55 protein-coding genes and 1 other annotated feature (1 of these 56 running past the window's edge) are annotated in these 57,671 nt (G+C 41.8%); of the genes, 8 read left to right on the top strand and 47 right to left on the bottom strand.

Annotated features, from left to right (window positions below):
- Nucleotides 1-157 precede the first annotated feature (157 nt).
- The 4 genes from CSV61_RS15020 to CSV61_RS15035 form a co-directional block, all read right to left on the bottom strand.
- On the bottom strand, nt 158-1,837 hold the full coding sequence (locus CSV61_RS15020) for a formate--tetrahydrofolate ligase (protein WP_099639882.1): 1,680 nt from the start codon (nt 1,835-1,837) through the stop codon (nt 158-160).
- 34 nt (nt 1,838-1,871) lie between these two features.
- The gene (locus CSV61_RS15025) at nt 1,872-2,855 is read right to left on the bottom strand and encodes a zinc-binding dehydrogenase (protein WP_099639883.1); all 984 of its coding nucleotides are present in this window, start codon (nt 2,853-2,855) and stop codon (nt 1,872-1,874) included.
- A gap of 268 nt (nt 2,856-3,123) precedes the next feature.
- A complete protein-coding gene (locus CSV61_RS15030) occupies nt 3,124-3,612 on the bottom strand; it encodes a helix-turn-helix domain-containing protein (RefSeq protein WP_051210452.1) in 489 nt (162 codons plus the stop codon).
- 121 nt (nt 3,613-3,733) lie between these two features.
- The gene (locus CSV61_RS15035; RefSeq protein ID WP_099639884.1) at nt 3,734-4,219 is read right to left on the bottom strand and encodes a dUTP diphosphatase; all 486 of its coding nucleotides are present in this window, start codon (nt 4,217-4,219) and stop codon (nt 3,734-3,736) included.
- Nucleotides 4,220-4,312: 93 nt separating this feature from the next.
- Here CSV61_RS15035 and CSV61_RS15040 point away from each other — a divergent pair, with 93 nt between their 5' ends.
- Nucleotides 4,313-4,693 (top strand): sigma-w pathway protein ysdB, encoded by a 381-nt coding sequence (locus CSV61_RS15040; protein ID WP_099639885.1) that lies wholly within the window; start codon nt 4,313-4,315, stop codon nt 4,691-4,693.
- Between the two features lie 41 nt (nt 4,694-4,734).
- Here the strand turns inward: CSV61_RS15040 and CSV61_RS15045 are convergent, their stop codons facing one another.
- From CSV61_RS15045 to citZ, 20 genes are all read right to left on the bottom strand, one after another.
- Nucleotides 4,735-5,025: a DUF1294 domain-containing protein gene (locus CSV61_RS15045; protein ID WP_099639886.1), complete on the bottom strand. Its 291-nt coding sequence runs from the start codon at nt 5,023-5,025 to the stop codon at nt 4,735-4,737.
- 78 nt (nt 5,026-5,103) lie between these two features.
- A complete protein-coding gene (gene rplT, locus CSV61_RS15050) occupies nt 5,104-5,463 on the bottom strand; it encodes a 50S ribosomal protein L20 (protein ID WP_083032204.1) in 360 nt (119 codons plus the stop codon).
- A 43-nt stretch (nt 5,464-5,506) separates the two neighbouring features.
- Nucleotides 5,507-5,707 (bottom strand): 50S ribosomal protein L35, encoded by a 201-nt coding sequence (gene rpmI / locus CSV61_RS15055; RefSeq protein ID WP_083032206.1) that lies wholly within the window; start codon nt 5,705-5,707, stop codon nt 5,507-5,509.
- 26 nt (nt 5,708-5,733) lie between these two features.
- Nucleotides 5,734-6,240 carry a translation initiation factor IF-3 gene (gene infC, locus CSV61_RS15060; RefSeq protein WP_143561105.1) on the bottom strand — a complete coding sequence of 169 codons (507 nt, stop codon included), beginning with the start codon at nt 6,238-6,240 and terminating at the stop codon, nt 5,734-5,736.
- A 557-nt stretch (nt 6,241-6,797) separates the two neighbouring features.
- Nucleotides 6,798-8,732 carry a threonine--tRNA ligase gene (gene thrS, locus CSV61_RS15065; protein ID WP_099639888.1) on the bottom strand — a complete coding sequence of 645 codons (1,935 nt, stop codon included), beginning with the start codon at nt 8,730-8,732 and terminating at the stop codon, nt 6,798-6,800.
- Nucleotides 8,733-8,778: 46 nt separating this feature from the next.
- Nucleotides 8,779-9,009, bottom strand: a binding site (T-box leader).
- 99 nt (nt 9,010-9,108) lie between these two features.
- Nucleotides 9,109-10,050: a primosomal protein DnaI gene (gene dnaI / locus CSV61_RS15070; protein WP_083032210.1), complete on the bottom strand. Its 942-nt coding sequence runs from the start codon at nt 10,048-10,050 to the stop codon at nt 9,109-9,111.
- 13 nt (nt 10,051-10,063) lie between these two features.
- Nucleotides 10,064-11,413, bottom strand: coding sequence for a replication initiation and membrane attachment family protein (locus tag CSV61_RS15075; protein ID WP_099639889.1), 1,350 nt, complete (start codon nt 11,411-11,413; stop codon nt 10,064-10,066).
- A 33-nt stretch (nt 11,414-11,446) separates the two neighbouring features.
- Nucleotides 11,447-11,914, bottom strand: a complete 468-nt coding sequence (gene nrdR, locus CSV61_RS15080) for a transcriptional regulator NrdR (protein WP_099639890.1) — start codon at nt 11,912-11,914, stop codon at nt 11,447-11,449.
- A gap of 117 nt (nt 11,915-12,031) precedes the next feature.
- Entirely contained in the window at nt 12,032-13,054 is a 1,023-nt protein-coding gene (locus CSV61_RS15085; RefSeq protein ID WP_099639891.1) for a glyceraldehyde-3-phosphate dehydrogenase, read from the bottom strand.
- Between the two features lie 119 nt (nt 13,055-13,173).
- Entirely contained in the window at nt 13,174-13,776 is a 603-nt protein-coding gene (coaE, locus tag CSV61_RS15090; protein ID WP_099639892.1) for a dephospho-CoA kinase, read from the bottom strand.
- A gap of 12 nt (nt 13,777-13,788) precedes the next feature.
- The gene (mutM, locus tag CSV61_RS15095) at nt 13,789-14,661 is read right to left on the bottom strand and encodes a bifunctional DNA-formamidopyrimidine glycosylase/DNA-(apurinic or apyrimidinic site) lyase (RefSeq protein WP_099639893.1); all 873 of its coding nucleotides are present in this window, start codon (nt 14,659-14,661) and stop codon (nt 13,789-13,791) included.
- A 9-nt stretch (nt 14,662-14,670) separates the two neighbouring features.
- Nucleotides 14,671-17,295, bottom strand: coding sequence for a DNA polymerase I (polA, locus tag CSV61_RS15100; RefSeq protein ID WP_099639894.1), 2,625 nt, complete (start codon nt 17,293-17,295; stop codon nt 14,671-14,673).
- Between the two features lie 97 nt (nt 17,296-17,392).
- Entirely contained in the window at nt 17,393-18,418 is a 1,026-nt protein-coding gene (gene hflC / locus CSV61_RS15105; protein ID WP_099639895.1) for a protease modulator HflC, read from the bottom strand.
- Entirely contained in the window at nt 18,415-19,392 is a 978-nt protein-coding gene (hflK, locus tag CSV61_RS15110) for an FtsH protease activity modulator HflK (protein WP_099639896.1), read from the bottom strand. Before hflK ends, hflC begins: the two co-directional genes overlap by 4 nt.
- Before the next feature lie 69 nt (nt 19,393-19,461).
- Nucleotides 19,462-20,877 (bottom strand): two-component system histidine kinase PnpS, encoded by a 1,416-nt coding sequence (gene pnpS, locus CSV61_RS15115; protein ID WP_099639897.1) that lies wholly within the window; start codon nt 20,875-20,877, stop codon nt 19,462-19,464.
- A 6-nt stretch (nt 20,878-20,883) separates the two neighbouring features.
- Nucleotides 20,884-21,579: a response regulator transcription factor gene (locus CSV61_RS15120; protein WP_099639898.1), complete on the bottom strand. Its 696-nt coding sequence runs from the start codon at nt 21,577-21,579 to the stop codon at nt 20,884-20,886.
- Nucleotides 21,569-22,054: a MaoC/PaaZ C-terminal domain-containing protein gene (locus CSV61_RS15125; protein ID WP_099639899.1), complete on the bottom strand. Its 486-nt coding sequence runs from the start codon at nt 22,052-22,054 to the stop codon at nt 21,569-21,571. The genes CSV61_RS15120 and CSV61_RS15125 overlap by 11 nt, the downstream gene beginning before the upstream one ends.
- A 149-nt stretch (nt 22,055-22,203) precedes the next feature.
- Nucleotides 22,204-23,142: a malate dehydrogenase gene (gene mdh / locus CSV61_RS15130; protein WP_099639900.1), complete on the bottom strand. Its 939-nt coding sequence runs from the start codon at nt 23,140-23,142 to the stop codon at nt 22,204-22,206.
- Nucleotides 23,143-23,211: 69 nt separating this feature from the next.
- A complete protein-coding gene (gene icd / locus CSV61_RS15135; protein WP_255408213.1) occupies nt 23,212-24,483 on the bottom strand; it encodes an NADP-dependent isocitrate dehydrogenase in 1,272 nt (423 codons plus the stop codon).
- 68 nt (nt 24,484-24,551) lie between these two features.
- A complete protein-coding gene (gene citZ / locus CSV61_RS15140; RefSeq protein ID WP_099639901.1) occupies nt 24,552-25,667 on the bottom strand; it encodes a citrate synthase in 1,116 nt (371 codons plus the stop codon).
- A gap of 45 nt (nt 25,668-25,712) precedes the next feature.
- Here citZ and CSV61_RS15145 point away from each other — a divergent pair, with 45 nt between their 5' ends.
- Nucleotides 25,713-26,816 (top strand): AI-2E family transporter, encoded by a 1,104-nt coding sequence (locus CSV61_RS15145; RefSeq protein WP_143561107.1) that lies wholly within the window; start codon nt 25,713-25,715, stop codon nt 26,814-26,816.
- Here the strand turns inward: CSV61_RS15145 and CSV61_RS15150 are convergent.
- The 8 genes from CSV61_RS15150 to CSV61_RS15185 all read right to left on the bottom strand — a co-directional run bounded on the left by CSV61_RS15150 (nt 26,809) and on the right by CSV61_RS15185 (nt 36,816).
- The gene (locus CSV61_RS15150) at nt 26,809-27,192 is read right to left on the bottom strand and encodes an FxsA family protein (RefSeq protein WP_083032256.1); all 384 of its coding nucleotides are present in this window, start codon (nt 27,190-27,192) and stop codon (nt 26,809-26,811) included. The genes CSV61_RS15145 and CSV61_RS15150 overlap by 8 nt on opposite strands.
- Nucleotides 27,193-27,247: 55 nt before the next feature.
- Complete coding sequence (gene pyk / locus CSV61_RS15155; protein WP_083032259.1) at nt 27,248-29,008, bottom strand: pyruvate kinase; 1,761 nt, start codon at nt 29,006-29,008, stop codon at nt 27,248-27,250.
- A gap of 38 nt (nt 29,009-29,046) precedes the next feature.
- Nucleotides 29,047-30,006 (bottom strand): 6-phosphofructokinase, encoded by a 960-nt coding sequence (pfkA, locus tag CSV61_RS15160; protein ID WP_099639903.1) that lies wholly within the window; start codon nt 30,004-30,006, stop codon nt 29,047-29,049.
- Nucleotides 30,007-30,069: 63 nt separating this feature from the next.
- Nucleotides 30,070-31,023 (bottom strand): acetyl-CoA carboxylase carboxyl transferase subunit alpha, encoded by a 954-nt coding sequence (gene accA / locus CSV61_RS15165; protein ID WP_083032265.1) that lies wholly within the window; start codon nt 31,021-31,023, stop codon nt 30,070-30,072.
- On the bottom strand, nt 31,020-31,892 hold the full coding sequence (gene accD, locus CSV61_RS15170) for an acetyl-CoA carboxylase, carboxyltransferase subunit beta (RefSeq protein ID WP_099639904.1): 873 nt from the start codon (nt 31,890-31,892) through the stop codon (nt 31,020-31,022). The genes accA and accD overlap by 4 nt, the downstream gene beginning before the upstream one ends.
- The gene (locus CSV61_RS15175; RefSeq protein WP_099639905.1) at nt 31,889-32,551 is read right to left on the bottom strand and encodes a FadR/GntR family transcriptional regulator; all 663 of its coding nucleotides are present in this window, start codon (nt 32,549-32,551) and stop codon (nt 31,889-31,891) included. Before CSV61_RS15175 ends, accD begins: the two co-directional genes overlap by 4 nt.
- Nucleotides 32,552-32,786: 235 nt before the next feature.
- The gene (locus CSV61_RS15180) at nt 32,787-35,855 is read right to left on the bottom strand and encodes a DNA polymerase III subunit alpha (protein WP_099639906.1); all 3,069 of its coding nucleotides are present in this window, start codon (nt 35,853-35,855) and stop codon (nt 32,787-32,789) included.
- A 19-nt stretch (nt 35,856-35,874) separates the two neighbouring features.
- A complete protein-coding gene (locus CSV61_RS15185) occupies nt 35,875-36,816 on the bottom strand; it encodes a DHH family phosphoesterase (protein ID WP_099639907.1) in 942 nt (313 codons plus the stop codon).
- Nucleotides 36,817-36,932: 116 nt separating this feature from the next.
- On the opposite strand from CSV61_RS15185, the gene CSV61_RS15190 reads away from it, so the two are divergent.
- Nucleotides 36,933-37,262: a YtpI family protein gene (locus CSV61_RS15190; RefSeq protein ID WP_099639908.1), complete on the top strand. Its 330-nt coding sequence runs from the start codon at nt 36,933-36,935 to the stop codon at nt 37,260-37,262.
- A 10-nt stretch (nt 37,263-37,272) separates the two neighbouring features.
- Here the strand turns inward: CSV61_RS15190 and CSV61_RS15195 are convergent, their stop codons facing one another.
- A complete protein-coding gene (locus CSV61_RS15195) occupies nt 37,273-38,580 on the bottom strand; it encodes a DRTGG domain-containing protein (protein WP_083035867.1) in 1,308 nt (435 codons plus the stop codon).
- Nucleotides 38,581-38,706: 126 nt separating this feature from the next.
- A complete protein-coding gene (locus CSV61_RS15200; protein ID WP_099639909.1) occupies nt 38,707-39,384 on the bottom strand; it encodes a metal-dependent hydrolase in 678 nt (225 codons plus the stop codon).
- Between the two features lie 106 nt (nt 39,385-39,490).
- Here CSV61_RS15200 and CSV61_RS15205 point away from each other — a divergent pair, with 106 nt between their 5' ends.
- The gene (locus CSV61_RS15205) at nt 39,491-40,588 is read left to right on the top strand and encodes a M24 family metallopeptidase (protein WP_099639910.1); all 1,098 of its coding nucleotides are present in this window, start codon (nt 39,491-39,493) and stop codon (nt 40,586-40,588) included.
- Nucleotides 40,589-40,680: 92 nt separating this feature from the next.
- On the opposite strand, the gene ald is transcribed toward CSV61_RS15205, so the two are convergent.
- Entirely contained in the window at nt 40,681-41,802 is a 1,122-nt protein-coding gene (gene ald, locus CSV61_RS15210) for an alanine dehydrogenase (RefSeq protein WP_099639911.1), read from the bottom strand.
- A gap of 242 nt (nt 41,803-42,044) precedes the next feature.
- Between ald and CSV61_RS15215 the strand changes: the two genes are divergently transcribed.
- Nucleotides 42,045-42,500, top strand: coding sequence for a universal stress protein (locus CSV61_RS15215; protein WP_099639912.1), 456 nt, complete (start codon nt 42,045-42,047; stop codon nt 42,498-42,500).
- A gap of 233 nt (nt 42,501-42,733) precedes the next feature.
- Here the strand turns inward: CSV61_RS15215 and CSV61_RS15220 are convergent, their stop codons facing one another.
- From CSV61_RS15220 to sppA, 5 genes are all read right to left on the bottom strand, one after another.
- The gene (locus tag CSV61_RS15220; RefSeq protein ID WP_099639913.1) at nt 42,734-43,960 is read right to left on the bottom strand and encodes an acetate kinase; all 1,227 of its coding nucleotides are present in this window, start codon (nt 43,958-43,960) and stop codon (nt 42,734-42,736) included.
- 149 nt (nt 43,961-44,109) lie between these two features.
- Entirely contained in the window at nt 44,110-45,024 is a 915-nt protein-coding gene (locus tag CSV61_RS15225) for a class I SAM-dependent methyltransferase (protein WP_099639914.1), read from the bottom strand.
- 50 nt (nt 45,025-45,074) lie between these two features.
- Complete coding sequence (tpx, locus tag CSV61_RS15230; protein WP_099639915.1) at nt 45,075-45,578, bottom strand: thiol peroxidase; 504 nt, start codon at nt 45,576-45,578, stop codon at nt 45,075-45,077.
- 28 nt (nt 45,579-45,606) lie between these two features.
- Complete coding sequence (locus tag CSV61_RS15235; protein ID WP_233193646.1) at nt 45,607-46,152, bottom strand: RDD family protein; 546 nt, start codon at nt 46,150-46,152, stop codon at nt 45,607-45,609.
- Between the two features lie 17 nt (nt 46,153-46,169).
- The gene (gene sppA / locus CSV61_RS15240; protein ID WP_099639917.1) at nt 46,170-47,174 is read right to left on the bottom strand and encodes a signal peptide peptidase SppA; all 1,005 of its coding nucleotides are present in this window, start codon (nt 47,172-47,174) and stop codon (nt 46,170-46,172) included.
- Nucleotides 47,175-47,279: 105 nt separating this feature from the next.
- Between sppA and CSV61_RS15245 the strand changes: the two genes are divergently transcribed.
- A complete protein-coding gene (locus CSV61_RS15245; RefSeq protein WP_099639918.1) occupies nt 47,280-48,080 on the top strand; it encodes an NAD kinase in 801 nt (266 codons plus the stop codon).
- Between the two features lie 75 nt (nt 48,081-48,155).
- Here CSV61_RS15245 and mbcS read toward each other — a convergent pair whose 3' ends face one another.
- The 5 genes from mbcS to ezrA form a co-directional block, all read right to left on the bottom strand.
- A complete protein-coding gene (mbcS, locus tag CSV61_RS15250; RefSeq protein WP_099639919.1) occupies nt 48,156-49,733 on the bottom strand; it encodes an acyl-CoA synthetase MbcS in 1,578 nt (525 codons plus the stop codon).
- A 350-nt stretch (nt 49,734-50,083) separates the two neighbouring features.
- Nucleotides 50,084-50,293 carry an alpha/beta-type small acid-soluble spore protein gene (locus CSV61_RS15255; RefSeq protein WP_099639920.1) on the bottom strand — a complete coding sequence of 70 codons (210 nt, stop codon included), beginning with the start codon at nt 50,291-50,293 and terminating at the stop codon, nt 50,084-50,086.
- Nucleotides 50,294-50,369: 76 nt separating this feature from the next.
- Nucleotides 50,370-51,572 carry a tRNA uracil 4-sulfurtransferase ThiI gene (gene thiI / locus CSV61_RS15260; protein WP_099639921.1) on the bottom strand — a complete coding sequence of 401 codons (1,203 nt, stop codon included), beginning with the start codon at nt 51,570-51,572 and terminating at the stop codon, nt 50,370-50,372.
- Nucleotides 51,569-52,702, bottom strand: coding sequence for a cysteine desulfurase family protein (locus CSV61_RS15265; RefSeq protein ID WP_099639922.1), 1,134 nt, complete (start codon nt 52,700-52,702; stop codon nt 51,569-51,571). The genes thiI and CSV61_RS15265 overlap by 4 nt, the downstream gene beginning before the upstream one ends.
- Nucleotides 52,703-52,776: 74 nt before the next feature.
- Complete coding sequence (gene ezrA, locus CSV61_RS15270) at nt 52,777-54,468, bottom strand: septation ring formation regulator EzrA (protein ID WP_099639923.1); 1,692 nt, start codon at nt 54,466-54,468, stop codon at nt 52,777-52,779.
- A gap of 296 nt (nt 54,469-54,764) precedes the next feature.
- Between ezrA and CSV61_RS15275 the strand changes: the two genes are divergently transcribed.
- Nucleotides 54,765-55,571, top strand: a complete 807-nt coding sequence (locus tag CSV61_RS15275) for a S1C family serine protease (protein WP_099639924.1) — start codon at nt 54,765-54,767, stop codon at nt 55,569-55,571.
- A gap of 111 nt (nt 55,572-55,682) precedes the next feature.
- Here the strand turns inward: CSV61_RS15275 and CSV61_RS15280 are convergent, their stop codons facing one another.
- Nucleotides 55,683-56,000, bottom strand: a complete 318-nt coding sequence (locus CSV61_RS15280; protein ID WP_099639925.1) for a YflT domain-containing protein — start codon at nt 55,998-56,000, stop codon at nt 55,683-55,685.
- A gap of 217 nt (nt 56,001-56,217) precedes the next feature.
- Here CSV61_RS15280 and CSV61_RS15285 point away from each other — a divergent pair, with 217 nt between their 5' ends.
- Complete coding sequence (locus tag CSV61_RS15285; RefSeq protein WP_199173652.1) at nt 56,218-56,598, top strand: carboxymuconolactone decarboxylase family protein; 381 nt, start codon at nt 56,218-56,220, stop codon at nt 56,596-56,598.
- Nucleotides 56,599-56,641: 43 nt separating this feature from the next.
- Here the strand turns inward: CSV61_RS15285 and CSV61_RS15290 are convergent, their stop codons facing one another.
- Nucleotides 56,642-57,671: the 3' portion of a baeRF3 domain-containing protein gene (locus tag CSV61_RS15290; protein ID WP_099639926.1), read on the bottom strand. Its footprint extends 119 nt past the window's final position; the window shows 1,030 of its 1,149 coding nt (coding positions 120-1,149); its start codon lies beyond the right edge, outside the window; it ends in the stop codon at nt 56,642-56,644.

Raw genomic sequence — 57,671 nt, forward strand, 5'->3', positions numbered from 1 at the left:
TTTAGAAAATATTCGTTTTGTCATTTTATTGCCCCCAGAATCCCGATATATATATATACAAAAATACCCTATAAGAGGGACTTTTTCAAAGTGTCCATCTTATAGGGTACAGTTTAAATTGGCCTTTTGCTTTTTATTTCTCTACTATTAAGAGTCATCACATTAACCCTTTAGCATTGCCAGCCGAGTCGACATCCATATGGAGCGCTGCCGGCTTTTTTGGTAAACCAGGCATAGTCATGATGTCGCCTGTTAAACAAACTAAGAAACCTGCCCCAAGCTTCGGTAAAATATTGCGAATTGTAACCGAGAAGTCTGTTGGACGCCCTAATTTGCTTGGATCATCGGAAAACGAGTACTGGGTCTTCGCCATACAGACCGGCAAGAGATCCCAGCCATTCTTTTTAATTTCAGCTAAATCTTTCGTAGCCTGATCGGTAAATAAAACGCCTGTGCCACCATATACTTTTTGAACAATCGCTGTGAGTTTTTCTTCAACTGATTGTTCTACTTCATAAATGGGAGCGAAATTATTTGGCTCTTCCATCACTTTTAAGACTTCTTTTGCCAAAGCTTCCCCGCCGGCTCCACCGTCTTGCCACACATCCGTTAACGCGACTTTTACATTATGATCCTGACACCACTTTTGAACTTTCTGCAATTCACTATCAGTGTCTCCTACGAAACGATTGAGCGCCACTACTGGTTGCACTCCGAACGATAGAATCGTCTCAATATGCTTTTCCAAGTTGACTAAACCTTTTTCTACCGCTTGACTATCCTCTGCTTTTAATTCCTGCTTTGCTACTCCACCTTGCATTTTAAGTGCACGAATGGTTGTGACTAGAACAACTGCATCCGGTTGGAATTTACCGACGCGCGCTTTAATGTTCATAAACTTTTCCGCACCTAAATCCGATCCAAACCCTGCTTCTGTCACAACATAGTCAGCCAGATTACGCGCTGTATTCGTTGCAATCAACGAGTTACAACCATGAGCAATATTCGCGAACGGACCGCCGTGAATGAAAGCTGGTGTACCTTCGATCGTTTGGACAAGGTTCGGTTTGAAAGCATCTTTAAGCAGAAGCGTCAACGCACCCTCAACGCCTAAATCTCGTACTGTTACAGCTTCCTTTTCATACGTATAGCCAATTACAATATCGGATAAGCGTTCTTTCAAGTCTGGTAAACTAGTCGCCAGACAGAATACGGCCATGATTTCGGATGCTACAGTAATATCGAAACCATCTTCGCGTGGCACGCCTTGTGATGGTCCACCCAAACCTATCGTCACATGACGAAGCGCACGGTCATTCATATCCATGACACGTTTCCATGTAATGCGGCGTGGATCGATGTTCAACACATTACCTTGATGCAAATGGTTGTCGATCATAGCGCTCAACGCATTATTAACTGTCGTAATGGCATGAAGGTCTCCAGTGAAGTGCAGATTGATGTCTTCCATAGGTAGTACTTGTGAAAATCCGCCACCCGTCGCTCCACCTTTGACGCCCATTACCGGTCCTAATGAAGGTTCACGCAATGCAATCATGGTTTTCTTACCTAAACGGGACAGTGCATCACCGAGACCAACTGTCACTGTCGATTTCCCTTCCCCTGCCGGCGTTGGACTAGTGGCAGTTACGAGTACGACTTTCGCTTGTGACGTTTGTTTTGGAATGAGGTCTACGTTGATTTTCGCTTTGTATTTTCCATATAGCTCTAACGCATCCAATGGAATTCCTGCTTTGTCTGCGATGTTTTCAATTGGTTGCATAGTTGCTGTTGAAGCGATTTCCAAATCTGTCAGTGTCTTTACTTCTTTCGTCACTACCTCCACTGCCTTTCTATACCCGTTATATAATTTACTTTGAAATGGCTAAAACGATTTTACCGAATTGTACACTGTCTTCCAGCTTAGCAAATGCCTCACTAGCTTTTTCAAGAGGAATCACCGAATCAATAACAGGATGGATTTGGTGTTCTTCAACTAATGCTAACATCTCCCGCAATTCTTCACGACTTCCCATTGTAGTGCCCAGTAACGAATACTGACCGTAAAAGAATTCGCGCAAATTCAGCTCGACAGTATCTTCGGTCGTAGCACCAAACACGACAATACGACCACCCTTTTTAAGAATGTCAAGAGAACGATTGAATGTTGCTCTTCCCACACTCTCAATCACGAGATCCACCCGTTCGTCTTGTAGTTCTGTAGGCCAATCGCTATTCGTATCAATTGCTACATCCGCACCGAGTTTCATTGCGTGCTTTCTTTTTTCTTCACTTCTCGAAGATACGATGACACGTGCTCCCAATTTCTTCGCGAATTGAATCATATAAGTCGCGACTCCACTTCCAGCTCCAGGAATAAAGACAGTTTGCCCTTCTTCTATACGGCCTCTCGTTACTAATGCCCGATAACCTGTCAGCCCGGATAGAGCGATCACTGCGGATTCATTCCACGTAAGATGTGATGGCTTTTTCTCTAGCTGTTCTGAAGAAATACAAACCTTTTCTGCAAAGGTGCCATGATCCGGCATACCGATAATATCAAATTCAGCTGGTGGTGCATCGCTTTCTTCGAACCAGCGAAGTGATGGGTTGATAATAACCTCGTCTCCAACATGCCAATCCGTCACACCTTCCCCGACTGATTCGATTATGCCAGCGCCGTCTGAACCTAATGCCAACGGTTCTAAAGCGTTTCCACGTCTTTTCGGTATAGCAGTATCACGTCGATTTAGTCCTGCTGTTTTCAATGCGACAATGACTTCACCGTTTCCAGCTGAGGGATCGGCGATATCTGTATAGTGCAACTCACCATTTTCATGAACGAATGCTTTCAATCAACTCATCCTCCTTGGGTTTATCTACGACTCTATCATAACGCATTTCATTCTGTTTTCCCACATTTCATGCTATTTGATTATTTGTTATTTTGACAACTAAGGAGTAGTTGCATAGTGCCAGGTAGGAGATTTCCGTTCAGAGCGGGCATGACTTAAAGCAAACCGATCAGAAATCCCATCGTACCTCCCACTAAATCACTCTGCTGATCCTATACTGCTAAAAAACGATGCTCCTCGAAGTATAATGACTTCAAGGAACATCGTTTTATAGTGTGCGTCTTTTATATTTAGCGAGTTCAAGTAGTTCTAGTACATCTTTTTTAGGTAGGCGGATAGCTAACTCCATCAGCTCTTTTTCAGCCGATCGACGTCCTTTTCCGCTACGGTACTTCTCTTTATTCACTGCATCGATTTCTGCATATAGCTCATCAATTTCTGTTGGCCATTTACCAGAGGATTCGACATTCATCGTTTCACGAAGACGATCATAGAGTGATTCTACTGTATTACCTGTTGCTTTGAAATACGGAGTAAATGTTACCTCTCCCATAATCAACTCATCGGTAGAAACAGAAAAACGCTCTGAAATTTTAGCGATCCAAGCAGCGGACGGTGCGTTCTTACCACGCTCCCAATCTTTAATTCGGCTGGCTGATGTACCGATTGCTGCGCCAAATGCCATCATCGATAATCCTCGACGTTCTCTCAGTGCCTTTAAACGCAATCCAAAATCATCCTTACTCCATTCGTTCAACGAAATACCCCCTGTACGACCTGTGTTGTATTAATATTATTATCAAAACAGTCTTTTTGTCAATTTATTTATTTATGAAATTTTATTATAGTTACTATTACGATGATGTCAATGATACCGCTTAGTATCCATTTCGTTGACGTGCGTAGTTCTCTTCGTTTTTATCGATATATGCTTGAATAATTTGATCTTCTGTAAATCCGAGCGTATTCGCAAGGGCACCGTAATTCTTCCAAACAATTTTATAATCTTCAAATGTTAAGGATTCCAAGAAAACATAAATGGATTGACCTGTTTGAATAAACTGTTGCGTTAGGTTTTGGTCCGTAGCCTCACTTGCCGGCCATTCTTCCAATCCATCAAAACTTTTTTCGATTCCTAACGATAATAAGAAATGTATAGAATCCACATATTCCTCTAAAATCACATCATCTGCTGAAGGACCTTTTGTGCTCCAGAATTTAAAACAACGCGTCTCATTCGCCAACTCAGAAAGTTCGACTACTAATGCCAACCCTCTTTCGGCAAAAGTCTCGTTCGTTTGATGATTTTTTTGTATATATGTATCGAGCGCTCTTTGCATTTCAAATAGTTGATGCAATTTCATTTGTATTCCCTCCACCATTTTGCTATAAAATGAAACCTTTTACCAGACTCATCCGTATAGTACAGTACTACATCGTTTGCAGGAGCTGATTTTATGGTTTTATTGATCCGCGTCTTCATTATAGCACTTGTTATCTATTTATTTTATGCGGGGATTCGCTATTTGACAGATGCTAAGCGAAAGCTAGATGAAGCGTATGAAAAGGAACAATATTATTTTTATGATGACGTTAAGAATATCCGTAAAAACTTCTTTATTACGTATAAAGGTGCGATGTTCGAAGGTGAGAAATATTTAGGCACCACGACGGATTCCTTTGATGTTGTTTCTATTTTCATTTGGGTGAAAAATGAAGCAAACTTGCAAGGTATGACGAAAGAAGATTTTCATTTCCTCGAATCCGAAGTGCGAACGAATTATCCTCATGCCGAGATCAACTGGAAGAATCCAATTGAACAATTAATGAAATCTTGAGTAGACGGAAATAGCTGAACACGGCTATTTCCGTTTTTATATTAAAATGTAACTGTAGTTGGTAATCTTACGCCATATATAGCTAGCAGCAACACGATGTCGATCATCATTAGAAGTAAAAATCCAATACGAAAATGAGTTTTTCTCGTTTTGTGGTGAAAGAATTGCATCCCCATGTATGCACCTACCCCACCACCAAGCACTGCCAATAACCATAGATTTCGTTCTGGTATACGTTGCTTTTTCTTTTTAGCTTGGCTTTTATCATATCCCATTGCCCCAAACGCCCAGAGTGACAGGATGGCCATATACATCAATAGTGTTTGTGCCATGTCAGCCATTCCCCCATACGAAAAAATCCACCTTCATTTCCATATAAGAATGAAAACGAAAGTGGATTTTGGTTCATCTTATTTTGCTACAGATTTTTTTGCTGTCTCTGCAAGTTGTGCAAATGCTGGTGCATCTGTCACTGCAAGTTCTGCAAGCATCTTACGGTTAACATCGATGCCAGCTACTTTCAAGCCGTGCATTAATGTGCTGTATGAAATACCATTCACACGAGCAGCCGCGTTGATACGTGTAATCCATAGTCTACGGAAATCACGTTTTTTGTTACGACGGTCACGGTAAGCATAGTTATAAGATTTCATTACCTGTTGGTTTGCTACCTTATAAAGTCTATGTTTTGAACCGAAATAACCTTTTGCTAATTTCAATACTCTTTTATGACGCTTGCGCGTTACTGTTCCACCTTTTACGCGTGGCATAGTGCATTACCTCCTGCTTATCCTATAAGTGTGTGTTTCGATCTTACTTCATGTTTGTTAGCATTTCGCGAATACGCTTGTAATCGCCTGAAGAAACTAGTGCAGACTTACGTAAGTGACGCTTAGCCTTCGTAGATTTGTTAGCAAATAGGTGACTTGTGTAAGCACGGCCACGTTTTAATTTACCAGTTCCAGTTCTTTTGAAACGTTTCGCGGAACCGCGGTGAGTTTTCATTTTTGGCATGTTCTGTTCCTCCTAAATTGTTCGTGTTACTTTTTCTCGGCAAGTGGGGCAAGTATTAAGAACATGCTCCGACCTTCCATTTTTGGTTTAACTTCAACAGTTGCTACATCTTTGCAAGCTTCTGCAAAGCGATCAAGTACTCGTTGGCCAATTTCTTTATGCGTAATCGCACGGCCGCGGAAACGAATTGAAGCTTTTACCTTATCCCCATTTTCAAGGAACTTGATTCCGTTACGAAGTTTCGTTTGGAAGTCATGCTCATCAATTGTAGGGCTAAGTCGAACTTCTTTAACGTTGATGACCTTTTGATTCTTACGTACTTCACGCTCTTTCTTTTGCTGTTCGAACTTGAACTTTCCATGGTCCATAACACGAGCTACTGGGGGCTTCGCTTGTGGAGCAACAAGAACTAAGTCCAGGTTTGCTTGAGCAGCAATATCTAAAGCTTCATTACGTGTTTTGATACCGAGTTGTTCGCCATTATGATCAATTAAACGCAGCTCACGTGCTCGGATACCATCATTTACGTACATGTCTTTGCTAATAGTAATCCACCTCCGAATATTGTCTCGTGAATACACATTTTGGTATATCGGAAATTCCGACTTCAAAGTCCCATAGGTCTATCCATTTTACAAAATAAAAAAAGTAGACAAATATGATTTGTCTACCCGCGTAAGTATACTATGCCAGTATGCATAGATATAAACTTATTGTGCTAACCTGGCAACAACTTCATTGCGTCGATCAGGTGAGAAGCGGGTAGCCTCTTCTTATACCACAAACTGTATTCAGTTAACCTTATTAATAATAACATCTTTACTATCAAATGTCAATAACTCCGCAGATCTCATTGTCGGATGCACAGGTTATGTTTGAATTAATTCAACTTTTCAAGTATAGCGCATTATCAATAGAATTGCAACTACTATTTTTATTAATGTAGGAAGACGGAGTGAAAGATCGTATGAAACCCACTTCGGCGCTTGCGGATGACTCTACAATGAGACATCCGCAACGGCCTTCGTGTAACCCGTGCTATACCTATCATCATATGCAGAACTAGAGAAACGGTACCTATCCTGTTGTATTAGTCCTTCTTCACGTCTTCTTTGATCAGTTCTAGGAACGCGTCGAATGACATACTTTCAGATTTTTGTTCGCCATATTTACGAACGTTGACTTCGCCAGCTTCCATTTCACGATCTCCTAGTACAAGCATATACGGAACTTTTTGTACTTGTGCTTCACGGATTTTATAACCAATCTTCTCGTCACGGCTGTCTACGTCCACACGGAACCCTGCCAATGTCAATTTTTCTTTAATGTCTTGTGCATAGTCAAGGTGAACGTCAGGTGATACCGGGATCAGTTCTACTTGGATTGGCGCCAACCATGTTGGGAAGGCTCCTTTGTATTCTTCAATTAAGAAGGCAACAAAGCGTTCCATTGTAGACACTACACCTCTGTGAATGACAACGGGACGGTGTTGCTTGCCGTCTTCGCCGATATACGTAAGGTCGAAGCGCTCAGGTAATAAGAAGTCCAATTGTGCAGTGGAAAGTGTTTCTTCCATACCAATTGCTGTTTTTACTTGTACATCCAACTTCGGACCGTAAAATGCTGCCTCGCCTTCTTCTTCTGTATACGGAAGCTCCATCTCATCCATTGCTTCTTTCAACATAGCTTGTGCACGTTCCCACATTTCATCGTCATCAAAATATTTCGTTGTATCTTCAGGATCGCGATACGATAGGCGGAACGAATAATCTTTGATATTGAAGTCTTTATATACTTCAATGATTAACATGACTACACGTTTAAACTCTTCTTTAATCTGGTCAGGACGCACGAAGATATGCGCATCGTTCAATGTCATACCCCGTACACGCTGAAGACCCGAAAGTGCTCCCGACATTTCATAACGGTGCATTGTGCCAAGTTCCGCCAAACGAAGTGGTAAATTACGATACGAATGAATACCATTTTTATAAATCATCATGTGGTGAGGACAGTTCATTGGACGTAACACGAGATCTTCGTTATCCATGCTCATTGTCGGGAACATACCATCTTGATAATGATCCCAGTGACCGGATGTTTTGTAGAGTTCTACACTTCCAAGTACTGGCGTATACACGTGCTGGTAGCCTAGTCTTTCTTCTTTATCGACAATATATCGTTCGATCACACGGCGAATGGTAGCGCCTTTTGGTAACCAGAGTGGAAGACCTTGTCCAACTTTTTGTGAATTTGTGAACAGATTCAATTCCTTACCGATTTTACGGTGGTCACGCTCTTTCGCTTCTTCCAGCATACGCAAGTGTTCTTTCAGCTCGTCCTTTTTGAAGAAAGCTGTTCCGTAAATCCGTTGAAGCATTTTGTTATCAGAGTTCCCTCTCCAATAAGCCCCTGCAATACTTAATAATTTAAATTCTTTTAGTTTACCTGTAGACGGAACATGAATGCCGCGGCATAGGTCGAAGAATTCGCCTTGTTCATAAATAGATACTTGTTGATCTTCAGGAATTGCTTCGAGAAGTTCCAATTTGTATTCATCATCAATTTCTTTGAAACGTTTTTCTGCTTCCGCACGGGATACATCGTGACGAATAATTGGTAAGTTTTCACCGATAATGCGTTTCATTTCTTTTTCTAATTCAGGCAAATCTTCAGCAGTGATCGGTGTAGGTGAATCAATATCATAATAAAAACCGTTTTCGATAGTAGGACCTATTCCTAGTTTCGCATCTGGGAATTTGCGTTTGACGGCTTGTGCCAAAAGGTGAGCCGTACTATGGCGCAGAATGTCCAACGCTTCATCTGATGTTGGCGTAATGATACTTAGATCTCCATCTGTATGGATTGGTGATTTCAAATCGATTAGTTGATCTCCAATTTTTCCTGCCAATGCGCTTTTACGCAATCCAGGACTGATAGAGCCTGCAATTTCTTCTGTTGTGACGCCGTCCTCGAATTCTTTTACTGCACCATCTGGAAATGTTAAATGAATATTTTCTGGCATGTGTATGACTCCCTTTCTTTTTTTGAACGCAAAAAAGCCCCATCCCTAAAGGGACGAGGCTTGAGCTCGTGGTTCCACCCTTCTTCCTTCCATTCGCAAATATGCGAAAAGACCGAAGCTTTCGATCGGCTAACGGGCCGCTACCGTCATCAGCTACTTACTTTCACTGATGCTGCTCGGAGGTGGTAAATTTATCTTCTGCCTACAAGGGTTTCAGCCATGCCCCTGTTCTCTGGAAAGGTGAAAAATAAAGTATTGTCCTCTTCGATGCATGTTAACAATTTATTTATGTTGAACTGTGTAATAGTATAGAAAAATCTGAGCGTAATTGCAAGTGTAATTGAATAATTCTTTCAACAAAGCACGTTCAGAACGATTAATCCCGCCAGTTCTCCCCACCAAGTTTAAATGGTTGGCTGACCATGCGGATTCTCTCCATAATTCGCGCCGCTTTAATAGGCTCTTTTTCTCCACGCTGACTCGTTGTAAGGTGATGTTCTAATTCATTATAATTAAAATTGGATGTAAAGAATACAGGTAGCTTTTCTGCCATACGGTACTGCAAAATCGTGCCGAGCACTTCATCTCGAGTCCAAGTTGACATCGTTTCTGCTCCTATATCATCTAGCATTAAGACAGGAGCCCGCTTCACAAACTCCACTTTTTCGTCCAGTGTTTGGTTTTGGATCGATTGCTTCATCTCCCGTAGAAACTCCGGCACATACACTACCACAGTTTGGATACGTCTCGTTGCCAATTCATTCGCTAACGCACCTAAAATGAATGATTTTCCAATACCAAAGTTCCCAAATAGATAAAAGCCTCTTTCTGGAACCTTACCAGTAGACTCGATTTGATTCAGGAAATCTTTAGCTGCTCGCATCACGATCACACGACTATCTTCAGACAAGAAGTTGACGTCAGATAGACGCGCTTCCATTACTTCTTTTGGCATGTACATGCTGTTGACCATTTTCGAGATGTTTCTACGTTCATCTACCAACTGCTTCGTAGGACAGACTATATAATCCACGTCAATAAGGCGCTGTGCGATGACTAATTTCGGCTCAAAGCCTTTCATGACATTAATACACCCGTCGAGATTCGGACAGCGCTCACAAGCGTGGGAAGCCGTTGTGAATTCGTATAGTTTACCTAGACTGCGGTTGATCACTTCTGTATTGACCTCATCGGAATGATCGCTAATAAATTGTTGTACAGCCGGATCTTCCATAACTTCTGTTCGAAGCTCATCGTATTTTTGGGCTAATGAAGGAGCATTCACTACCCGCTTCATCGCATCCCCTATTCGTTCCATAGTATGTCACCTCTTATTCTTGAATCCCCAATTCTTTCAATAACTTCTGGCGTTCTTCCTCGACATTGAAATCATTAGGTTTGTCGGATTTCTCATTCTTTTTATCGCGCTTGTTAAACCATTCGGGAACTTTTTCTTCCCTAGTTGTCTTTCGATTTCTAGGCGTCGTTTTCTTCCCTTCTTTAAGCCACTTCATGTATTGATCATGTTCTTCTCTCGATAACTTCAAAGCTGTTTTCGCGTCATTCACTTGTTTATTCGCCCAATGGGAAGCAATGCGTTCGACGAAACTGCTCGTGATTTTGCCATCATTACGTAACATCACATATTGAAGCAAGACATTGACGACACCTACTGGGAACTTATGCAAATTAATTAGCCGTTCAGCAAGCTGAATGTCTACAAGGAACGGTTCTTTCTTGCTCACTTTACGCAACATTTCTTTTGGCGGAGTATGTTCTAGATAAAACAATAGTTCTTCGTCACGACTCATATTTTCTTTTGGCACTTCTTCGACGACCGGTTGCGTGAACACCGACTGTAATTTAGGCGGTTGCTTGGACGTATTCATCTTATAAAACTCGGCAGCTGCCTTGCGTACTTTTTCTTCCGTCAGCTGATGATTTTCATCCATCGCAATCATCACGACTTTTTGCATATCGAGTGGACTGAGTGAATATAAGAAAGCTAGCATGGCAATCATTTCCTGAGAAATAGTGCGCAAAGAAGCTTTAGGAATCATTTGTTCTGACAGACCGTTATAGAATAAATCAAAATTGAAATTTGCTACATAAAACGGTATGCCAGGAGGTTCACTCTTTCCTTGAAAATGCATTCCTGCAGTCAATTCCATCGCTTGATCGCCTCTTGCTGGTTTATAAACATCTAAAAATGTGCGAGATATATCTTGGTACTCATCTTTCGCAATCGGCTCCTCTAGAAATCGGCCACGTAACTGACGATACGGTTGCTCTCCGATTTTACTGAACAAAAACGTGGATAGAAGCGGATCACTGAAGAATGAAGGCGCATCAAGTGGCGGTAATAATTCGTAAATAAATGATCGTTTATCTATTTCTTGCTTTTTCTTATACGTACGCAATAATCCAATAGCTTCCAATGAAATCCTCGCTTCAAAAATGGCTTGAAGTGGAAACGAAGACATATTCATTAAATAATAGTGGGTGTGCTCTTGCGGTTCTCTGCTTTCCGCATCTGTCCAAAGGGTCATAAACAAACTGACCGCTTCAGGACCGATCAGTGGCTGATAAAATAGCGTCAGCATCTGTCGGTCATACGCAGAGAACGGATGAGCTAATTTCACTTCGAAGGAATCGACAGGCTGCAACTCAGTATAAAGCATGTTAACTCTCGCCTCCCCTTCTAGATCAACATCTTACTCTTGTTCATCTTTCCTGTTTTGCAATTGTTGCAACTCATCAATAAAGACCGTGATGTCTTTGTAGTGGCGGTAAACAGACGCAAATCGTACATACGCAACCTCATCCACATCCACTAATCGTTCCATCACCATTTCGCCTACTTGTTCTGAATCTATTTCGACATTTCCTGAGCTTCTTAGTTCTTTTTCGATAGAACTGACGATTTCTTTTAATTGCTCGATCGGCACTGCACGTTTTTCACAAGCGCGAATCAATCCTCTCAGCAACTTTTCACTGCTGAACTCTTCCCGGGTCTTATCTTTCTTTACGACAACTAACGGAGAGTGCTCCACTTTTTCAAATGTCGTGAAACGATAACTACATTTTTCGCATTCACGTCTTCGTCGAATGGAACGGTTTTCTTCCGCAGGCCGTGAATCAATCACGCGTGTTCCGTTGTAGTGACAAGCTGGACATAACATAGTTCGTTCCTCCGCATATTCATTAGTACTTTTCATTATAACAGAAACTGTCCATACAACAACAAACGGACATAGAAAAGCACTTCATCCCGTGAGATGAAGTGCCGATTCATTCATTTATGAAGTGACTTTGTCAGTTAGTGCTGTAGCGACTTTTTTCGCCAATTGCACAACACGAGCTGAATAACCCCACTCATTATCATACCAAGCAAGCACTTTGATTTTACGATCGCCCATGACTATAGTAGATAGTCCGTCAAGCGTTGCGGATTCAGTAGTCGTATTGAAGTCAATTGATACAAGAGGTTCTGTAGTATAGCGAAGAATCCCTTTCATCGGGCCTTCTGCCGCTTTACGGAACGCGTTGTTCACTTCTTCAACTGTTACATCTTTTTCTACGTCCACTACCAAGTCCACAAGGGAAACATTCGGTGTTGGAATACGTAATGCCAAGCCGTGAATCTTTCCTTCAAGTTCAGGAAGTACAAGAGATAAAGCTTTTGCAGCACCTGTTGAAGTGGGGATAATGGATTCTCCGCAAGAACGTGCACGGCGTAAATCTTTATGTGGGTTGTCCAAGTTCTTCTGATCATTCGTATAGGCATGTACAGTTGTCATTAAGCCGTTTACAATACCGAATTCATCATTCAATACTTTTGCAACGGGTGCTAAACAGTTCGTTGTACAACTCGCATTCGAAATGACACTATGTTTGTTCACATCTAATTTCTCGTCATTGACTCCGATTACAACCGTTACGTCCTCATTTTTACCTGGAGCTGTTAAAATTACTTTCTTTGCTCCCGACTCCAAATGAAGTGCCGCTTTATCACGTGAGTTGAATACACCTGTTGATTCTATCACGATCTCTACGCCAAGCTCTTTCCAAGGCAATTTCGATGGGTCACGTTCTGAAATGAGTTGTACACGTTTGCCGTCTACGATGATCGCATTTTCATCTGCAACAATTTCACCATCGAACACTCCGTGTGTTGAGTCATATTTCAAGAGATGTGCAATCGTTTCAGCTGGATATGTCGCATTGACAGCAACTAGATTAACATCGTCTTCCTTGATAATCTGGCGGAATACCATCCGTCCAATACGGCCGAGTCCGTTAATTGCAATTTTTGTAGTCATTAAAGGGATCCTCCTGCATGTATGTTATACTTTATATCCTTAATCGTTCATTAGTATAACACATTTTATCATTATGCCAACACTATAACACATTAAAATTATAAATTAATTCCCCACACTCATGATCTCGGTACAGCTTGCCAGTTTTCAAGGATGGCATCTAGCTGCTTTTCTGTTTCTTCCACTGTGTCGTTATTGTGAATAACCGCGTCAGCGCCTTTTTCTTTGATGCGCATATCCAACTGGGATGTGATTCTGGCATCTGCTTCTGCTTCTGTCAATTCATTGCGAGCCATCAGTCTCTGTTTTTGAATTGGCTTTGTAACCGAAACGACTACAATCTTCTCCACATAGTTTTGAAGCTTACTTTCAAACAATAAGGGGATGTCCATAATCACAGTCTGATAGCCTTGAGTTAAATAGTCTTCTTTTTGACTGACCATTCTCCCTCTAATAGCAGGGTGCATCAATTCATTTAATTGTTGTCGTTTCATTTCATTGCCGAAAATAATTGCGCCAAGCCGTTCGCGATTCAGCGTACCATCTTCTCGTAACACCTCTTCGCCAAATGTCTGTTGGATTTTTTTCAGCAAAGGACTACCCGGCTCTACGACTTCCCTCGCGATGACATCCGCATCTACAATAGGGTAACCTTTTTCACGCAACATATTCGCTACCGTACTTTTCCCACTCGCTATACTTCCTGTCAATCCGATGATCACGTTCATCACTCCTTATTTTTGGCAAGCTGGACAATAGACAGACGTTCTGCCCGCAATTTGCTTACTTTTAGTCGGTGTGTCGCATGCTACACATGTTTTTTTACCGTACATATGCAGTCGATCTTGCATCGTTCCTGCGTTGCCGTTAACTGAACGGTAATCAGATATTGTACTGCCTCCTGCATCGATACTTTCTTGCAAAACGCGTACAATTTCTTCAAACAATAAAACTTTACGCTTTTTGCTGATGCGTTCCGCTGTACGACTCGGATGGATCTTCATATGAATCAGCGCTTCGGTAGCGTAAATATTGCCGCATCCCGAAATCACTTTGCCATCCATGATCACTTCTTTGATCGGTTTTCGTTTATATTTCGGAGTTTCTGCCATCGATAAAAAATGATCCAGCGCTTCATCAGAAAACGGTTCGGGTGCCATTTCTAACAAGGGAGGAAAATCTTCCTCCGTCTGTAGTAGACGCATTTCACCGAATCTTCGTATATCCGAATAGATGAGTAATCCGCCGTCTTCCATTTCCAAAAAGACATGGGCGTGTTTTCGAAACTTGTCTTCAGTAATTTCATCAGGAGAATTTACGACAAACCAAGCGCCCGTCATTCCCAGATGGCTGACGAGCAAGTATGGTTGATGTTCTTTTACTAAATGAAAATATATATATTTACTGCGACGCACAATTTTCTCGATGTGCATATTTTCCATGCCGTCGAGAAAGTCGTCCACCGATTTCCCTTTAATAATCGTTTCTTTTCCAGCTGTTTTAGACGTGACGACGGTATCCGATACAGATAGCTGCTTCACCGTACGCCCTTCCACGAGTGGTGCGAGATCTCGCACCACTCCTTCTACTTCCGGTAGTTCTGGCATGTATATCACTCACTTTGTTTCGTACCAAGACTTGCCATAATTCCAATCGACTTTCAACGGCACGTCGAGTTGAATCGTTTGTTCCATAACTTCCGGTACGATTTCTTTTAATTTCTCCAACTCATCCATAGGCGCTTCAAAGATCAATTCATCATGTACTTGTAGCAACATACGTGCTTGCATTTGTTCTTTTTCTAGTCTAGCGTCCATATCAATCATCGCTTGTTTAATGATGTCCGCCGCCGTTCCTTGGATCGGTGTATTCATCGCCGTGCGCTCGGCAAAACCTCGTAAGTTGAAATTCGAACTCGTAATGTCCGGCAAATAGCGTCTACGTTTCAATAATGTCGTCACATAGCCTTTTTGTTTGGCGTCAATAATACTGTCATCCATATACTGTTTAACGCCTGGGAAGCTCGCCAAATACGTATCGATGAATTCCCCTGCTTCTTTACGTGTAATAGTTAAACTCTGGGACAAGCCATAATCACTGATGCCGTAGACAATACCAAAGTTGACGGCTTTTGCTGCGCGACGCATATTGCTATCGACTTCTTCTTCCTTCACACCAAAAACATCCATCGCCGTCTTCGTATGAATATCCGCCCCTTGACGGAATGCCTCAATTAATTTTTCATCTTGCGAAATATGCGCAAGTACACGCAATTCAATTTGTGAATAGTCGGCCGCAAACATAATCCAGTCGGTTTCAGAAGGAATGAAGGCTGCACGTATTTTACGTCCTTCTTCCAAACGAATCGGGATATTTTGCAAGTTCGGATTGATCGAGCTCAATCTACCCGTCTGTGTTAGCGCCTGCTGGAAACGTGTATGAATCTTTCCATCTTCATGAATCTCTTTAGAAAGACCTTCGATATATGTTGAATTCAACTTGCCGAGCTGTCGGTATAATAAAATATGTTGAATGATTTCATGTTCACTTTCGAGCTTCTCTAGCACATCTGCAGCTGTCGAGTAACCCGTTTTTGTTTTCTTAATAGGTGTCAGGCCGATTTTTTCGAACAGAATGACGCCAAGTTGTTTAGGCGAATTAATATTGAACTTTTCGCCAGCCATTTCATAGATTGTTTTCTCAATGACGGCTAGACGTTCCGACAACTGTTCACCAATCGTCTTCAGTACCTCTACGTCCGTTTTCACACCGGTTACTTCCATTTTCCCAAGGATCTTGGCTAACGGTAATTCCAGGTCATGGAATAAGTCACGCTGTTCATTGTCCTCCAACTGTTTGGTAACTACTGGATATAGCTCCCACACCGCATGGGCTTTTCTCGCAGTATGGTTGGCAAGTTGCTCAAGCGCCGGTACAGTCCGTTTAGCCCCTTTACCGTAGACCGCTTCGTCACTTTCCACACCATGATAGCCGAATGAACGTGCGATTTCAGCGACTTCATTTGTTGAGAATGAAGGATTGACGATGTACGCCGCCAGCATGAGATCGAATTCTGCACCGTTTAGTTCCATGCCAAGTCGCGCAATTGCCGCATAGGCTGATTTGGAGTCTGAAACATATTTATGCGTTGCATGGTCTGCAATCCAGTTCCTAAAGAGATCGGATGATGTAGCCAATTCAGTCGGAATGAAGTACGTATCGGTGTCATTTGACAACCCAATACCTAAAATATCTTCAGACAAATAATTATCGCCATCGATCTCGACATGCACAGACATTGTATCCGTCAGCATGTCTGGAGTGATTTCTTTCACACTATGAACAGCGATTTTTTCTAGTGGCTGCACTTCGACCGCTACATCCATCTTTTCAAGCAATGATTTAAATTGTAACTCTTTATATAGTTGGATCACTTCTTCTTCGTTGCGTCCGACAAAGTCCAAATCATTCAATGACACGGTGATCGGAGCATGCACTTCAATTGTGGCAAGTTCTTTACTCATGAACGCTTGATCTTTATTGTTCACAAGGTTTTCTTTCATTTTCTTAGCGGTAATTTGTTCGATCGATTCATAGACATTTTCGACAGAACCATATTCCTTCAATAATTTCAGTGCAGTTTTCTCACCAATTCCCGGTACGCCCGGAATATTATCGGAAGCATCGCCCATCAAACCTTTCATGTCGATGATCTGCAATGGCGCAATACCGTATTTCTCTTCGATATGTGCAGGTGTGTATTTTTCAAGGTCGGTAATGCCTTTTCTTGTGATGCATACCGTTGTCTGATCATTCGCGAGTTGCGTTAAATCTTTGTCTCCTGAGATGATGACGACATCCGCTTCCGAATCACTGCACTCTCTGCTCAATGTCCCGATAATATCATCCGCCTCATATAAATCGAGTTCATACTGCGTGATGCCGAACGCTTCAATTAATTTACGAATGTACGGGAACTGTTCGGATAGCTCCGGTGGTGTCTTTTGACGTCCGCCTTTGTATTCTGTATACGTACTGTGGCGGAATGTTGTTTTCCCTGCATCCCATGCTACAATCACGTGTGTCGGTTTTTCATTCGCTAAGATGGTCTCTAACATCATCGTAAAACCGTATACCGCATTTGTATGAACACCCTTTTCATTCGTTAATAAAGGTAAAGCAAAAAACGCACGGTATGCTAAGCTGTTTCCATCCAATAAGACGATTTTCTTTTTCGTCAAAATCTATCCCACTCCTTTATGTTCGTCACAATAAAAAACGCCATTTTCATCTAGTTTACCACGTTTGGCAACTCTAATGAAAATGACGCACTTATGATTACTCGATATTGCCGGTTAATAGCTTGGCATATGGTGAATCTGCCGGAAGGATGATCATCGTTTCATCATCCACGACTTTCGTATACGACTGAAGTGTTCTATACAGTTTGTAGAATTCAGGGTCTTTTGCATACGCGTTATTATAAATTTTTGCAGCTTCCGCCTCACCTTGCGCGGTTACGATTGCTGCTTCTTTTTTCGCTTTTGCTAACATTTCCTGCACTTCACGATCCGTCTCCGCTTCAATCTTCTGTTTCTCTGCATCCCCTTCAGAAAGGTAGGATTGTGCAGTCGAATCACGTTCAGAAATCATCCGCGTGTAGATAGATTGTTCGTTTTCTTCCGGTAAATCGATACGCTTCATACGTACATCCACTACATTGATCCCGTAATTACCATCATCTAAAAATTTATTTACTTTGGCTGTTACATCGTCATTCAAGCTTCCGCGAGAAGAATCTTCATCATTGACGACATTGACATAATCTAGGCGTCCCATTTCATTTCGGACGACAGAATAAATAAATTCTTCCATTCTCGCTTCCGCGTTGACGATATTACGTGCGTTGGAAATCATTTTAGCAGGATCGGTAATATGCCATATTGCATAATTATCAATGATGATCCGCTTCTTGTCTTTTGTATTGATTTCCGCTTCCGACACGTTAGAAGTCATTCGATTTTTCGGCAACGTACTAACACTTTGAATGAATGGTATTTTCATATTGATACCCGGTTTTTCGATAATCCTAGTAATTTCACCGAATTGACGAACGACGCGGTATTCATTCTCTTTCACGATAAATAAGTTGGATAACAGAATGACAAGAATCGCAAAGACTACCGTCAGTGAGATGATTAGTTTCGTATACTTCTTCATATCAAACGCTTTTTTTGGTCGCATCTGTGTAACTTTAGGATCTGGTTCTGGTCCTGGCTTCTGTGCACTTCGTTGTTGATCGGTTTCTCCCATCTTTTTGAGAGCTTCTTCTATCTTCTTGAACGGGTTTTGTTCGTTACTCATGAAGCTTTACCTCCTTTGTCAGCTGACTTCTCCTTCTCTTCTGTTACAGGCGGCTGATCTTTTTGCAACTGTTGAAGTGGTAAATACTTCATCGTTTCTCCGCTATCGTTCATGATATATAGATTCGCTTTAGGTAATACTTGTTCTAGCGTCTCAATAATCAAACGTTCACGCGTGATTTCTTTATTTTTTGCATATTCATTATACAAATCACTGAATACCGCCACGTCACCACGTGCTTGTTCGATCCGTGCAGTCTTTTTCCCTTGTGCTCGGGACTTGATTGCGTCACGTTCACCGATTGCTTCTTTCGTTCTCTGGTTTTCATATTTTTTCGCTTCGTTGATCTTCGTATTTTTCGTTTCACGCGCATCCGTTACAGCGGTAAATGCTGCACGTACTTCTGCATTCGGTAATTCAACGTCTTGCAATTTTACGCCTTGTACTGCGACACCGATATCATATTTCTCTACTAAACTAGTCAATAAATCACGTGTCTTCGCTTCAATTTCCGCTTTTCCATCCGTCAACGCCGCATCAATTGTAGAACTACCGATGATGGAACGAATAGACGCAGACGCCGCATCCCTCAATATTTCAATAGGATCTTCTGCATTGAATAAATACTTCTTAGGGTCGACAATACGCCACTGCACGGTCAAATCGGTCAGAACGATGTACTCGTCACCTGTAATCATCTTCGTTTCCTTATCTACGATCTCACCCGACTTATCTTGCTTGTAACCGAAATGAATACTGTATGTTTCCTTGGATAAAATCTCCGCCTTCTGAATCGGCCAAGGCAACTTAAAATGCAGACCTGAGTCGGTCACAGGTGCGCCAGCTTGTCCGAATGAAATAACGACAGCTTGTTCAGATTCGTCTACTGTGTACCATGTAGTAAAGACGATCAATAAAAGTACTAATCCGGTGATAAACAAACCAAGTGTCACCAGGATCCTTTTTGTGCTCATATGTGTTCCCCCTTTTCTATGTATGACTACTGTACGGAACAGTAGTCAAGTAAGTTTCATTTTTCTTTATTACAGTTGTTCATGGGTAGGTAGCTGGATACGGAAAACAGTACCGACACCCACTTCACTGTCCACTGTGACGACGCCTTGATGCGCTTCAGCAATGTGCTTTACAATCGCAAGACCTAATCCCGTACCGCCCGACTCCCTGCTTCTCGCACGGTCTACGCGGTAAAAACGTTCAAATAAACGGGGGAGCTCTGAAGGCATGATACCAATCCCTTGATCGCGAACCGTAATTTCCACATAGTCATCAATTTCTTTTACGGAAACCGTCACGGTCGTTTTTTCATGCGAATAGGCAATGGCATTATTCAATAAATTCACCATCACCTGCACTAACCGATCGTGATCCGCAAGAATGATTACTTGTTCGGGCACATGCAAATCGATTCGCATCTCTTTTTCTTGCACTCTCTTTTGAACGACTTTGATGGATTGCTCGACTACTTCCATCACATCCACAGGCTCTCGTGTGATTTCAAAACTGCCGCGCTCCATGCTCGATAAGCGCAATAAATCTTCAATCAATAATTGTAGGCGATTACTTTCTTTATACATAATCTCCAGAAAATCACGCCTGACCACAGGATCTTCCACCGCCCCATCGAGCAACATCTCTGAAAAGCCTTTAATCGAAGTAACAGGTGTCTTTAATTCATGGGATACATTCGCCACAAAATCTTTACGTATTTGCTCGAGATGAACCAACTCTGTAATATCATGCATAATGATCACGATGCCAAGCCAATTGCCATTTTCACCAATGACAGGTGCACCGTATACGTCTAAATGGCAAACGCCTTCTGCTAGTACTACTTGAGACTGGAACGTGCGCACTTCTTCCGTTAAAAATATCGTTTCAATTTCTTTTTCAATATCTGAAGGTAAGCCAATATCTTTAAACGTTTTCCCCATCAGTTCCTCTCCATTACGCTGGAAAGTTTCTTCAAACACACGGTTGACCAAATTGACAGCACCTTGTCTTCCAAACATCAACAGGCTGCTTCCAATGCTACTGACCAATGTGTTTAAACGCTCTTGTTCCATAGCGCGAAGTGCAGAGTTCCCTTGTAGTTTCTGAGCTACTTGATTAATGGAATTCGTTAGTTGGTGATTGATTTCACTATCTTCATTATGCGCTCGCACTGAATAGTTTCCTTGCGCCAATTGATGCACGACACTTGTAAAGTGATCAAATGGCTGCACATATTGCTGAAGAATTTTCGCGATCACAAACATCATCACAACAAATACTAGTACGAGCGTAAATAGCAAGTACACCCAATAGACTTGTTGTATGGTCGCATCTACATTTTTCCCAAATAAATGAAAAAATTGTCCTAAGATAATTCCTAGCACAATTAATAGTATAGATAAGATGACTGCGGATACAGTTAAAATTTTTGTGTAGTAGTACTTCATCTAGTTTTACTCTCCAAACTTGTAACCGACGCCTCTCATTGTTTTGATATAGCGCGGCTTTCTCGTATTTTCTTCGATTTTATCGCGCAGATGACTCACATGTACATCAACAATTCTAGAATCTCCTGCAAACTCATAATTCCATACCGCTTGTAGCAACTGGTCACGGGAGAACACGCGATTCGGATTCCTCATGAAATACACAAGCAACTCAAATTCCTTCGGCGTAAACTCTAGTAGTGTTTCGCCTAAATACACTTCCAAGCGTTCAGGATACACTGTCAGCTGACCCGCAACCAATTTCTTCTCTTTCGTATGGCTACGTTCACCCGTCCGCCTCAGAACCGCACGAACTCTGGCTGCTACTTCACGTGGACTAAAAGGCTTTGTCATGTAATCGTCCGCACCCATTTCCAGGCCGATGATTTTATCCATTTCTTCACCTTTAGCAGTCAACATGATGATCGGTGTTTGAATATCTTCTTTTCTCAGCATACGGCAAACTTCTATTCCGTCTATTTTCGGTAACATTAAATCCAAAATAATTAAATCAGGTTTTTCGTCCAATACTTTTTCGACAGCTTCTTCTCCATCACTCGCAAGTACCGTGTTATAGTCCGCTTGTTGCAATGTGAATGCAAGCAATTTCTGTATAGACTGTTCATCTTCCACAATCAAAATCTTTTGCTGATTAATTTTCATTCGCAGATCCTTTCGTTTGCACTGCCTTGACAGGTTGTTTTTGCGGAGCGATGACCACTACTTCTCCGCTCATAATTCGTTCTCCTTCTTGATCCGTTGCATCTACTTGGATAGTTACTTGATTTGACTGAATATCAAGTTTCGTAATTTCCAGAAAGAATTCAACGATGGAGTAATGATAGACAGGCTTAGGGAAATGCAGTTGCTGATGAATAATATGCGCACCGGGTCCAGGCATGTGTTTAGATATGGCGGCTGTCACAATACCCGTCAACATAATGGGTGGGACTATGGGTTGTCCATAGATCGTCTCCGCTGCGTAATCATGTTGCAAATAAAGTGGATTGGCATCATTAGTCAACCCTAGGTACAACATCAAATCTTTATCTTCAATCTTTTCGGTCAAGTGTAACCTTTCACCGATTTCTAACTCCGTGATTTCTTTTCCTATCGATTTACGTTTATTCTTCAACAAATAAACCCCTCCTGTATTTCTAAAGTCATCAATGAAAAAGCTGAAAATTACTTCAATAAGTAAATTATAACAATCCGCTCATGAAAAATCGAGCTAACATGAAAAAAGATCGGACGGCTAGATAGCTGTCCGATCTTCAACCTATAATTTTACGCCAGAACACTCATTACAGTACGTACAGAGTCAGCGGACTTTTGAAGTCCCATTTTCTCGTCTTCGGTTAATTCAAGTTCAATGATTTTTTCGATACCTTCTGCACCCAACACTGTCGGGACACCTAAATAAATACCGTTCATGCCGTATTCGCCTTCTAGAAACGCAATCGATGGTAAGACACGTTTTTGATCTTTCAAAATAGCTTCTGTCATTTCAACCAAGGCAGCAGCTGGCGCGTAATATGCAGAACCATTACCTAATAGATTGACGATTTCAGCTCCACCTTTACGTGTACGATCTACAATTTCTTCTAAACGACCAGCAGGAATCAAGTTTTCTAAAGGTACACCACCAGCAGTCGAATAACGAACTAGAGGCACCATATCATCTCCGTGACCACCTAAAACGAAGCCTGTTACATCTTTTACTGAAAGATTTAATTCTTGTGCGACAAACGTACGGAAACGAGCTGTATCCAGTACACCTGATTGACCAATCACACGTTCTTTAGGGAACCCAGACGCTTTGTACACAGTATATGTCATGGCATCTACTGGATTCGTTAACACAATAATCTTCGTGTTAGGTGAATACTTAACAATTTCAGCTGTTACTGATTTCATGACTTTTTGATTTGTCTGTACTAAGTCGTCACGGCTCATTCCGGGTTTGCGTGCAATACCGGCAGTAATGACCACTACATCAGAATCTTTTGTGTCTTCATAATTGGATGTGCCGATAATATTCGCATCAAACCCTTGAACCGGGCCAGCTTCCAACATGTCTAATGCTTTGCCTTTCGTCGGATTTTCCATAGCTGGAATATCGACGAGGACGACATCACATAGTTCTTTTTGAGCTAAAAGGAATGCAGTTGTTGCTCCAGTAAAACCAGATCCGATAACCGATACTTTTTTACGCTTCAATGACATGTAAAACTCTCCTTTTTCAGAACAAGATAGTAGAAAGAGGGGGATTCTCATCCCCCTCTTTTGTAACGCTTATAGGTTTTTGATTAATTCATCAGCGAATCCAGAAGTGCTTACTTCTGTCGCATTGTCCATTAGACGTGCGAAGTCGTATGTCACTACTTTTGACGCAATTGTTTGCTCGATAGAAGCAGTGATTAGATCAGCCGCTTCAGTCCAGCCAAGGTGTTGAAGCATCATAACACCTGATAGCAATACGGATGAAGGGTTTACTTTATCCAATCCTGCATATTTCGGTGCTGTACCGTGAGTTGCTTCAAAGATCGCATGTCCAGACTCGTAGTTAATGTTCGCTCCTGGTGCGATTCCGATTCCGCCTACTTGTGCTGCAAGCGCATCAGAAACGTAGTCACCATTCAAGTTCATTGTAGCTACTACATCGAATTCTTTTGGACGTGTCAGAATTTGTTGCAAGAAGATGTCAGCAATTGCATCTTTTACGATGATTTTGCCAGCTGCTTCTGCATCAGATTGCGCTTTATTAGCAGCATCTGTTCCGTCAGCATCTTTAATGCGGTCATATTCTCTCCATGTGAATACTTTGTCGCCGAATTCTTCTTCAGCTAACTCGTATGCCCAGTTCGCGAATGCGCCTTCTGTGAACTTCATGATGTTTCCTTTGTGTACAATCGTCAAAGATTTACGGCCTTCTTCGATCGTATAGTTCAACGCTGAGCGCACAAGGCGCTTAGTGCCTTCTTCAGAAATTGGTTTGATCCCAAGACCTGAAGTTTCAGGGAAACGAATATTTTTAACACCTAACTCAGTTTGAAGGAAATTAACTAATTTTTTTACTTCGTCAGAACCTTCTTGGTACTCGATACCCGCATAGATATCTTCTGTGTTTTCACGGAAAATAACCATGTCACAATCCTCAGGACGTTTCACGGGTGATGGTACTCCTTCGAAATAACGAACCGGACGCAAGCAAGTGTATAAATCCAGTTCTTGACGCAATGCTACGTTCAATGAACGGAATCCTCCACCAATCGGCGTAGTGAGTGGTCCTTTAATCGCAATCAGATATTCTTTAATTGTGTCAAGAGTTTCTGTTGGAAGCCAGTCACCAGTTTCGTTGAATGCTTTCTCTCCAGCAAGAACTTCTTTCCAATTAATTTTCTTTTTCCCGTCATAAGCCTTTTCAACAGCTGCTTCGATTACGCGTGAAGCCGCATGCCAAATATCCGGACCTGTGCCGTCACCTATAATGAAAGGAATCGTTGCGTGATCTGGGACGTTTAAAACACCGTTAGTTACTGTAATCTTTCCATCGTTAGCCATTATTGATATCCTCCTGATTTCAAAATCAGTGGGCCGGTATACGAGATACCGCCCCACGAATTTACTATTTTTTATCGTTCATTGATTGGAACATACTTTTGCATGCCTGGTCCTACGTACTCTGCACGTGGGCGGATCAAGCGGTTGTTTTCGTATTGCTCCAGAATATGTGCGATCCATCCTGAAAAACGAGAAACTGCAAAAATAGGTGTGAAAATATCATGATCGATGTCTAATGAATGATATACCGAAGCGGAGTAGAAATCAACATTTGGAGGCAATTTCTTTTCTCCAGTGACAATTTCTTCGATTTTTTCGGACATATTGTACCACTTTTCTTCACCGCGAAGAGTAGTCAATCGCTTAGACATTTCACGTAAGTGCTTCGCGCGTGGATCACCTTGACGGTATACGCGGTGACCGAAGCCCATGATTTTTTCTTTGTTAGCTAGTTTTTCACGAACATATGGCTCGACTTGATCTTCATCGCCGATTTCCATAAGCATATTCATAACTGCTTCGTTTGCACCGCCGTGTAATGGGCCTTTAAGAGCGCCAATTGCAGCAGTGACACCAGAATACATATCAGATAGAGTCGCCACACATACGCGCGCTGTGAACGTAGATGCGTTCAATTCATGGTCTGCATGTAGTACAAGTGCTTTATTGAATGCTTCTTCAGCGATATCAGCAGGCTCTTCCCCAGAAAGCATGTAAAGGAAGTTTGCCGCATAGCTTAAACCTTTTTTAGGTGCTACTGGCTCTTGTCCTTTTCTGATCCGTGCGAATGCAGTCACTACAGTAGCAACTTTAGCCTGAAGCTTAACTGCTTTATTGTAGTTTTCTTCTGGTGACATATCTTCCGCTTTTTCATCGTATAATCCTAGAAGCGAGATAGCTGTACGAAGTGCTGCCATTGGGTGCACTTTGTCGATTGGGTACGTTTTGAAGTGATCCAGAACCCCTTGTGGAATTTCTGCGTTATCTTCTAATTGCTGTTTCAATTCAGCTAGTTCCTTTTCGTTCGGCAAACGTTTGTGCCAAAGTAGATACACTACTTCTTCGAAACTAGCATTTTCTGCTAAATCATCGATGCCATACCCTACATATGTAAGAGTGTCATCGATAATGGAACTAATTTGAGTTTGTGCTGCCACGATACCTTCCAAACCTTTTGTTGCTGTCATGATATTCGCTCCTTCTTCCCAGTTTAGTCATCTCCCTGAAGCGGAGTGCAGAACGATGACCATCTGCTATTTATATTTTTATCTAAAACGCTTACAAAGTCCATTATAAGCAACTTAAACGGTTTTGTGAATGGTAAAGATGTTTTTTATTTATTATTACCAGAAAGGAATGGACAAATCCGCATGATATCCATCGAATCCAAGCGCTTCCAAACCTATGCCCGTCAATGGTTGCCGGCTCTACTGATCGTGATTTTCCTCATCGTGATCCCACCTATTGGATTCGCGATTGTTTTCGCCTTCTTCACTGCTCCGCTCATGAATTCTGTAATTGCTCTTACAAAACTGCCGGCCTTTTTAGCTGCTTTAGTCATAATGGGGGTGCTTGCCTCTTTAGTATACACCTTCATATTCCTATCAATCAATGGATTGATTTCTGTCATTTGGACTATGGAAGATCAATTAGGGATCATTATCGAAATGATGGATAGTAAAGGTTGGAATTTGCATGCGGCAGCAGAACAATTTATTCAAATGAGTCATGAGGCGATGGAAGGGATCATCAGTTTACTACAAAAGACTTTCCAACAGATTTTCAGTACATTTTTATTTATTATTGCTTATTTTTTCGCTTTACGAGAAAGTGCTACCAATCGGTTTTGGTTTTTAGTTTACTTCCCTAAAAACTTCAGACAGGTAGCAAGCAGGATTTTTGATAGGTCAAGCCGTTTGATGGGACATTTCTTTTCCGTTCAGATTCGACTGTTTTTCATAACATTTATTTTAATGGCGGCCGGTTTCTGGTTGCTTGATTTTGAGTCTTTTTTAACAAAAGCATTTTTGATTTCATTAGTCGATAGTATTCCATTCTTAGGTATCGGGCTGGCATTTTTACCGATGATTGCTTTTTCATTCTATATTGATGACATGTACTCAGCGATTGGTTTGTTGGTTCTCTACATTATTTTACTAGTATGCAGACAGATCATTGAATCGCTGTTGTGGGCACATGCCTTCAAATTACGGACCGTACACTCATTTATCATTACCGCTTGCGCTGTTTATTTATTCGGATTATACGGGATCATGTTTTTACCATTCTTCTTGTTTATCGCGTTGAAAGTAAAGGAACATCCTACATTTACATAACTCGGATTTGACCAGAACGTATTTTATTGTAAATCCACTTGACGATAAACGGATACAATATTTTACGCGGACCGCTAAACAACAATAATAATCCTATAATATCCGTAATAAAACCAGGCATGAGTAATAATAAACCACCTAGTAAAATACACACGCTATCGACTAACGCTTTGCCAGGAGTTTCTCTATTGGCCATACGGTACTGTAAGTCACGCCATGCCCGAAGCCCTTGTTTCTTCGCCAGATAAGCGCCACCAATTCCTGTTGCAATAATTATTACTATCGTAGGCATAATCCCGAGTGTTTTGCCGGAAACCATGAGTACTACCAGTTCAGCAGTCGGTACGATGATGAATAATGCCGCTAACCATTTCATATAGTAACCTCCAAAAAAGACCGCTATCTCTTTATGAGAAGCGGTCTATATATTTTTACAATACTTTCGCGTGACCATTATAGATTACGCCGCTTGCTGCATCCATTGTAATGTCACTACCATTCTTAATAACGGATGTAATGTTTTCCGCACCTACTATTACAGGTACACCTAGACTTAATCCAACCACTGCTGCATGACTAGTCAATCCACCAATTTCGGTAATGATACCTGCGCATCGCTCAAGCGCTGGAAACATATCCCGGTCTGTAGAATGCGTCACAATAATGTCGCCTTCTTTGACTTGTGACAAGGCTTCCTGTGAGTTCTTGATGATTTTTGCTTGACCGAAGGCAACGTTTTTGCCGATACCTTGGCCGCGACCGATTAAATCGCCGATCACATGTAATTTCATCAAGTTCGTTGTACCCGCTTGTCCAACCGGTACACCTGCTGTAATGATCACTACATCGCCATGCGTTACATATTGATGCTTGACACTTTCTTCGACGGCCTCTTGAAGAATACCATCAATATCCAACGCTTTCTTCCCGATGATTGGATACACACCCCAAGCAAGTGTGAGCTTATTGGAGACGACTTCTGAACGTGTAACCGCAATAATCGGAACACCTGGACGGTACTTCGCAATCATAGTAGCTGTATGACCGCTTTCAGTAGGTGCTAAAATTGCTTTTACATTCAAGTTTAGTGCTGTATAAGACGCCGCTTGTCCAATTGCTTCCGTAAGGTTCCCTTCTTTTTCTCTCGTTCTTGTGGAAACGACGGAATGGAAGTCCATGGATTCTTCAGTAGATAACGCAATTTTACACATCACTTTTACGGATTCGACTGGATACATTCCAGCAGCTGTTTCACCTGAAAGCATGACAGCATCTGAACCGTCCAAAATCGCATTGGCCACATCACTTGCCTCTGCACGTGTAGGGCGTGGGTTTCTTTGCATAGAATCCAACATTTGAGTTGCTGTGATAACTGGCTTACCATATTGGTTACATTTATGAATCATCATTTTTTGAACTAATGGAACTTCTTCAGCTGGAATTTCTACTCCTAGATCTCCACGAGCCACCATTAGACCGTCAGATAACTGAAGGATTTCGTCGAGATTGTCGACACCTTCCTGATTTTCAATTTTAGGTACAATATGGATATGTCCACCATTATTATTTTCCAGTAGTTCACGGATTTGAATGACATCAGTTGCGCGACGCACGAAAGAAGCCGCGATAAAATCTACGCCCTGCTCAATACCGAACAAGATATCTTCTTTGTCTTTATCCGTAATACCAGGCAATTGAACAGAAACGTTCGGAACGTTGACCCCTTTATTATCTTTTAAAGGACCCGCGTTGATCACTTTTGTATGAATTAAGTCTTTGTCCGTATCTTTTCCTGTTACTTCAAGTTCGATCAATCCGTCATCTAAAAGAACAAACGAACCACGGTCGACATCATGAATTAACTTCTCGTACGTAACAGAAAACATTTCAGCAGTACCGAGCACTTCTTTCATCGAGATGTCTACTGCTTGTCCTCGTACTAATTCAATTTGACCATCTTTCATCTTATGTGTCCGAATTTCAGGACCTTTTGTATCAAGTAAGATCCCTACCACTTTTTCTTTTTCAGCTGCCGCTTTTCGAATTCTTTCTATCCGTACTTTATGCTCTTCTTGAGTGCCGTGGGAGAAATTTAGACGTGCTACGTTCATCCCTGCGTCAATCAGCTCTAAAAGTCCTTCATACGACTCACTTGCCGGGCCGATTGTACACACAATTTTTGTCTTTCTCACTACTTATCGCTCCTCTGCGTCATGTCGACTCTGACTAATTAGATAGATAATGTTTCTGCCAAATCCACTAATGACAAGTCCAACTTTTCTCGTTTTATAAAGACTTCTTCTAAGTTATAGTCTACCACTTTATGATTTCTCATACCAACAGCAGAACTTTTCTTTCCAGATAAGAGTGTTTCCACAGCTCTTGCACCGTATTGACTGGCAATTACCCGGTCACGTGCAGATGGCGAACCACCTCGCTGCATATGCCCTAATATGGACACACGAGTTTCGACACCCGCTTCTTTTTTCAATATATCTGCCAGTTGCGTAGCGGACATCATACCTTCAGCCAGTACGATAATACTGTGTTTTTTACCACGACTCGTACTGCTCTTAAGGCGATCAATCACAGCGTTTACATCAAATGGTTTCTCCGGCAGTATAATCGATTCAGCACCACCGCCAAGACCTGCCCATAGCGCTAGATCACCTGCGTCCCGCCCCATTACTTCAATAATAAAAGAACGTTCATGAGATGTTGCAGTATCCCGTATTTTATCGATTGCATCGACTACCGTATTCAATGCCGTATCAAAGCCGATTGTAAATTCCGTTCCCGTAATATCATTATCAATTGTCGCGGGAACACAAGCGCAAGGAACGCCCAATTTTACTAGTTCATTGGCTCCCTTAAATGACCCATCTCCACCAATGACGACTATTCCTTCAATAGCATGGAGCTTGATTTGCTCCATCGCTTTGGCGCGACCTTCTTCTGTCATGAACTCCGGACATCTCGCAGAGCGCAATATGGTACCGCCACGTTGAATGATATCTCCAACCGAACCAAGCTGAAATTGCTCGATTTTGCCGTCAATCAACCCTTGGTACCCATTGAATACACCCGAAACTTCCAATCCTTCAAATAGTGCTTTTCTCACTACCGAACGAATGGCCGCATTCATTCCTGGCGCGTCGCCACCACTCGTTAAGACCGCAATTTTTTTCATGTCGATCCCACCCTTTACTCATTACTTGTATGTACGAGCAAAAGACGCGGTTGCCCGCATCTTTTATTCCGAAAAGACTCCTATACTCCGGAATTTAGTATATCGATTATCAATTAACTCTTCTGCTGATAATTCGCATAATGTTTTCAATGATCTTCGTAAAGTATTACGCATCTCTACAGACTGTTGGTTTGCATCACGATGTGCTCCACCAAGTACTTCAGGAATGATTTCATCCACAATATTCATTTCTTTCAAATCGGGTGCAGTGATTTTCATCGCTTCCGCTGCTTGTTTAGCAAGTGAAGGATCCTTCCACAAAATAGACGCTGCTCCTTCAGGAGAAATAACAGAGTAGGTAGAGTTTTCGAGCATATGGATATGGTTGGCTACGCCTAGCGCCAACGCACCTCCACTACCTCCCTCCCCAATCACGATGGAAATGACAGGAACTTTCAACCCGGCCATTTCTACTAAGTTACGAGCAATCGCTTCGCTTTGGCCACGTTGCTCTGCGGCTTTACCAGGATACGCACCTTTTGTATCGATGAAACAAATAATCGGACGATTGAATTTTTCCGCTTGCTTCATTAGACGAAGCGCTTTGCGGTATCCTTCAGGATGTGGCATACCAAAGTTTCTTTTGACATTTTCTTTCGTGTCTTTGCCACGCTGATGTCCAATGATGGTAATAGGCGTTTCTTCAAATGAAGCAATTCCACCGATGATCGCTTCGTCGTCTCCGAAGTTGCGATCTCCATGAAATTCGATAAAGTCTTCGAACAATCGAGTAATATAATCCATTGTCGTCGGTCTTTCAGGATGTCGTGCAACTTGTACACGATCCCATGGCTCCATACTCTCATAGATCTCTGTTTCCAGCTTGGCTAAACGACTTTTCAAATTGACAATTTCAGATGAAAGATCTACGTCATTAATTGCTGTATATTCTTCAAGCTCATTAATTTTTTCACGCAACTTTACGATAGGTTCTTCAAATGCTAGTGTTTTACTCATACAAGTACGGCCCCCTTTCGTGCGTGAAGCTTCAAGATTTTATTCATCACGTCTGGCATATCATTGCGATGGACTACCGCGTCTAATTGACCATGATTCAATAAAAATTCTGCTGTCTGGAAATCTTCAGGCAGTTTTTCACGTACCGTTTGCTCAATTACACGACGTCCAGCAAATCCGATCAGCGCTTTAGGTTCTGCTAAGTTAATATCACCAACTGAAGCGAAACTAGCCGATACACCACCTGTTGTTGGGTAGGTCATGATGGAAATATACAATAAGCCTTTATTGGCATGTCTTTCAAGAGCTACACTTACTTTAGCCATTTGCATCAAACTAATGACGCCTTCTTGCATACGGGCGCCACCACTTGCAGAAAAGATCATCACGGGAATCCCTAATTCAGTCGCTTTTTCTACAGCTCTCGTGATTTTTTCGCCTACAACTGAGCCCATAGATCCCATACGGAAATGTGCATCCATGACCGCAACAGCCACTTGTGTACCTTGAATCGTTCCGACGCCTGTCAGAACGGCTTCATTCAAGCCCGTCGCTTTTGCATCCGCTTCTACTTTTTCTGTGTAAGAAGGGAAATTTAGCGGGTTTTCTGTTTTCAAATGATCATCCATTGATTCAAAGCTATTGTCGTCAAATAAATGATCAATCCGTTCTTGTGCTGTCATTTTATAGTGATGCTGACAAGATGGACACACTTTACCATTTTTCAATAGGTCCTTTGTCAAAATCACGTGCTTACACTCTGGACACTTCGTCATAATTCCTTCTGGCACATCTGCTTTACTTTTGGCAGAGGGCATTGTATGTCGGTCAATTTTTGGTTTCTTTTTAAATAATTCTTTGATACTCATTCCGTTTCCCTTCTTTCTCCCTCAACTTGATTCATCCATTTTTCATAACAAATTAAGGCTTTTTCCGTATTACCGGCCATCATGTCATCCAGCAGTTCATGCACTATAGCTATTTCCTCATCAGCCTCAATGGCTACATCAAAAGAAACACCACTATACTGTTTTAGTAAAAACCAAATTTTCAAGGAGAGTCGGTTTTCAGTAGCGACAATGGTTTCGCGCACCATATCTTCACGCCAAAACACGGACTCTCTTTCTCTCAATTTACTTTGCATGCCTATCCAAACAGGTAGCATGCGCAGTTCTTCATTTTCTGTGATCGTTGTAATAGCTGCTCGCTCATGGATCATCCTGGTTTCAACTACATCTTGGATGGATCGGGCTTGCTGCATAATAAACGTCGAGAGAACTTCCACTAACTGATGTTTTTTGAAATCGGATAGGAACGTTCCTTCGCCTCGCCTCGTTTCAATGAGACCTAGCAATTCCATACTTCGCAACGCCTCGCGTACTGCAGTTCTACTAACTTGTAGTTTTTCTGCCAGGTGACGTTCAGATGGTAACCTATCGCCATATTCAATTTTCTGTTCGCTAATTAGTGATTGCAGTTCTCCGATAATATCCAAAAAACGCTTGGATGATGATTGTGAATTTTGCATGAGGAGAACTCCTTTTTCATACCTTCAACAGAGTGGTCTGACCACCCTGCATACAAGCATACAAAAAAGTCGGCACTACGTAAAGCAATATCGTGAAATTACAAGTGTTTTTATTTCGTCATTTTTCTTACCGACTGAACGCTCGCTTGTCAAAAAGTCGAAGTTTAGTCCATCATGACGTAGATTGCGTCACGATGGACTAAAGAGAATGGCATTCGTGATTTCTAAACCACTTTCATTCTCCTGAGAGACTAAGCGGCAATAATTGGTCTACTATCAATTGAACGGATTGATTTCGAAAATCAATGCTTCCTGAAATTTGAACAAACGCTTGCTCTTTTAAATGGACGCTGATTCGTGCATATTGTTTCGGAAATACGGTACAAGAAATTTCTTCTGTCTCATCCTGTAACGTAAGAAACGCCATAGCCTCACCTTTTTTTGTACGAATCCGTCTAATGGACAGGATGATTCCCATACAATGTACTTTGGTGCCTGGACGTAAAGAAAATAGCGATGAAATAGATGGTATTTGACTGGAGGCATTTCGCTTTAATTGTTCAACAGGATGCTCAGATAAATAAAATCCTAATGTGTCATGTTCAAAACCAAGCATAGTCATCTGATCCATCGTGCCACCTGGTGTATATTTAGGTTGTGAATTAAATTGAAACTGCTCACTTAACGCATCATCCCCTATGAAAAGTGCATGAGAATGAGCCGCATCTATTGAAGCGAGGAGCACTGAGCGCCTCTGGTTAAAATCGTCAAGCGCACCTGCTTTAATGAGCGGAATGATCGCTTTTTCTGTAAAATGATCGGCTCCAAGGGAGAGCGCCATATCAAACATAGAAGTCCAACTTCCCTTTTCACGCGCAGTAGCTAATTGCTGGTAGAAGGCGAAAGTAACGCCTTTTATAGCGCCTAAACCAAGACGAACCGCATGTCCTTCCACTGTATGTGAATAGCGGCTTTTCGTGACGGAGGGAGGAAGTATCGGAATACCTTTTGCCTTCATTTCACGAATTACTTCCATCATCTTATCTTTACTTCCGATTAAAGAAGATAAAAAGGCTGCGTAGAAATACGTCGGTTCATTGGCTTTGAAGAATGCCAGGCGGTAGGAAATCAGTGAATAGGCCACCGCATGGCTTTTGGGGAATCCGTAATCCGCAAATTTCACGATTAAATTATAGACGTTGTTTGCCTTTCCTTGATCAAACCCTTTTTGACGCGCTCCGGCAATAAAATGCTGTCTTTCTTCTTCTAGCACTTGCTGATTCTTCTTACTAATGGCTCGTCTTAGAAGATCGGCCTCCGCCATGGTAAAGCCTGCAATATTCACTGCGATTTTCATAATCTGTTCTTGATAAATAATAATGCCATACGTTTCAGCTAGGATAGGTTCGAGCTCCGGTATGTCATAAACAGTCGGCTCTTGTCCGTTTTTCCGTCGGCTGTAAAGTGGGATAAATTCCATTGGGCCCGGACGATACAAGGCGTTGACCGAGTAAATATCTGTAAAGTTATCTGGCTGTATCGTTCGTAGTGCACGACGCATACCCGGTGATTCGAACTGGAAGATCCCTGTGGTATCTCCTGCTTTAAATAGTTTATAAGTCTTTTGATCATTCAGCGGTATCTGTTCAAAGTCGATCACTTGCTTTTTACTATAGTGAATCATGGCATGGATTCTATCGAGTAGGGTTAAGTTTCGCAACCCGAGGAAGTCCATTTTCAATAAACCGACTTCCTCTACATCTTTCATCGCCCATTGCGTCAGGAACACTTCATCCGATCCGATTTGCAATGGGACATAATGGACAAGTGGTTTGGCTGCCAGCACAACACCCGCAGCGTGAGTGGACGCATTTCTCGGTAAATCTTCTAAACGTTCAGCGGCTTGTTGCCACACTTCTCTTCGCGGCTCTACTTGAATCCAGTCACGTAATTTCTGGGACTGCCTGACGTTTTCCTTAAACGACTGTCTACTATTCAATTCATTGGACATAAATCGAACTTCTTCAGGTGTGAAATCCAAGACTCTAGCCACGTTTCGAGCGACTGCTTTTGTTGAAAGTGTGCCGAATGTGATGATCTGTGCGACATATTGTTTTCCGTACGTGTTTGCCACATAATTGACAACTTCTGTTCGGCGGTGATCCGCGAAATCAATATCTATATCCGGCATGGTCACTCGTTCCGGATTCAGAAAACGTTCAAATAACAATCCGTATTGAATCGGATCTACTTCTGTAATACCAAGTGCAAATGCGACTAAAGAGCCTGCTGAAGACCCCCGTCCTGGGCCAACTAGAATCCCTTCCGTTTTTGCATACCGTACATAATCCTCCACTATTAAGAAATAATCTGTAAAGCCCATTTGTTCAATAATTGATAATTCATATCGCAGACGTTCTTCATATTCCTCTGGCAATTCCTGAAAACGTTGTTGCAATCCTGTCCGGCACTTTTCCTCCAACAAATCCATAGGCATTCTGCCGTCTGCTATAGGAAACTTTGGAAGTAGAAAGTCTTCTTTCTGGATAGTTACGTCGCAGGAATTCATAATGTTTTCCGTTGTCTGTAACCATTCAGGGTACTCAGTGAACCAATTTGCAAGCTCTTCTCGTTCAGGCAAATAAGCTTGTCGATACCGATTAGGCGGTTTGTTTGAATCACTCAGTTTATAGCCTTTGCGTATGGCTGTTGCGACTTCATAAGCTTGGAAATCTTCCTTATGGAGAAAGCGTGTTTCTTGACAAGCCGCTATAGACAATTGACATTCTTCACTCAACTGAATGATTGCTTCTTCGTCAGGATGTGCTCCCCCGCCTGGCCGGCTAATTCCAATAAATGTGGGAGCGCTAGACACTTTTTCCGTCAGTAACTGTAGCACATGTACATTACGTGCGTTCGCCCATGAGGAGTCAGTCATCGCACAGATGATGATACACCCTTCCTGATAGGCATGAAGCCAATTGAGCGGTAAGTTCTCTTCTTCACGTGTCGAAATAGCACTGCTCATTTTCATTAGATTGGAGAAGCCTATTTCGTTTTGTGCATATATGTATAGAAGCACTTCCTGATCGTCGACTTCTACTATAACGGACAAACCTATGACTGGCTGGATGCCGTACTTACGTAACATTTTACTGAATGACCGAACTCCATATAGTTTACTATTGACGATGGCAGCAGAAGAAGCCCCTCTTTTTTGCAAAAGAGGAGCCAATTCGTCTAACTTTACGATTCCACGCAATAAGTCTGCGCCCGTTACGATTTGCGGATACATCAGGTTCATTTCAATCCCTCAGCTCTGCTTAATAGTTTCTGCAAAGTTCTTGCAGTTTGACGATGATTTCATCTACTTCTGTCCATGAATATGCGGAAGCCCCTGAGGCTAATGGATGACCGCCACCATTGTGCTGCATCGCTAATGTATTGATCACAGGACCTTTCGAACGTAGGCGGACACGGATTTGGTCATTCTCTTCTATAAAGATACTCCACGCACAAATTCCTTTCACCTCTCCAAGTGACCCAACTAGTTGAGACGTCTCGGATACTGAGACATCGAATTTCTCCAAAATATCTTGAGTCAATATAATATACGCTGCACCATTTTCATCGATCGTAAAGTTTTGGTAAATATATCCTTGCAAATGTAAAATTTTTCGATCCATTTCATACATTCCCGCGAACAATTTCGTACGATCGAAAGGTTGCTTGATCAATGAGCTGGCTACTTCAAATGTCTTTTCAGTTGTGCTTGGAAACATGAAACGACCTGTATCTCCTACAATTCCTGCGAATAAAAAGCGTGCAGCTTCCGGAGTTATTTCCCAACCGTATGACGCGTGACCTTCTTCATATATCGTATAGATCATTTCGGAGCAAGAACTCGCGTCTGTATTCACCCATCGCGCATCCCCGTATGGATCCTCGTTAGGATGATGATCGATTTTCAATAAAAAAGCTCCTTTATCGTAAAACGATCCATCAATGCGAGCTGTATTTGCTGTATCGGTCACGATGACAAGCGCATCTTCATAATCTGATTCGGTCACTGTATTCGGATCCCCTAAATAACTTAGCAGTTCATCGTGCATCCCGGCTGCCAGTACATGCTTTTGTGGATAGTTTTTTTCAATCAGTGCTTTCAACCCCATTTGTGATCCATATGCATCTGGATCTGGTCGGACGTGACGATGGATGATGATTTTGTCGTATTTCTCAATTGTGTCAATGATTTGTCGTTTCATGTATATTCCCCCAGGTTTCTGTACAAGTATTCGCATTTCCCATTAAAAGCCGCTACAATATATAGTGGACCTCAATCACATAGCAGGTTATTTTGTATATAATGGAGGCTTTTTCGATGGAAATGGTTAACTTTCTTTTTGTTTTTGGTATCGTCGCTTCCGGCGTATTCTATTTTGTTTTCAAAACACGACAATTTCGCACAAGCCATATGTTTCCCATTCGTAAAAAGATGTATGCAAGCTTGGCAGGCACAGCACTTGGCGCTCTATTGATTTTCTTCGGAATCAATCAACTGCTCATCTTTGATGGCGCGTTAACATATATCGTGTCAGCTATATTTATTTTATTTGGCGGATACGTTGCCATATTTAATTTTAACGCGCAGAAACATTATAAGCAGTTTGTCGCTGAGGAACGTGAACTAAACAAAGCTGATGTCAATTGACATCAGTTTTTTATTTCTCAAAAAGTTGGAATGTTCCCATGGCTTTCGCTACCATATCGTCGTTTGATGTCAATTGGATTTCCAGCTTGATGGATCGGCGACTCATGTGAATGATCTTTGATTCTACTGTGACTGACGCGCCAAGCTGCACTTGTTTGATGAAATAAATCGTCACGTTCTCTGGCATACTTTCGCCTCGTTTTTGAAGCTTGATCATACGACTTCCTGCTTCTGTCAGAATCGTTAGCATCGCTCCGTAAGACAATGAACCGAATTGATTGGTCATTTGTGGGACAACGGAGAATTCGATTTTTTCAGGTGAATTTGTAATAGCTTTCATTTGGTTCTTGACGATGTCATCAATGGTTTCTCCTTGTTGCGGTTGACGTTGCGTCATTTGCAATGCTTTTAGGACATCTTGACGACTGATGATCCCTTCCAAAATTCCAGCTTCATTCACGACAGGCATTAAATCAATACCTTCCCAAATCATGCTGTGCCCTGCTGATGCCACACTCATTTTTCCGTTTACCGTGATCGGTCCAGGCGTCATGACCTTCCCGACAGTGTGTACGTCTGGATTGCTGACGACATCGCGGGATGTGATAATCCCTACTAACGTGCCGTCAGATTTCACCACAGGATAGGCTGAGTGAGATGTTTGGTGATTCACTTCGTAAAATTGATCGACGGAGTCTTCAGGAGATAATGTCACTGCTCTTGCCAATGGCGTCAAAATATCCTCTACTAATAGAATCTCTTTTTCGATCAACTGATCATAAATCGCTCGGTTCAACATAGTTGCAACTGTAAAGGTATCATAACTCGTTGAAATAACAGGCAAGTTCATCTCGTCTGCCAGCCGCTTCACTTCATCGGTTGCATCGAAGCCACCCGTCACGAGGACAGCAGCCCCCGCCTTAATCGCAATTTCATGTGCTTTTAAACGATTCCCTACAATTAACAGACTGCCCGCATCGATATAGCGGATCATATCCTCCAGTTGCATGGCCCCCACTACAAATTTCGTTAATGTTTTATGTAAGCCATCACGACCACCTAGCACGACACCGTCTACAATGTTAATGACTTCTGCGAATGTCAAACGCTCAATATTTTCTTTTTTCTTTTTTTCGATTCGGATTGTACCTACACGTTCAATAGTATTCACCAATTTTTGATTTTCCGCTTCTTTTATTGCGCGGTAAGCAGTTCCGTCACTGACTTCTAATGCTTTCGCAACTTGGCGGACAGAGATCTTTTCTCCTACGGCCAAACTTTCGATATAGCGCAAAATCTGCTCGTGTTTAGTTGACATGATTTCACCTTTTTCTTCGACCTGATTTAAGGTTTCAGCTTTTTGATAATCATACCATAAAACCAACAAAAAAACGGTCTAAGACGTGAACAATACGCCCTAGACCGTGATTATTTGATTTATCGTTTACAAGTCAATCGATTCCCCTGGTTCCATTATTTTCACTTCATGATTTTTCACAAGTGACTTGAAGTCTTCAGGATCCAATTCGATTGGTGGGAATGTATTGAAGTGGACAGGAACGGTGAGCTTTGGTTTCAACAATTCGACTGCTTTTGCGGCATCTTTAGGACCCATCGTGAAATTATCGCCAATCGGCAAGAACGCTACATCAATTCCTTCTTCCCCATATAGTTTCATATCGCTAAACAGCGAAGTATCTCCTGCGTGATAAATTACTTGATCTTCGATGGTCAATAGTAAACCCGCGGGCATACCGGTGTAAATAATTTCATTATCTTCCGTTGTATAAGAAGAACTATGGAATGCTTGTGTATATTTTACGGTACCGAAATCAAATTCTTTGGCTCCGCCAATGTTCATTCCATGTGTAGTTAAGCCTTGGAATCCAAGGTAAACAGCCAATTCGTTAGGTGCTACGACTAGAATATCTTCTCTTTTCGCAATTTCCATTGTATCGCCTACATGGTCATTATGTCCGTGTGTCAGCAATATCACGTCTGGCTTTTCCTCTTCCGCTTTAAGATCCGTTAATTTATTACCTGTAATGAAAGGATCGATTAAAATCGTCTTTCCATTCGTCTCAATTTTCACGATCGAATGACCATGGTATGAAATTTTCACAACGATCACACTCCTCATTTTAATTACTTACTCTCTTTATACCTTCTATATAAAAGCGTAAAACCCTCTTATTTGTTATACTATCCAAAACAGAGGAGGTAATATTTTGACGAACATTCAAAAAGTACAAGATTTCTTAGAGAAACATGACGTAGATGCAGCACTCATAACAAATCCGGATAATGTATTTTATTTGACTGATTTTCGTAGTGATCCCCACGAGCGGCTATTAGGTGTAGTTATTTCCAAAGAAGCGGATCCATTTGTGATTTGTCCTGCTATGGAAGTTCCAGATGTGAAAGCAATCGGTTGGAAATTTGACGTAATTGGATACAAAGATACAGATAATGCATTCGAATTTTTAGATCAAGCCATCACGGAACGGATCTCTACATTCTCATTGCTCGCAATCGAAAAAGAACATGTAACTGTGGATCGATTCGAAATTTTGCAAGAGCGTTTCCCTACCTTACAATTCGCCAAATTGGATGATGAACTAGCTAAAAATCGTCTGATCAAAAATGAGACGGAACTCCAGCACTTACGTAAAGCAGCTGAATTGGCTGATTATGCAATCGAAGTAGGTTGCAATGAAATCGCTGAAGGTAAAACGGAGTTGGAAATAGTCCAAGCTGTAGAACAAGCTGTGAAACGAAAAGGCGCAGAGAAAATGTCGTTTGATACTATTATCGTTTCGGGTACAAAAACCGCCTCACCTCATGGTATACCAGGGCAGAAAAAAATCGAAAAAGGGGATTTCATCTTATTTGATCTTGGCGTCGTGTATAAAGGATATTGCTCAGACATTACGCGAACGATTGCATTTGGTGAGCCGACAGAAGAAAAGCGTAAAATTTATGAGACGGTTAAAAAGGCACAGCAAGCAGCAATCGACGTAGTACGCCCCGGCACATTAGCTCTGGAGGTAGATCATGCTGCACGGGCAATTATCGAAGAAGCAGGATATGGCGAATTATTCCCGCATCGTATCGGACACGGTCTTGGTATTTCCGTTCATGAGTTCCCTTCTTTGACAGGAACAAATGATATGCCACTTCAAGAAGGCATGGTGTTCACAATCGAGCCAGGTATTTATGATCCGACTGTAACAGGAGTGCGTATTGAAGATGATTTGTATGTGACGAAAGACGGCGTCGAGGTGTTGACGAAGTTCCCTAAAGAGTTGAAGGTTATTGGAGATTAAAAAATAGAAAAAGACTGAAGACAGACTCCATTTCAAGGGTTTGTCTTCAGTCTAGGGCCGCTATTTTATGTAGTGGTCTTTTTGTATTTGGATTAAATCGTTTCTAGTACCTGTTCCACGTCAACGTGAGGTAGTTCCTGTGCTTCTGCTACTGCTTTGTACGTAATATGTCCAGCTAGTGTGTTGATCCCTTTACGTAGTACTTCGTTGTCTGTACATGCTTTTTTCACGCCTTTGTTCGCGATTTGAAGAGCGTACGGAATCGTCACGTTTGTCAGTGCCATAGTGGATGTTTGTGGAACTGCACCCGGCATGTTCGCTACTGCGTAGTGAATGACACCATGTTTGGTGTAAGTTGGATCATCGTGTGTCGTGACACGGTCAGACGTTTCGAAAATTCCGCCTTGGTCAATTGCGATGTCAATGACTACGGAGCCAGGGCTCATAGACTTCACCATTTCTTCTGTTACGAGAGTTGGCGCTTTTGCACCTGGAATTAGAACGCAACCGATCACCAAGTCCGCATCTTTCACTGCCTTAGCGATATTAAATGGATTGGATACCAGTGTTTGAATATGCTCTCCGAAGATCTCGTCAAGCTGACGTACACGCTCTACTGATAGATCTAAAATCGTTACATGTGCGCCGATTCCGATTGCCACACGCGCAGCATTTGTACCGGCTTGTCCGCCACCAATAATCGTGATTTTCCCACGTGACACACCTGGTACCCCAGCGAGCAAAATCCCTTTGCCGCCTTTCGTCTTTTCCAAGTACTGTGCACCGATTTGCGTTGCCATACGGCCTGCCACTTCACTCATTGGTGCTAGCAGAGGTAATCCACCACTAGGTAATTGAACCGTTTCATACGCAATTGCTGTTACTTTTTTGTCGAGTAATGCTTGTGTTAGTTTCAATTCTGGTGCTAAGTGAAGATACGCAAATAAGATTAATCCTTCACGGAAATACTGATATTCTGATTCTGCAGGTTCTTTAACTTTCAAGACCATATCCGCTTCCCATACTTCAGCGGCTGAATCTACGATCATCGCACCTGCTGCTTTATATTCTTCATCTTGAAAGCTCGAACCGATTCCAGCACCTTTTTCAATTAATACTTCATGACCAGCTGTTAATAGAGTTAGAACACTTGCAGGGGCTATTGCCACTCGGTTTTCATTATTTTTGATTTCTTTTGGAACACCTATACGCATGCAAAATCCTCCTAGAATGGTAATTTCTTTAAATTCTTTTTTCATCATCTCACTGTCGATTCATGACTATTTAATCTTATCAGAAAATAGATAGCTTTACCTCTTTTTTTCAACGTTTTTCCATACAATCTTCAGTTTCTAGATTTAAATAAAATCTTTCGACAAAAAAAGAAGGACTCTCATAATCTGTATAGAATAAGAATAGTGTAGAGAGTATTTAAATTTAGGGATGGAGTGATAACATGGCACTTACTTACAAAGATATTATCGTAGCCGTAGATGGTTCAGATGAGGCAAAATGGGCATTCAAAAAAGCAATCGCAATTGCCGATCGTAATGATGCAACTCTTCACTTGATTAATATTATTGATACGCGTTCTTACGCAGCTGTTGAAGCGTACGATCGTTCAATTGCAGAGCGCGCACAGAAATATGCTGAAGAATTGTTAACTGACTACCGCAATGAAGCGGTTGCAGCAGGCGTAGCAAATGTGGAGGTTCACGTAGAATATGGCTCTCCTAAGACGTTGATTCCACGTGACATCGCGAAGAAACTTCAAGCAGATTTAATTATTTGTGGTGCTACAGGTCTAAACCGTGTAGAACGTTTCTTAATCGGAAGTGTTTCCGAGAATATCGTTCGTTCTGCGAAGTGTGATGTACTGGTTGTACGTACACCGGAACATCTACAAGGCTAATAAGTAATTACAGACTGTCCAAGAAGTCGTTTATTCGATTTCTTGTGGCAGTTTTTTTGCGTATAAAGCTAGGGTGTAGGCACCGCTTATGTCTCATATGACAGTAACGTGTAAAGCATCGCTCTCCATTCAAACAAATGCAACAGCAATCGGTAGTGATGCGCTCTACTGCTTTTACGAGCTTGCAAAAAGTCCCGACTGTCAGTTTTTTGACGGTCGGGACTTTGTTTTATTTATTCAGCCGCTACTGTTTCTGCTTCTTCTGGAACTGGAATTCCTGCGATGCGCACAGTGTCGCGAGCTAGCATGATTTCTTCATTTGTTGGGATAATCAGTACTTTGACTGGTGAATGCGGGAAGCTGATGTATGCTTCTTCACCGCGAATGTTATTTAGGCTTGGGTCGAAGTAGACTCCCATGAATTCTAAACCGTTCATTACTTTTTGACGAACGATTGCACTGTTCTCGCCAATTCCTGCTGTGAAGATAATGGCATCCACTCCGCCCATCCCTGCGGCGTATTGCCCAATATGCTGGTGGATACGATCCGTAAAGACATCTAGAGCCAATTGCGCACGGTGGTTGCCTTGTTCTGCAGCTTCCGTAATATCGCGCAAGTCACTTGAAAATCCACTGATTCCAAGTAGTCCTGATTTTTTATTCAATACGTTGACTACTTCTTCAGCTGATTCGCCCGTACGCTCCATCATATATGGAATGAGGGCTGGATCAATATTTCCTGAACGTGTCCCCATGATCACGCCTGCTAATGGAGTGAAGCCCATGGACGTGTCTACTGACTTACCGCCTTTAACAGCTGCAATACTCGCACCATTACCTAAGTGGCATGAGATTAAACGAGTATCCTCAAGAGGTCTGTTCAAGATCTTTGCGGCGCGTTCCGTTACGTATTTATGGCTCGTCCCATGGAAACCGTATTTGCGAATTCCATATTTTTCATAATATTCATATGGTAACGCATACAAAAATGCTTTTTCAGGCATGGTCTGATGGAATGCTGTATCAAATATGGCAACTGCAGGTGTGTTTGGCAGCGCTTTCTGAAACGCTTTAATTCCTACAATATTCGCTGGATTATGCAGTGGCGCGAAGCCTGAAATCTCTTCTAGTTTTTCAATTACTTCATCCGTAATTAATACTGAGTCACTGTATAGCTCTCCCCCATGAACTACGCGGTGACCGAGTCCATCAATCTCATCGTAAGACGAAACGACCCCTTCACTAAGTAGATGTTCTAACAGCATATCAACAGCCATTAAATGATCTGTTATATCTATCACTTTCTCGATTTTCTTTTCGACAGTTGTCATAGTGAAAACGGAACTTTCTAAACCAATGCGTTCGAATAACCCCTTGGTAATTTCTTCTTCGTTGGTCATTTCAATCAGTTGGAACTTCAAAGAAGAACTACCCGCATTTATTGACAAAATCTTCGGCACAAAAACCCACCCCTTAAAATAATTACGTCGTAGAACGTTTGAATTTATTATAGTATCTAACTATTTTAAAAGCAATTGAATTCCTGCGATATACGTTGCCTTTCCACGAATAGATCCATGAAATAAAAAAGAAGAGAAATGACTATTCGTCACTTCTCCCCTTCTTCCACCCACGCACTTAGTTTATCAAAAAACTTTTGCATAGCGGTTGCATTGCCCAGTTCAGGTATTTTCGCTAATAACACGTCTGGCAGGACAAAATGGTCGTTTGGTGGTTGTTGTAATACTAATATACTTTTTGCAAAACGCTGATCTGCAAATAATGAAGAAGGCAACTCAAGCAAACCTCTCAATAATTTATGTTCTTTGACAAAGTGTAAGATAGGTTCTGCACCTTCAGCAGTCAACAACCTAGAAGGCACGATGAATAATCCGTAGCCACCTGGCTTTACATAGCGCATGGATTGCTCAATATATAAATAATGAGAGAAAGCATGGCCTTCAGGCGCCATCAATTCATAATCCATAGCGACTTCATCATCCGGATAATAACCTACAGGTAAATCACTCACTACCGCATCCACTACATCAATAGGTAACGGCCGTAGTGCGTCTTGAAGATAAAATGATACCGGTAATTCCAATAAATTGGCTGTCGCAGCAGCGATTTGAATCAATACATCGTCGATTTCAACTGCACTCGCCGAAGCGGCCCCTTTATATTGATTCAATACTGTAAACAAAAGATTTCCGGTTCCTGCTGCCGGATCTAATAACGTTACCGGCTGCGTTGAATCCAATAATTTATTGACTAAATATCCTATCAAAAAGCCAATCGTATCAGGAGTCATTTGGTGATGAGCTTGCGTGGACTGCTTTAACCCTTTTAATAAGGCTAGCTGAATTCCTTTACGGATTTCTTCTTTATCAGGATCTTGCAAGTCTACTGCCGACGGTTGATCTAGCCATTTTTCACTCGCCTCGAGCACAGCGTCCAAATACAACCCTTCAGTAGCCGACGCATGATTGTCGTAATACGTAAAAACTTTTTCTATAGTGTTCATGTAAATTCCTCCAAGAAGAAACCCACCTCTTTTTCAGGTGGGTTTTTAAATTAATTCAGTTCTTTCACTGCTTTAATGGCTGCATCATAGTCGGGATGGTCAGTCGCTTCACTCACATACTCAACATACGCGACTTGATCATCGCGATCGACCACAAAGATCGAACGAGTCAATAATCGTAATTCCTCAATCGCTGTACCGAATGCTTTACCAAATGAAAGATCACGATGATCAGAGTACAAATGTAAGTTTTCCACATTCTCTTCCTCTTTCCAACGTCCTTGTGCAAATGGCAGATCGCAAGAAATCGTCATGACTTCTACGTCATCTCCAAGCGATGTTGCTTCGTCGTTGAAACGCTTCGTCTGAATGGAACATACACCTGTATCAACAGAAGGCACAACACTGATCAAACGCACTTTACCTTTTGAATCATCCAGTGTCACAGGATTCAAATCATTCGCAAGCACGGTGAAATTTGGTGCCTGATCTCCAATTTTCACTTCTGAACCTAACAGATGAATCGGTTGATCTTTGAATGTAACTTGTACCATACCTAACCACTCCTTTTAAACTAGTGTACTAAACCGTAGGGTCTTCATGCAACTGATGGTGTTCGGGATGAATAACTTTCTGCACTTCTTTTCTCTCGAATGTTCGTTCATGTACCACAACCGTGTCAGCAAAGACGTCATGAAGTGTTTTCTTCTGTGGTAAGAACAAGACGAGCAGGTACGGAATCCATAACATTTGTGAAATGAAACGACCGAATCCTTCTCTAAAGATCACAGAGCCCCAATTTAACTTTTCTCCGTTTGTTTTCAACACTCGAATTCCCATGATCATTTTCCCTACGGTTTGCCCCGCTATTTTTGTCATTACAATAAAATACAACAATAACAAAACTAGTGCCGTTACTTTATACGGACTGAATAAAAAGGCAGAGGGCTTGGTGATCGCGATATCAAGTACGCGGAACACCGGTTTGACAAAGATGCCGCTAATAGCCGAAAGAATCAGCATGTCGATTAAAAATGCCCAGAGTCTGATCCAGAAACCTGCATATTTTGGCACGAGCGCCTGTTCAAGTCGCACGGTTGGTTGCGTATCTAGCAGTTCATTCGTCATGATCGTTTCCCTCCTTCTTATTCACCGTATAAATACATCATGCGTGGTGCTGTATTTTCCGTTAGTAATTTTTTTATAATTTGCGATTCTACGTCACCATTGAATACATCATGGGCTTTCATGGAAAGAATAGCTTTTAAATTAGTTGGCATTCCATATTCGAATACTTCTGCTTTCTCCAAATGATAATCTTCTTTCATGGCAGAAATAACCGTTGGTAACTTACCATAATCATCCGCAAGCCCTGCTTCAATCGCTTGACGGCCATTCATGACACGTCCATCCGCTACTTTACGGACAGCTGCTTCTGACATACCGCGTCCTTCTACAATAATATCAACGAAACGTTTATACGAATCATCAATCATTTCCTGTAACATCTTACGTTCTTCCGGCTTCATATCTCGAGTTGGGCTCATCATATCTTTATACGGACCTGACTTGATCGTCGGGAATTCCACACCGTATTTCTCAGCCAATTTTCCGTAGTTAACCGATTGCATGATCACGCCGATTGAACCAGTCAATGTTTCTGGATGAACATAAATTTTATCTGCGGGAGCTGAAATATAATACCCTCCAGAAGCCGCCATACCGCCCATCGCGACATAGACCGGAATTTCTTTTGATTTCTGAATTTCTGTGATCGCATCATAAATATCTGATGATTCCAATACACCGCCACCTGGTGAATTAACAGAAAGGACAATTCCCTTTACCGTGTCGTCATTCGACAACTCATTCAACTGCGTCAAGAATTGTCTGTGGTTGTATTCAGCACCACTAAAAATAGTCGCTTCCCCGACATCTTGTATGACGCCATCCACCGTCAGTACTGCAATTCGCTCATTGACACTTCCTTCTTCTACTACTGTCTCTTGTACTTGTGTTTCCATCAAATTGATTTCGTTGACGAAACTGTTCCAATCTCTTGTGAAAACCCATGACATCGCATTAATACCAACCGACACAATAATCAATGTGGCAGTTACTGCTACAGCAATCCATCTTTTTGCATTCATATGTTAAATTCCTCCTTTGTCTACATCTACCTGTACGTTCCTAATCGTCCAAATGTTTCATTCATGCTACACTTATTCTATTAACTGAAAAAGGAGACGATTCAAATGAATTCTCTACATACTATTTTTCTCTTCAGCCGTTTAGACGAAGACACTGCCCACAAAAAACATTTTATTGCACAACGTCTTAAAAAAGAAGGCTTCAAACTAACAGATAATCATACCGAAGCCAATGTGGTCATTAGTATCGGCAGTGATGGGACATTCCTTCAAGCTGTTCGTAAAACGGGTTTCCGTCAGGATGTTCTATATCTCGGAGCATCTATAAAAGGGGCACACGGTGTATATTGCGATTTCCAATACGATGATATTAGTCGCCTAACAGAAACGTTACGACAAACTACAATTGAAGAGCGTCATTATCCACTGCTCGAAGTGAAGATCAACCAGCAACATCCATTCTTATGTCTAAATGAATTCAGCATACGTTCAACCATCATCCGCACATTCGTCATGAATATTTACATCGATGATTTATTGTTCGAAACGTTTCTTGGCGACGGTATGATCATCTCCACGCCAACAGGTAGTACAGCGTATAATAAATCCGTTAAAGGCGCTGTAATCGATCCACGACTACCTTCTTTCCAAGTGACAGAGCTCGCGTCGGTTAATAATAATCGATACCGTACACTCGGCACGTCGTTCATCCTAAGTAATGGACGAACCTTGACGCTCAATATCCAACCAGAAGGCAATGAATTCCCATCTATTGCAGCGGATAATGAAGCACTCGGCATCAAACAAGTAGAAAAAGTAGAAGCCCGACTAAGCAATAAAGTCATTCGCACCGCAAAACTTTCCGATAACTCATTCTTCGAAAAAGTTCAACGTACGTTTTTCTGAATTCATGCGAAAAGGACTGTCAAATGTCGGTACAAAACGACTCTTGACAGTCCTTTTTATCGCCCTACTACCACATCATCTTTGATTTTGTTCTTTATTGCGCAATTCAATGCGCATAATTTTACCTGATGAAGTTTTAGGCAACTCTTCTAAAAACTCAATCTTACGAGGATACTTATAAGGTGCCGTCAATTCTTTGACATGATTCTGTAACTCTTGTACGAGTTTCTCAGTCGATTCCGTCGAATCATCACGTAAAACGACAAATGCCTTCACAACATTTCCACGTTCAGGATCTGGACTTGCGACGACTGCGCATTCACGAACTGCTGGGTGCTTGATCAACGCATCTTCCACTTCGAAAGGTCCGATCGTATAACCAGAACTTACGATGATGTCATCGCCGCGACCTTCAAACCAGAAATAGCCTTCTTCATCTTTTTTGGCACGGTCACCGGTAATATAATAATCCCCTCTAAATTGCATTTTCGTACGTTCAGGGTCATTTAAATACTCGCGGAATAGCGCTGGCGTGGATTTATGAACGGCAATATCTCCCACTTCACCCGCGCCTGCCGGTGTGCCTTCATCCGTAATAACATCGACGATATTACCAGGTGTCGGTTTCCCCATTGATCCAGGACGCGCCTCCATCCCGATCATCGTACCGACCAACAACGTGTTTTCTGTTTGTCCATATCCATCACGAACAGAAAGGGAGAACTGTCTTTCGAAAATATCAATGACTTCACGATTTAAAGGCTCTCCAGCTGAGACTGCACTTTTCAGAGATGCTAATGAAAACTCCCCTAAATTCTCCGCTTTTGCGATAAATCGGTATTCAGTCGGTGTACAACATAGGACATTGATTTGGTATTCGTCCAGAAACTGTAAGTATTTGTCCACGTTGAATTTGCCGCTGTAGACAAAGCCTACCGCACCACTTCCTAGAACAGATAAGAACGGTGTCCAAATCCACTTCTGCCATCCTGGTGCCGCTGTAGCCCACACCGTATCATGCTCTTCAATACCTAACCAGTTCGGAGCAGTTGTCCGCAAGTGTGCGTATCCCCAGCCATGTGTATGGACTACACCTTTTGGCTTGCCAGTCGTACCCGACGTATACGATAGAAACGCCATATCATCACTAGCCGTATCGCAAGCGGTAAACTCAGAAGATGCACTTTTTTCTTGAGCAGTCAGGGATATTTCCCCTTCTTTTGCTTCTCCGATAATATAAACAGTGACTTTGTCTACATTTTCCACATGTTCAAGTTGATCGGTGAACGCATCAAATGCGATAATCGCTTTGGCATTACTGTGTTCAATTCGATATTCAATTTCGGAGGAACGTAGCATTTCAGAACTAGGGATGACAACAAGTCCTGCCTTTAGTGCCGCAATGTAGGTCACATACGCTTCGATCATGCGCGGTACCATCACAAGCACAACATCACCTTTTTTCAAGCCGGTCGATGTCAGCACGTTCGCTGTACGATTAGCTGCCTGGATCAGTTCGTCGTACGTTACTTGTTGTTCTTGATTTTGTGCATCTACATAAATTAATGCTTTTCTGCCATCACCCGTTGCATACTTTTCGAATTCCGAAACAATATTGTAGCGAGCCGGCGCAAGTAGTTCTTCTCGGTTCATTTCCATTCCTCCTTTTATGTACTACTACAAGTATACAAACAGAATGATAAAATTTCAAAATTTTATATACTTTTTTCCATTATACTGTTCAGAAATGTATAGTATGACGTGTTTTCCGGTAAGCTTAGAGGAGTTAGCGAAGAGGTTGGCTATTGGGATGAGGAATTTGCATTTTGGAGGGGACACGTTCCTGTGGGCGCCCCAGCTTCCGCTTCAATCGCACCGAACTCACTATGACCTTATACATTCTATTCCATTTAACGCTTGAACTTTTACCTTACACTAAAAATCCATACAAAAAAGATGCCCCAAAAGCACTGTGGCTTCGGAGGCATCCCATGTCTTACGATTTACTGATTATAACCGTTCATTTGTGATTGAGCCTGACGTACTAGTCGCTTTGTAATTTCTCCGCCGACGGATCCGTTGGCACGCGATGTAGCGTCTGGTCCAAGTTGTACTCCAAATTCAGAAGCAATTTCTTCTTTCATCTGGTCAAGAGCCTGTTGTACTCCTGGAACTAACAATTGGTTTGAGTTGTTGCTGTTGCTGTTTGGCATGTCGTTCACCTCCTTGTGACAATAGAATGGTCACTTTTCAAAATATCATGCAAGGAAGGTGATAGGTAATTTTTTCTTATAACAAGTCTTCGAATTCCTCTTCTGTTTGTTTGCTCGGAATCGTCGTTACACGCTGACTCGCGACTTCTGCTACCATGTCGTCAAACTCCTGGAAGCTTTCGTAGTACGCGACTTTTTCAATTTGTGGCTTCGTTTTATTGCTTGGTGGTGTGAATACGGTACAGCAATCGTCGTATGGACGGATGGAAATATCGTACGTCCCGATTTTTTGAGCGATCTCAATGATTTCTAATTTGTCCATTGCGATCAGCGGGCGCAAGATCGGTGTATTCGTCACTTCATTAATAGCCGTTAAACTCTCAAGTGTCTGACTTGCTACTTGTCCAAGGCTATCGCCAGTAATTAAGCCAAGCGAGTTCGTGTCTTTTCGTACTTGTTCGGCAACTTTCATCATCATTCTTCTCGTAGTCGTCATGGACAAGTTGCTTGGAACTTGTTTAACGATCGTTTGTTGCAGTTCGGTAAACGGAATTACATGCAAGCGAATGACTGCCCCGAATTTCGTTAGCTGTCTGACGATGTCTTCTACTTTCTCTTTTGCCAAATCGCTTGTAAACGGCGGGCTAGCAAAGTGAATCGCATCAAATGACACGCCGCGCTTCATCATCATATACCCTGCTACTGGGCTGTCGATTCCTCCAGACAATAACAACAACGAATGTCCATTGGAGCCAACCGGCATACCACCTGCACCTTTATATGTGTGCGAAGAGATGTAAGCTGCTTCACGCTGGATTTCTACATATAATAAAATTTCAGGTTTTTTCATCTGAACGACTAATTCAGGGAACACTCTCAATACATGACCACCTAATTCTTGTTGCAATTCTCCTGTATTGAGCGGGAAACGTTTGTCAGCACGTTTGACGTCTACTTTAAATGTCTTGCCAGCCGTTTCCGTTTTGCCAAGGACTTTTAATGAAGTGTCTTTTATGTCTTCTAATGTAGGTTCGCAAATTACAATGGGACTGAATGATTGAATTCCAAAAATCGACGGCAATATTTCAATTGCACGATCTAGTTCTTCAGGTTTTTCTGTATAAATGAACATCCGGTCACGTTCTGCACGCATGGTCACTGTTCCTAAATCGGACAAAGCGGCCTTTATATTCGCTTTCAGTTTACGAATAAATTTACTTTTATTTTTCCCTTTAAGTGACAACTCACCATATCGAATTAAAATGGTATTCCAGTTCATTTCCCCACTCCTTTTCTAATCAGCTCGACTAATTGACGAACCGCTACTTTCAATTGTTCAATTTCTTCTATTGTTTGATCTTTACCTAAGCTAATTCTGATCACACCTTTTTCGAACTCGCGAGGTACATGAATCGCTTCAATTACATGACTTACATCCGAATTCTTCGATGAACATGCACTAGAAGTCGAGACGATCAATCCTTGTTGTTGTAGGAAGTTAATCGCAATCTCCCCTGTAATATGTGCAAATGCGACGGATAGTATATGCGGTGCACTCGCGTTCGGTGCCAATACTTTGCATTCACCTATTTCTGAGAAGAACTCCACCAAATCATTTCGCCATTGTTGAAATTGTTGCATATCCACTTCTTCTACAAGTAAACGAGCCGCCTTCGCAAGTGCGGCTGCATGTGGTACCGATACCGTTCCACTGCGCAATTTATGTTCTTGACCGCCACCAAAGACAATGGGCTGCAGTCGGATATTTTTACGAAAAGCTAAAAACCCACTATTTTTAATTCCATAAATTTTATGAGCAGATAACGATACGAGATCCGGACCATCCGTACAATCAGTAAGCGGTAACTTTCCAAAGCTTTGCACACAATCCGAATGGAACATCGCACGTGAAGAAGAATGAATGATTTTCGCACATTCCTCAATCGGCTGAATCGTCCCTATTTCATTGTTAACATGCATGATACTAACTAAAATCGTATCTTTTTGCAACTTCGCTTGCAGTTCGTCCAATGAAATTCTTCCTTCTTCATCTACTGTTAAATAATCTACCGTGAAGTGCTGCTTTTCTAATTCCCGAAAAACATTCAAGACAGAAGGATGTTCGATGCTGGTTGTGAGTAAATGACGACCTTTATGTTGATTGGCGTAGACATAACCTAGTATGGCAAGATTATTGGATTCTGTGCCGCCTGAAGTGAAAATTCCTTCTGTCAGTCCCAGTCCAATGGTTCCAAGTATTTGTGTTCGCGCACGTTCCAATAATTTTTCTGTACGTTTTCCTTCTGCATGCAACGATGCAGGATTCGCAAAATACGATTCAGAAGCGTCTACAAAAGTGCGAAGAACTCTCTCGTCTGGCTTGGTCGTGGCGCTATGGTCAAAATACATAAGTGAATTCTCCTTTTCTATATGAATGAGCGAAACAAAGCCACCGGAAAACCGGTGGCTTTGTCGGAATATAATTATGCTTTCACTTGAATCATACTTTGGATCTTTTTCAAAGCTCCTGGTTCCACTTCTTCAACTGCAGTACCTGCTTCTTCCAATGCTCTTAAGTAGCGGCATTGCATGAAGGACTCTTCAGCTTTCAACAATTTCTCGTGAACTTCCGGATGAGACGCACGGTAACGGTTACCGTATTGGATGATTCGTTCTACAAGCAATGCATTTTCAATCATGTCTTCGGCTTTCGCACAAACATCCGTGACTACCGTATCTGCTTTTTGAACATACGATTCAACCAATGCCATGTTAAGTGGTACTTCTTCCAAACTTTGTTTCACGATGAATAGTTGTTCATCGGCTTCTTCAAGCTGTACTTCCATATCATCAGGGATACCTGGGATATTGGCACGGTGTAAATTACGATCCGCAATTTGCAGTTGCTGCGAAAGCGTCACAATACGAGAGCGCACAAGATTTTCGTCGATTCGAAGATTTTTGATACGGTTACTGAACTTCGAATGTGCTTCAGAGATCGTATCCAATTCTTCCACTAGCTCTTGCAACTCAATTTGTTGAGCGGAGTAGGCTAAGTTTTTCGCATCTTGACGTTCAATGAATATTTCAATTCGTTTCGCCAGTGCGTTCAACTTTTGCAATGCCATTTGTGGAATAATGACTTCATTTTCATCTAGACGGTAGCTTTGTTGAACGAATTTCACTTCTTCAATCGTATCTGGAATCGCATATTGAAGTTCTTCAAACAGATCCAACATTTGATCCAAATGCTCATCTACGTAATGACGGGAACTAACTTCCTCTTCTAATACGTCGTAGAACGATTCGATTTCGTCATGAATTTCATTCACTTCCGCTGCTACTTCTTCAATATCCAAACGCGCTAATAATTGTCGAAGATCCGCAATTTGTTGTTCGATTTTGTCGAAACGCGAAGGCATTTTCAAGTGTCCTAAGTAGTACTCCTGACCTTCCATTTCGATGATTCCTTTACGCAATTCTCGCAAAGCTGCAGGGATTTTCGTTTGCAACTCATTAAGTAACGCAGGGATCTCATCAAGTAAAAACGAAAAGCGTTCTTCTTTTGCTCCTAATACAATGACAATTTCACGCGCTTGTAAGTAGTTACCATTTTCGATAAGTGCGTCATATTCTTCAAATCTTGGATTGAAGGATTCCCACTCTTTTTCTAAGGGCTCTACTGCCGGTCCAAATGCGTACTGATGAGCTAAGATCTTTTTGCGCGCGGCACGGTGGTGTTCTTTTACCGTTTCAATTTCAAACCGATTTCGTTCTTCGCTGCCAATCAGTTCGTTTAGTTCCTGCAAGATCGTTCGCATCTCTTTTTCACATTCGTTCAAGATTTCGCGGATTTGTTTTTCTGTTTCCGTTGCTTTCTTAAAACGGAAACGATCCACTTGCCCTTCAGCATCCAGTAAAAGCAAGTCTACATTATGAAGGCGATCATCTACTACTTCTGTCCAATTATTGCGCCATCTCTCGAACATTTCTTCTGTTTCGCCAGTCATATTCAACTGCTTCACTTTCGTCATTTCTTCGAATATTGGTTCGTTTTGAATTTGTAATTTTTCTTGTTCCATTTCACTGATTTCTTGTATATGCTTTCGCCTAGACAGAAATGCCATCACCGTTAAAACAATGATGATAACTAATGGAATGATGACGTATATCATCTCACTATGATCCCCCTATCCCACACTTCGCGCATAAAGTGACTACTATAGATATTATAGTATATCGTAACATGAATAAAGCATTTTCGTCTTCTATTCACATCTTTTTTAAAAAACAACGAACTTTTTATCACATCTTCAGATATTTGCACACAGTTATTCATATTTTCGTATTGTATTCTTACAAATTTTGCGAGCGATTCATTTATACACTACTAGTATCTTACCACTAAACTCGATTCACTTCCTTTGCATTCATTATCTGGTAAACTATGTACGAGAAAGAGGTGGGACTAGTGGATAGCAAAGATCCGTATCAAGAAGATTTGGATGATGATGAGCTGCAAGATCTTGTACTCGAAGCACAACGTGAAGCATTAGAGAAAGCAGCTGCTGAAAAAAATGTCCGACGCACCTATCGCCCTTTCCCTAAGTGGATGTTTTGGATCATGGCAACTACTTTAGCACTCAGCACGTTCGCCATCGTCTTTCAGATATACTCCATTCCAGCATTAGAGTTTCTAAAAGCCTCGTCAGAGTTATCTTCAGATCCACAAATAGCAGAGTATAAAGAAGCGGTAGTTGTCGTAGCTACAGAACATACGAAAGGTACAGGTTTTTCCATTACTGAACAAGGTACCATTATTACGAATTATCATGTAGTCGAAGGCAATGATTCCATGATCGTCTCTTTCCCTGAAGGCGAACGATTCACCGCAGATGTCACGAAAGTGTTTCCAGACATCGACCTGGCACTACTTGAAGTGAACGGAACGAATCTCCCCTATCTAACGTTAGCGGAAGAAACGACTTTTTATGACCATGAGCCCATTACATTTATCGGAAATCCTTTGAGCTTTTCAGGAATAGCCAATAAAGGTCATACGATTGACTACAAACAGCTGGCTGATTGGGACATTCCTGTCGTCATGATACAAGCACCTGTTTATAGAGGGAATAGCGGGAGTCCTGTCATTAATGAAAAAGGGAAAGTCATTGGCATCGTGTTCGCTACATTAGATGAAGAGACGCATGGTAAGGTCGGATTGTTTATACCGGTGGATGCGTATTACGAAGCAATAGCCAATGAAAAAAATACATGATAGATATACCGCTCAGGATGTACATGTCAACAGGGATGCGTTCTGCCCGTTATGTATACAAAAATCAAACCGGTCAAAGGAATGGAATCCTCTGACCGGTTTTTTACTGTCTTATTTTTTCGCGACTAGTAATAGTCGACCTTTATCTAGTTCGCTTTCGCCTTCTTCAGCTTCTGCTTTTGAAAGACCGATGGACTCCATCTGCGCGCGCAATGTATCGCCACGAGATGTGAACATATTCTTCATTGTATTGAGGAAGCCCATTTCTGCCATACCTACTTGCTCTGAATCCAGTGCATCTGAAATCTTGTCCTCACGATCTTCACTATGTGCGAAAACATACATCTCATCATGCGTGTAACCTTGTGTTACCAATTCTTCAATTTTCTTTTTAGCTTCTACTGCATTCTCTAGGAAATACTTATCCATTTTCCATTACCTCCATATATACATGTTTTTTTGACCTACTCATCTATACCTACTCTTCGCATTTCTTAAACAAAAATGATGATTTTCACATCCTTTGAACCACCATGATGTTTTAAACTGATAATAACTACATAATTTCTAAACAGAAAATCAAAACCATAATCAGAATATGCTATACTTTCTTTATATTGCAGTTAGAAAATAGGGGGCTATTTCATTGTCAACAGAACGTATTAAAGCAGGATTAGAGAAAATCAAGGAATATGTGAGTGAAGAAGAAGCCGAACGCATGATGACAGCCGATGCATTAAAAGAATTGGCACCTGATTTACGGAAGTACATAGTAGAGTTTGCGTATGGGGAGATTTATTCACGACCAGGACTCGACAGTAAACAAAGACAACTGGTGACGCTCGCTTCACTTGTCACACAAGGAGCGACTACACAAATTCAAACGCATGTAAAGCGCGCATTAACAGTCGGTTTAACAAAAACGGAAATCGTAGAGAGCATCATGCAACTCATTCCGTATGTTGGATTTCCACGCGTCCAAACCGCATTGACTGCCGCTAAAGAAATACTTGAACAAGAAAAGTGATAGTAAAATCCGGCCAAAAGAGTTCTTTTGGCCGGATTTTTTCTTACCATCTAAAGATTGCAGCTGCCCCCGTTTCAACAGGCATCCGTTCTTTCGGAAGAACGACTACTTCTCCTCCCGTTTTAAAGACGGTTTCTGCTAAGTCATCCAGTACGTCGTCCACTTCAGACTCTTCCAGATTATTCGTTTGAATTTCCCCTGTATCTAGATTAACTTTACCCCGATACAGATAGCCATCTTCCAATACAAGTCGTCTAATACGATCTTCACTTGCTGCTTTAGCAATTTCTGCGATATTTTCAGAACCTTGATCGCTCGCTTTAGCATTTTCAAAATTCTCCACTAAGTCTTTTGTTTTCTGTAAGTACGTGGGCTCTACTAGTTCCCAAGCCATTTTACGTAATTGCTCCAGGCTAAGGGCTTCAAAGTCGGACTTAATTCCCTCGGCTTGCAAGTGTGGATTATGACTTAACTCTTTGAACTGCGTCTGGTATTCCGAAAGTGTAACTAAGTATAAAGGAAGACCCGTCGGTTTTGAGTAATTTTCTGCAACCGTTCGATCTACGTATCGGAAATACCGCTCAATGTCGATGTCAATTTCATCTTTTTTGCCACCATGTCCATGCATCATCGCAGTTCCAGCGGCTCCACTTGCGTTACCCGCACCCAAGTAGGGCTCCGTCACTTGTGCACCAATCGCCTCGTCTTTCGTTTTCGCCAATTCTTCAGGGATCTCTACTTCTTCTATACCATAGCGATTCCCTTCAAAAAGTTTAAACTCTTGTCTATTGACGCCGAGTAGATGATAGCGATCGGCAGATTGGAATACGCGAATAAGCGGTTTAATATGGAAACTATCTGACACAATCGCCAATTCAGGTACAGGACGTTGCAGACGATAGGCTATGATGCGATCCTTTGTCGCAAACAATGCCAGTCCATCTCCTGCATGTGCCCAGAAAGGACGCTCGCCCTCTAGTTTCTCAAGTGGAGCTAGTAGACTCTTCACTTCATTCGCTGCATATTTTTTAGACAACTCTTCATGCACTTGTTGTAATAAATTTTTAAATCTG

Origin of the sequence: Sporosarcina sp. P3 (genome assembly GCF_002743415.1) — a bacterium.
Lineage (GTDB): Bacteria > Bacillota > Bacilli > Bacillales_A > Planococcaceae > Sporosarcina > Sporosarcina ureae_A.

Coding starts and splice junctions, on each gene's coding strand:
- CSV61_RS15035 (WP_099639884.1), bottom strand. CDS start 4,219: ATGAAATTGCATCAACTATTTGAAATGCAAAGAGCGCTCGATACATAT.
- CSV61_RS15040 (WP_099639885.1), top strand. CDS start 4,313: ATGGTTTTATTGATCCGCGTCTTCATTATAGCACTTGTTATCTATTTA.
- CSV61_RS15045 (WP_099639886.1), bottom strand. CDS start 5,025: ATGGCACAAACACTATTGATGTATATGGCCATCCTGTCACTCTGGGCG.
- rplT (WP_083032204.1), bottom strand. CDS start 5,463: ATGCCACGCGTAAAAGGTGGAACAGTAACGCGCAAGCGTCATAAAAGA.
- rpmI (WP_083032206.1), bottom strand. CDS start 5,707: ATGCCAAAAATGAAAACTCACCGCGGTTCCGCGAAACGTTTCAAAAGA.
- infC (WP_143561105.1), bottom strand. CDS start 6,240: ATGTACGTAAATGATGGTATCCGAGCACGTGAGCTGCGTTTAATTGAT.
- thrS (WP_099639888.1), bottom strand. CDS start 8,732: ATGCCAGAAAATATTCATTTAACATTTCCAGATGGTGCAGTAAAAGAA.
- dnaI (WP_083032210.1), bottom strand. CDS start 10,050: ATGGAACGAATAGGGGATGCGATGAAGCGGGTAGTGAATGCTCCTTCA.
- CSV61_RS15075 (WP_099639889.1), bottom strand. CDS start 11,413: ATGCTTTATACTGAGTTGCAGCCTGTCGATTCCTTCGAAGTGAAATTA.
- nrdR (WP_099639890.1), bottom strand. CDS start 11,914: ATGTTATGTCCAGCTTGTCACTACAACGGAACACGCGTGATTGATTCA.
- CSV61_RS15085 (WP_099639891.1), bottom strand. CDS start 13,054: ATGACTACAAAAATTGCAATTAACGGACTCGGCCGTATTGGACGGATG.
- mutM (WP_099639893.1), bottom strand. CDS start 14,661: ATGCCAGAACTACCGGAAGTAGAAGGAGTGGTGCGAGATCTCGCACCA.
- hflC (WP_099639895.1), bottom strand. CDS start 18,418: ATGAGTAACGAACAAAACCCGTTCAAGAAGATAGAAGAAGCTCTCAAA.
- hflK (WP_099639896.1), bottom strand. CDS start 19,392: ATGAGCACAAAAAGGATCCTGGTGACACTTGGTTTGTTTATCACCGGA.
- pnpS (WP_099639897.1), bottom strand. CDS start 20,877: ATGAAGTACTACTACACAAAAATTTTAACTGTATCCGCAGTCATCTTA.
- CSV61_RS15120 (WP_099639898.1), bottom strand. CDS start 21,579: ATGAAAATTAATCAGCAAAAGATTTTGATTGTGGAAGATGAACAGTCT.
- mdh (WP_099639900.1), bottom strand. CDS start 23,142: ATGTCATTGAAGCGTAAAAAAGTATCGGTTATCGGATCTGGTTTTACT.
- citZ (WP_099639901.1), bottom strand. CDS start 25,667: ATGACAGCAACAAAAGGTTTGGAAGGTATCGTGGCAGCACAAACTCAA.
- CSV61_RS15150 (WP_083032256.1), bottom strand. CDS start 27,192: ATGAAATGGTTAGCGGCATTATTCATCATCGTACCGACTGCTGAACTG.
- pfkA (WP_099639903.1), bottom strand. CDS start 30,006: ATGAAAAAAATTGCGGTCTTAACGAGTGGTGGCGACGCGCCAGGAATG.
- accA (WP_083032265.1), bottom strand. CDS start 31,023: ATGAGTAAAACACTAGCATTTGAAGAACCTATCGTAAAGTTGCGTGAA.
- accD (WP_099639904.1), bottom strand. CDS start 31,892: ATGAGTATCAAAGAATTATTTAAAAAGAAACCAAAAATTGACCGACAT.
- CSV61_RS15175 (WP_099639905.1), bottom strand. CDS start 32,551: ATGCAAAATTCACAATCATCATCCAAGCGTTTTTTGGATATTATCGGA.
- CSV61_RS15180 (WP_099639906.1), bottom strand. CDS start 35,855: ATGAACCTGATGTATCCGCAAATCGTAACGGGCGCAGACTTATTGCGT.
- CSV61_RS15185 (WP_099639907.1), bottom strand. CDS start 36,816: ATGAAACGACAAATCATTGACACAATTGAGAAATACGACAAAATCATC.
- CSV61_RS15190 (WP_099639908.1), top strand. CDS start 36,933: ATGGAAATGGTTAACTTTCTTTTTGTTTTTGGTATCGTCGCTTCCGGC.
- CSV61_RS15195 (WP_083035867.1), bottom strand. CDS start 38,580: ATGTCAACTAAACACGAGCAGATTTTGCGCTATATCGAAAGTTTGGCC.
- ald (WP_099639911.1), bottom strand. CDS start 41,802: ATGCGTATAGGTGTTCCAAAAGAAATCAAAAATAATGAAAACCGAGTG.
- CSV61_RS15215 (WP_099639912.1), top strand. CDS start 42,045: ATGGCACTTACTTACAAAGATATTATCGTAGCCGTAGATGGTTCAGAT.
- CSV61_RS15225 (WP_099639914.1), bottom strand. CDS start 45,024: ATGAACACTATAGAAAAAGTTTTTACGTATTACGACAATCATGCGTCG.
- tpx (WP_099639915.1), bottom strand. CDS start 45,578: ATGGTACAAGTTACATTCAAAGATCAACCGATTCATCTGTTAGGTTCA.
- CSV61_RS15235 (WP_233193646.1), bottom strand. CDS start 46,152: ATGACGAATGAACTGCTAGATACGCAACCAACCGTGCGACTTGAACAG.
- sppA (WP_099639917.1), bottom strand. CDS start 47,174: ATGAATGCAAAAAGATGGATTGCTGTAGCAGTAACTGCCACATTGATT.
- CSV61_RS15245 (WP_099639918.1), top strand. CDS start 47,280: ATGAATTCTCTACATACTATTTTTCTCTTCAGCCGTTTAGACGAAGAC.
- mbcS (WP_099639919.1), bottom strand. CDS start 49,733: ATGAACCGAGAAGAACTACTTGCGCCGGCTCGCTACAATATTGTTTCG.
- CSV61_RS15255 (WP_099639920.1), bottom strand. CDS start 50,293: ATGCCAAACAGCAACAGCAACAACTCAAACCAATTGTTAGTTCCAGGA.
- thiI (WP_099639921.1), bottom strand. CDS start 51,572: ATGAACTGGAATACCATTTTAATTCGATATGGTGAGTTGTCACTTAAA.
- CSV61_RS15265 (WP_099639922.1), bottom strand. CDS start 52,702: ATGTATTTTGACCATAGCGCCACGACCAAGCCAGACGAGAGAGTTCTT.
- ezrA (WP_099639923.1), bottom strand. CDS start 54,468: ATGATATACGTCATCATTCCATTAGTTATCATCATTGTTTTAACGGTG.
- CSV61_RS15280 (WP_099639925.1), bottom strand. CDS start 56,000: ATGGATAAGTATTTCCTAGAGAATGCAGTAGAAGCTAAAAAGAAAATT.